This window comes from Streptomyces sp. NBC_00009 (genome assembly GCF_045040855.1).
Taxonomy (GTDB): Bacteria; Actinomycetota; Actinomycetes; order Streptomycetales; family Streptomycetaceae; genus Streptomyces; species Streptomyces aureus.
The window spans coordinates 113458-169401 of record NZ_CP108312.1 but is presented as its reverse complement, the minus strand read 5'-3'; the positions used below and the strand labels follow the sequence as shown (position 1 = coordinate 169401).

The 55944-nt window shown below is 67.5% G+C and carries 54 protein-coding genes and 8 pseudogenes (2 of these 62 cut by a window edge); 38 read left to right on the top strand and 24 right to left on the bottom strand.

Going from position 1 to position 55944, the window contains the following annotated elements; genetic code table 11:
- The 3 genes and pseudogenes from OHA58_RS00815 to OHA58_RS00805 form a co-directional block, all read left to right on the top strand.
- On the top strand, nt 1-641 hold the end of the coding sequence (locus tag OHA58_RS00815) for a S8 family peptidase (protein WP_405475220.1). Its footprint begins 3220 nt before the window's first position; only the last 641 of its 3861 coding nucleotides appear in the window; the start codon falls outside the window, past its left edge; it ends in the stop codon at nt 639-641.
- Between the two features lie 233 nt (nt 642-874).
- Nucleotides 875-1670, top strand: a pseudogene (locus tag OHA58_RS00810) (reverse transcriptase domain-containing protein); the annotation flags it as partial.
- A gap of 431 nt (nt 1671-2101) precedes the next feature.
- Nucleotides 2102-2746 carry a hypothetical protein gene (locus OHA58_RS00805; RefSeq protein WP_405475218.1) on the top strand — a complete coding sequence of 215 codons (645 nt, stop codon included), beginning with the start codon at nt 2102-2104 and terminating at the stop codon, nt 2744-2746.
- A gap of 41 nt (nt 2747-2787) precedes the next feature.
- Here the strand turns inward: OHA58_RS00805 and OHA58_RS00800 are convergent, their stop codons facing one another.
- Nucleotides 2788-3060, bottom strand: coding sequence for a hypothetical protein (locus tag OHA58_RS00800; RefSeq protein ID WP_405475217.1), 273 nt, complete (start codon nt 3058-3060; stop codon nt 2788-2790).
- Between the two features lie 864 nt (nt 3061-3924).
- Between OHA58_RS00800 and OHA58_RS00795 the strand changes: the two genes are divergently transcribed.
- Entirely contained in the window at nt 3925-4065 is a 141-nt protein-coding gene (locus tag OHA58_RS00795) for a hypothetical protein (protein WP_405475214.1), read from the top strand.
- Nucleotides 4066-4231: 166 nt separating this feature from the next.
- Nucleotides 4232-4402 carry a hypothetical protein gene (locus OHA58_RS00790; RefSeq protein ID WP_405475211.1) on the top strand — a complete coding sequence of 57 codons (171 nt, stop codon included), beginning with the start codon at nt 4232-4234 and terminating at the stop codon, nt 4400-4402.
- 270 nt (nt 4403-4672) lie between these two features.
- Here OHA58_RS00790 and OHA58_RS00785 read toward each other — a convergent pair whose 3' ends face one another.
- On the bottom strand, nt 4673-5296 hold the full coding sequence (locus OHA58_RS00785; RefSeq protein WP_405475209.1) for an NADPH-dependent F420 reductase: 624 nt from the start codon (nt 5294-5296) through the stop codon (nt 4673-4675).
- 32 nt (nt 5297-5328) lie between these two features.
- Complete coding sequence (locus OHA58_RS00780; protein WP_405475207.1) at nt 5329-6063, bottom strand: SDR family NAD(P)-dependent oxidoreductase; 735 nt, start codon at nt 6061-6063, stop codon at nt 5329-5331.
- A 145-nt stretch (nt 6064-6208) separates the two neighbouring features.
- Between OHA58_RS00780 and OHA58_RS00775 the strand changes: the two genes are divergently transcribed.
- The gene (locus OHA58_RS00775) at nt 6209-6820 is read left to right on the top strand and encodes a TetR/AcrR family transcriptional regulator (protein ID WP_405475204.1); all 612 of its coding nucleotides are present in this window, start codon (nt 6209-6211) and stop codon (nt 6818-6820) included.
- A gap of 719 nt (nt 6821-7539) precedes the next feature.
- Here the strand turns inward: OHA58_RS00775 and OHA58_RS00770 are convergent.
- Nucleotides 7540-8451 carry a LysR family transcriptional regulator gene (locus OHA58_RS00770; RefSeq protein WP_405475201.1) on the bottom strand — a complete coding sequence of 304 codons (912 nt, stop codon included), beginning with the start codon at nt 8449-8451 and terminating at the stop codon, nt 7540-7542.
- Between the two features lie 180 nt (nt 8452-8631).
- Between OHA58_RS00770 and OHA58_RS00765 the strand changes: the two genes are divergently transcribed.
- From OHA58_RS00765 to OHA58_RS00755, 3 genes are all read left to right on the top strand, one after another.
- Complete coding sequence (locus OHA58_RS00765) at nt 8632-9264, top strand: NADPH-dependent F420 reductase (protein ID WP_405475199.1); 633 nt, start codon at nt 8632-8634, stop codon at nt 9262-9264.
- A gap of 85 nt (nt 9265-9349) precedes the next feature.
- Entirely contained in the window at nt 9350-10285 is a 936-nt protein-coding gene (locus tag OHA58_RS00760) for an SDR family oxidoreductase (protein WP_405475196.1), read from the top strand.
- Between the two features lie 78 nt (nt 10286-10363).
- A complete protein-coding gene (locus OHA58_RS00755; protein ID WP_405484661.1) occupies nt 10364-11023 on the top strand; it encodes an NADPH-dependent F420 reductase in 660 nt (219 codons plus the stop codon).
- Nucleotides 11024-11337: 314 nt separating this feature from the next.
- On the opposite strand, the gene OHA58_RS00750 is transcribed toward OHA58_RS00755, so the two are convergent.
- Nucleotides 11338-11460: a hypothetical protein gene (locus OHA58_RS00750; protein ID WP_405475193.1), complete on the bottom strand. Its 123-nt coding sequence runs from the start codon at nt 11458-11460 to the stop codon at nt 11338-11340.
- An 811-nt stretch (nt 11461-12271) separates the two neighbouring features.
- Here OHA58_RS00750 and OHA58_RS00745 point away from each other — a divergent pair.
- Nucleotides 12272-12736 carry a carboxymuconolactone decarboxylase family protein gene (locus OHA58_RS00745; protein ID WP_405484659.1) on the top strand — a complete coding sequence of 155 codons (465 nt, stop codon included), beginning with the start codon at nt 12272-12274 and terminating at the stop codon, nt 12734-12736.
- A 263-nt stretch (nt 12737-12999) separates the two neighbouring features.
- On the top strand, nt 13000-13098 hold the full coding sequence (locus OHA58_RS00740; protein WP_405484657.1) for a hypothetical protein: 99 nt from the start codon (nt 13000-13002) through the stop codon (nt 13096-13098).
- Nucleotides 13099-13655: 557 nt separating this feature from the next.
- On the opposite strand, the gene OHA58_RS00735 is transcribed toward OHA58_RS00740, so the two are convergent.
- From OHA58_RS00735 to OHA58_RS00705, 7 genes and pseudogenes are all read right to left on the bottom strand, one after another.
- Nucleotides 13656-13928 carry an HPr family phosphocarrier protein gene (locus OHA58_RS00735; protein WP_116501785.1) on the bottom strand — a complete coding sequence of 91 codons (273 nt, stop codon included), beginning with the start codon at nt 13926-13928 and terminating at the stop codon, nt 13656-13658.
- 688 nt (nt 13929-14616) lie between these two features.
- A pseudogene (gene tnpA, locus OHA58_RS00730) lies at nt 14617-15084 on the bottom strand (IS200/IS605 family transposase).
- 245 nt (nt 15085-15329) lie between these two features.
- Entirely contained in the window at nt 15330-16259 is a 930-nt protein-coding gene (locus OHA58_RS00725) for a glutaminase (protein WP_405475190.1), read from the bottom strand.
- A gap of 39 nt (nt 16260-16298) precedes the next feature.
- On the bottom strand, nt 16299-17711 hold the full coding sequence (aspA, locus tag OHA58_RS00720) for an aspartate ammonia-lyase (RefSeq protein WP_405475187.1): 1413 nt from the start codon (nt 17709-17711) through the stop codon (nt 16299-16301).
- A gap of 31 nt (nt 17712-17742) precedes the next feature.
- Entirely contained in the window at nt 17743-18759 is a 1017-nt protein-coding gene (locus OHA58_RS00715) for an asparaginase (protein WP_405484655.1), read from the bottom strand.
- 11 nt (nt 18760-18770) lie between these two features.
- Nucleotides 18771-20222 (bottom strand): amino acid permease, encoded by a 1452-nt coding sequence (locus OHA58_RS00710; protein ID WP_405475185.1) that lies wholly within the window; start codon nt 20220-20222, stop codon nt 18771-18773.
- Nucleotides 20219-20896, bottom strand: coding sequence for a FadR/GntR family transcriptional regulator (locus OHA58_RS00705; RefSeq protein WP_116502170.1), 678 nt, complete (start codon nt 20894-20896; stop codon nt 20219-20221). The genes OHA58_RS00710 and OHA58_RS00705 overlap by 4 nt, the downstream gene beginning before the upstream one ends.
- Nucleotides 20897-21084: 188 nt before the next feature.
- Between OHA58_RS00705 and OHA58_RS00700 the strand changes: the two genes are divergently transcribed.
- The 3 genes and pseudogenes from OHA58_RS00700 to tpg all read left to right on the top strand — a co-directional run.
- Nucleotides 21085-21216, top strand: coding sequence for a hypothetical protein (locus tag OHA58_RS00700; protein ID WP_389534100.1), 132 nt, complete (start codon nt 21085-21087; stop codon nt 21214-21216).
- Nucleotides 21217-21434: 218 nt separating this feature from the next.
- A pseudogene (locus OHA58_RS00695) lies at nt 21435-21557 on the top strand (IS5/IS1182 family transposase); the annotation flags it as partial.
- A pseudogene (gene tpg / locus OHA58_RS00690) lies at nt 21554-21832 on the top strand (telomere-protecting terminal protein Tpg); the annotation flags it as partial. The pseudogenes OHA58_RS00695 and tpg, both read left to right, overlap by 4 nt.
- A gap of 174 nt (nt 21833-22006) precedes the next feature.
- Here the strand turns inward: tpg and OHA58_RS00685 are convergent.
- A complete protein-coding gene (locus OHA58_RS00685; RefSeq protein ID WP_405475182.1) occupies nt 22007-22267 on the bottom strand; it encodes a hypothetical protein in 261 nt (86 codons plus the stop codon).
- Complete coding sequence (locus OHA58_RS00680) at nt 22264-22965, bottom strand: class I SAM-dependent methyltransferase (RefSeq protein ID WP_405475179.1); 702 nt, start codon at nt 22963-22965, stop codon at nt 22264-22266. The genes OHA58_RS00685 and OHA58_RS00680 overlap by 4 nt, the downstream gene beginning before the upstream one ends.
- A gap of 283 nt (nt 22966-23248) precedes the next feature.
- Here OHA58_RS00680 and OHA58_RS00675 point away from each other — a divergent pair, with 283 nt between their 5' ends.
- Nucleotides 23249-23410 carry a hypothetical protein gene (locus OHA58_RS00675; protein WP_405475178.1) on the top strand — a complete coding sequence of 54 codons (162 nt, stop codon included), beginning with the start codon at nt 23249-23251 and terminating at the stop codon, nt 23408-23410.
- 104 nt (nt 23411-23514) lie between these two features.
- A complete protein-coding gene (locus tag OHA58_RS00670; RefSeq protein ID WP_405475175.1) occupies nt 23515-24027 on the top strand; it encodes a DinB family protein in 513 nt (170 codons plus the stop codon).
- Between the two features lie 854 nt (nt 24028-24881).
- Here OHA58_RS00670 and OHA58_RS00665 read toward each other — a convergent pair.
- Nucleotides 24882-25607, bottom strand: coding sequence for a DUF4839 domain-containing protein (locus tag OHA58_RS00665; RefSeq protein ID WP_405475172.1), 726 nt, complete (start codon nt 25605-25607; stop codon nt 24882-24884).
- A 180-nt stretch (nt 25608-25787) separates the two neighbouring features.
- Between OHA58_RS00665 and OHA58_RS00660 the strand changes: the two genes are divergently transcribed.
- Nucleotides 25788-25919 (top strand): hypothetical protein, encoded by a 132-nt coding sequence (locus OHA58_RS00660; protein WP_405475169.1) that lies wholly within the window; start codon nt 25788-25790, stop codon nt 25917-25919.
- 267 nt (nt 25920-26186) lie between these two features.
- Here OHA58_RS00660 and OHA58_RS00655 read toward each other — a convergent pair whose 3' ends face one another.
- The gene (locus OHA58_RS00655) at nt 26187-26648 is read right to left on the bottom strand and encodes a hypothetical protein (protein WP_405475166.1); all 462 of its coding nucleotides are present in this window, start codon (nt 26646-26648) and stop codon (nt 26187-26189) included.
- Nucleotides 26649-26697: 49 nt separating this feature from the next.
- On the opposite strand from OHA58_RS00655, the gene OHA58_RS00650 reads away from it, so the two are divergent.
- From OHA58_RS00650 to OHA58_RS00620, 7 genes and pseudogenes are all read left to right on the top strand, one after another.
- A complete protein-coding gene (locus OHA58_RS00650; RefSeq protein WP_405475165.1) occupies nt 26698-26940 on the top strand; it encodes a hypothetical protein in 243 nt (80 codons plus the stop codon).
- A gap of 464 nt (nt 26941-27404) precedes the next feature.
- A complete protein-coding gene (locus OHA58_RS00645) occupies nt 27405-27794 on the top strand; it encodes a DUF3592 domain-containing protein (protein WP_405475162.1) in 390 nt (129 codons plus the stop codon).
- A gap of 9 nt (nt 27795-27803) precedes the next feature.
- Nucleotides 27804-28697, top strand: a complete 894-nt coding sequence (locus OHA58_RS00640) for a hypothetical protein (protein WP_405475160.1) — start codon at nt 27804-27806, stop codon at nt 28695-28697.
- Nucleotides 28698-29871: 1174 nt separating this feature from the next.
- The gene (locus OHA58_RS00635; protein WP_405475157.1) at nt 29872-30699 is read left to right on the top strand and encodes an LLM class F420-dependent oxidoreductase; all 828 of its coding nucleotides are present in this window, start codon (nt 29872-29874) and stop codon (nt 30697-30699) included.
- A 33-nt stretch (nt 30700-30732) separates the two neighbouring features.
- Nucleotides 30733-31167, top strand: coding sequence for a TIGR03668 family PPOX class F420-dependent oxidoreductase (locus OHA58_RS00630; protein WP_405475155.1), 435 nt, complete (start codon nt 30733-30735; stop codon nt 31165-31167).
- A gap of 439 nt (nt 31168-31606) precedes the next feature.
- A pseudogene (locus OHA58_RS00625) lies at nt 31607-31717 on the top strand (type I-E CRISPR-associated protein Cas7/Cse4/CasC); the annotation flags it as partial.
- A gap of 82 nt (nt 31718-31799) precedes the next feature.
- The gene (locus OHA58_RS00620; protein WP_405475152.1) at nt 31800-32585 is read left to right on the top strand and encodes a DUF6281 family protein; all 786 of its coding nucleotides are present in this window, start codon (nt 31800-31802) and stop codon (nt 32583-32585) included.
- Between the two features lie 886 nt (nt 32586-33471).
- Here OHA58_RS00620 and OHA58_RS00615 read toward each other — a convergent pair.
- Complete coding sequence (locus OHA58_RS00615; RefSeq protein WP_405475150.1) at nt 33472-33921, bottom strand: SsgA family sporulation/cell division regulator; 450 nt, start codon at nt 33919-33921, stop codon at nt 33472-33474.
- Between the two features lie 390 nt (nt 33922-34311).
- Nucleotides 34312-34515 (bottom strand): helix-turn-helix domain-containing protein, encoded by a 204-nt coding sequence (locus OHA58_RS00610; protein ID WP_405475147.1) that lies wholly within the window; start codon nt 34513-34515, stop codon nt 34312-34314.
- Nucleotides 34516-35654: 1139 nt separating this feature from the next.
- Between OHA58_RS00610 and OHA58_RS00605 the strand changes: the two genes are divergently transcribed.
- Nucleotides 35655-35936 carry a hypothetical protein gene (locus tag OHA58_RS00605; RefSeq protein ID WP_405475145.1) on the top strand — a complete coding sequence of 94 codons (282 nt, stop codon included), beginning with the start codon at nt 35655-35657 and terminating at the stop codon, nt 35934-35936.
- Nucleotides 35937-37515: 1579 nt separating this feature from the next.
- Here the strand turns inward: OHA58_RS00605 and OHA58_RS00600 are convergent.
- The gene (locus OHA58_RS00600; protein ID WP_405475142.1) at nt 37516-37908 is read right to left on the bottom strand and encodes an ester cyclase; all 393 of its coding nucleotides are present in this window, start codon (nt 37906-37908) and stop codon (nt 37516-37518) included.
- A 126-nt stretch (nt 37909-38034) separates the two neighbouring features.
- On the opposite strand from OHA58_RS00600, the gene OHA58_RS00595 reads away from it, so the two are divergent.
- Together OHA58_RS00595 and OHA58_RS00590 are read left to right on the top strand one after the other, a co-directional pair.
- Entirely contained in the window at nt 38035-38613 is a 579-nt protein-coding gene (locus OHA58_RS00595) for a PadR family transcriptional regulator (RefSeq protein WP_266988236.1), read from the top strand.
- 20 nt (nt 38614-38633) lie between these two features.
- Nucleotides 38634-39611, top strand: coding sequence for an NADPH:quinone reductase (locus OHA58_RS00590; protein ID WP_405475139.1), 978 nt, complete (start codon nt 38634-38636; stop codon nt 39609-39611).
- A 287-nt stretch (nt 39612-39898) separates the two neighbouring features.
- On the opposite strand, the gene OHA58_RS00585 is transcribed toward OHA58_RS00590, so the two are convergent.
- Nucleotides 39899-40771 (bottom strand): MBL fold metallo-hydrolase, encoded by an 873-nt coding sequence (locus OHA58_RS00585; protein WP_405475136.1) that lies wholly within the window; start codon nt 40769-40771, stop codon nt 39899-39901.
- A gap of 196 nt (nt 40772-40967) precedes the next feature.
- Between OHA58_RS00585 and OHA58_RS00580 the strand changes: the two genes are divergently transcribed.
- Nucleotides 40968-41324: a MerR family transcriptional regulator gene (locus tag OHA58_RS00580; protein WP_405475134.1), complete on the top strand. Its 357-nt coding sequence runs from the start codon at nt 40968-40970 to the stop codon at nt 41322-41324.
- A gap of 121 nt (nt 41325-41445) precedes the next feature.
- Here OHA58_RS00580 and OHA58_RS00575 read toward each other — a convergent pair whose 3' ends face one another.
- Entirely contained in the window at nt 41446-41592 is a 147-nt protein-coding gene (locus tag OHA58_RS00575; RefSeq protein WP_405475132.1) for a hypothetical protein, read from the bottom strand.
- A 2892-nt stretch (nt 41593-44484) separates the two neighbouring features.
- Between OHA58_RS00575 and OHA58_RS00570 the strand changes: the two genes are divergently transcribed.
- From OHA58_RS00570 to OHA58_RS00560, 3 genes and pseudogenes are all read left to right on the top strand, one after another.
- Nucleotides 44485-45627 carry an IS3 family transposase gene (locus tag OHA58_RS00570; RefSeq protein WP_405475129.1) on the top strand — a complete coding sequence of 381 codons (1143 nt, stop codon included), beginning with the start codon at nt 44485-44487 and terminating at the stop codon, nt 45625-45627.
- Nucleotides 45575-46585, top strand: a pseudogene (locus OHA58_RS00565) (IS30 family transposase); the annotation flags it as partial. The gene OHA58_RS00570 and the pseudogene OHA58_RS00565, both read left to right, overlap by 53 nt.
- A 249-nt stretch (nt 46586-46834) precedes the next feature.
- Nucleotides 46835-47893: an IS110 family transposase gene (locus tag OHA58_RS00560; protein WP_405475127.1), complete on the top strand. Its 1059-nt coding sequence runs from the start codon at nt 46835-46837 to the stop codon at nt 47891-47893.
- Nucleotides 47894-47943: 50 nt separating this feature from the next.
- On the opposite strand, the gene OHA58_RS00555 is transcribed toward OHA58_RS00560, so the two are convergent.
- Nucleotides 47944-48752 (bottom strand): IS5 family transposase gene (locus OHA58_RS00555; protein WP_405475125.1). Its coding sequence is split into 2 segments (ribosomal slippage): nt 47944-48413 and nt 48413-48752, totalling 810 coding nucleotides; the frame shifts between segments, so codons are not numbered across the junction.
- Between the two features lie 67 nt (nt 48753-48819).
- Between OHA58_RS00555 and OHA58_RS00550 the strand changes: the two are divergent.
- From OHA58_RS00550 to OHA58_RS00530, 5 genes and pseudogenes are all read left to right on the top strand, one after another.
- Nucleotides 48820-48984 (top strand): annotated as a pseudogene (locus tag OHA58_RS00550) (IS30 family transposase); the annotation flags it as partial.
- Entirely contained in the window at nt 48968-49297 is a 330-nt protein-coding gene (locus tag OHA58_RS00545) for an integrase core domain-containing protein (protein WP_405475123.1), read from the top strand. The pseudogene OHA58_RS00550 and the gene OHA58_RS00545, both read left to right, overlap by 17 nt.
- A 479-nt stretch (nt 49298-49776) precedes the next feature.
- Nucleotides 49777-50166, top strand: a pseudogene (locus tag OHA58_RS00540) (transposase); the annotation flags it as partial.
- A gap of 93 nt (nt 50167-50259) precedes the next feature.
- Nucleotides 50260-50493 carry a hypothetical protein gene (locus OHA58_RS00535; protein ID WP_405475120.1) on the top strand — a complete coding sequence of 78 codons (234 nt, stop codon included), beginning with the start codon at nt 50260-50262 and terminating at the stop codon, nt 50491-50493.
- 92 nt (nt 50494-50585) lie between these two features.
- Nucleotides 50586-51224: a hypothetical protein gene (locus tag OHA58_RS00530; RefSeq protein ID WP_405475118.1), complete on the top strand. Its 639-nt coding sequence runs from the start codon at nt 50586-50588 to the stop codon at nt 51222-51224.
- 219 nt (nt 51225-51443) lie between these two features.
- Here OHA58_RS00530 and OHA58_RS00525 read toward each other — a convergent pair whose 3' ends face one another.
- Nucleotides 51444-52496 (bottom strand): PQQ-binding-like beta-propeller repeat protein, encoded by a 1053-nt coding sequence (locus tag OHA58_RS00525; protein WP_405475115.1) that lies wholly within the window; start codon nt 52494-52496, stop codon nt 51444-51446.
- Nucleotides 52497-53654: 1158 nt separating this feature from the next.
- Here OHA58_RS00525 and OHA58_RS00520 point away from each other — a divergent pair.
- Nucleotides 53655-54200: a GIY-YIG nuclease family protein gene (locus OHA58_RS00520; RefSeq protein ID WP_405475112.1), complete on the top strand. Its 546-nt coding sequence runs from the start codon at nt 53655-53657 to the stop codon at nt 54198-54200.
- A 472-nt stretch (nt 54201-54672) separates the two neighbouring features.
- Here the strand turns inward: OHA58_RS00520 and OHA58_RS00515 are convergent, their stop codons facing one another.
- Entirely contained in the window at nt 54673-55512 is an 840-nt protein-coding gene (locus OHA58_RS00515; RefSeq protein WP_405475110.1) for an IS5 family transposase, read from the bottom strand.
- Nucleotides 55513-55809: 297 nt separating this feature from the next.
- Between OHA58_RS00515 and OHA58_RS00510 the strand changes: the two genes are divergently transcribed.
- Nucleotides 55810-55944 (top strand): IS5 family transposase gene (locus OHA58_RS00510; protein WP_405475107.1); it runs 674 nt beyond the window's last position. Within the gene, nt 55810-55944 belong to an annotated coding region that runs on past the window's edge; the region does not span the whole gene.

Here is a 55944-nt window from a genome sequence, read left to right as displayed (position 1 = left end):
ACGTCTGGCAGAAGCTGCCCGGCAGCAACGGTGCCGACAACGATCCCACCCACACCCTGTCGGGCCTGACCGGCACCTGGAGTTACTACCTCAACGGGAAGCCGATCACCGGCTTCGCCCAGCTGGCGCAGGAGAAGGCGGACTACCGGTACGTCCTCGACCAGAAGCTGACCACCGACGTCCCGGGCGTCACCCTGGGCCGCCAGATGCGCACGGAGTGGAACTTCAGCCAGGCAGCACCGACCACCATGGCCATCAAGGACTGCGACACGGCGTTCATCCCCACGCCCAAGGTCTGTGAGTCCATGCCGGTGATCCTGCTCGACTACGACCTGCCGCTGAACGTGCTCAACCAGGCACGGGCCGGACTGCCGTACACCTTCACCGTGGACGCGGGTCGCCCCAAGGGCTGGACCGGCTCCACCGCGATGGCCGGCGCCAAGGTCTCCGTCTCGTACGACGACGGCGCCACCTGGAAGGAGGCGAAGGTGCTCCGGAAGGACAGCAACTCCTTCCAGGCCCTGCTGCGGCACCCGAAGCTCGCGGACACCAACGGATACGTGACCCTCAAGACCGAGTCCTGGGACGCGGGCGGCAGCCGCACGACCCAGACCATCACCCGGGCATACGCCCTCAAGTGAGGCGCTGAGCACCTCGTACGACAGAGCGGCCCCCGCCGGGTGGTGACATCCGGCGGGGGCCGCTTTCCGGCGCGAGACTTTCGCGCACCGGACGGCGACTTGGACACGCAACCCGGCCGGCTGGTCCGAAGAGATACAGGGGCCAGAAGTCCGGCTCCGCCATTCGGGCGGCTAGATCGTCGTCAAGGGGCATGCGGCCACGCTATTGCTAGGTCAGAAGTCTGCAGAAGCTGATGCTGAGGTCACGAAGCAACACGATCGTTTCGATCCGCAGAGTGACCCAACTCAGCGCGCACTCCCGGAGTCGACGGGGCGGTCGTGGTCGACGAACGGCAACGAGGTCAACTCCTGCGAGAGTTGACCGAGGAGCCGCGGTTTAGGCCACTACCGGTGCGGCGAGTGCACATCCCGAAGGCGAACGGCAAGAAGCGACCGCTAGGCATCCCCACGATTCGGGACCGAGTGGAGCAGGCCAGGGTGAAAAGCGCCCTGGAGCCGGAATGGGAGGCACGCTTCGAAGGGCGAAGCTACGGTTTCCGACCCGGACGAGGGTGCCATGACGCGATCGGCGCGATCTTCCAGACACTGGCCCGCAAGGGCGCCAAGAAGGTCTGGATCCTGGATGCTGACCTGTCCAGCGCGTTCGACCGCATCGACCATGACCGCTTACTGGATGCCATCGGCGACTTCCCGGCCTGCCGGGAAGTCAGAGGATGGCTGAAGGCCGGGGTGATGGAGAACGGCAGGTTCGCCCCTACCACGGAGGGAACGCCGCAAGGCGGGGTAATCAGCCCTCTGCTGCTCAACATCGCACTCCATGGCATGGAAATCGCTGCCGGATACGACCCGAGCCTCACGCAACTGCAGAGGTCACGGAGGAATATCCCGACGCTGATCCGCTACGCCGATGACTTCGTCGTCATGTGCGCGACGGAGGCGGAAGCGTGGCAAATCAAGGAGAAGCTCATCGCCTGGCTGGAGCCGAGAGGGCTGACCTTCAACGACGAAAAGACCCATGTGGTCCACGCGTAGGAGGGTTTCGACTTCCTCGGATTCAACGTCAGGAGGTACGGCGAGAAGATGGGACTCCTGCGGTTGGCTGTCTTCGCTCATGCGTCGAGCTTCCCTACAGGACCTGAACACCTGGCGGATTGCAGGTCTCATCGACCGGCCGCGTCCCTCCTTCAGCCGAGGCGACGTCCAGGGGATTGGACCTCCTCACGACAGTGCGATCCGGAAGGCTTCGTGCATGAGCGCGCCGTCCTCGACTCCAGCGCCGGGAAAGCACCAGAGAATCTCGCCGTTGCGGGAGTCGTTCTGCGAGCGACGTCCGCCTACGCAGCCGCTGAGCTCCGTGATAGACCCTGGGGCGTTACGAGGTGGAGCACGATGGTTAGTGAGGTCAAGTGCTAGAGCGACGACCGCGGTTGAGGGTCCGGCAAGTCACTCCGCGCCCCCCTATGGCTGTCACCAACCGGATACGTGGGTCGGGCCGCATCGCTCGCCTCAGGCGCTGGTATCAGCGCTCCGACTGGGCCAGACACACAGCCGTGCTTGCGGCTGTTGTGGCCGCAGTCAGCCTGGCGATCACCGCTTGGGGGACCTACAAGTCCGCTCAGGTCGCGGACGATCAACTCGCTCAGTCCAAGGAGGACGCCGAGAAGGACGAACGGAGCCAGGCCGCCCGCCTTTCAATGTGGGGAAATATCAAGGTCTCGGTTGTTGCGAACCGTTCCCTAGACCCGGTGTGGGCAGCCTTCTTCCTGAACGACAAGCAACGGCGAGAGAAGCATGACAACTCGGTCACGTACGTCTTTGTTGGGGTTCTGCCGCCCTGCACGGCCGTCAGCGTGCCGAAGGCCGTCACCTTCGCCCAGGCGACGAGCTTCGCCGCGTCCCCTGGGCCCCACACGGGTTGGATCTTTCAGGGACTGCACTTCATGGATAACAACGGCCAAGCATGGGTGCGATGGAACGGCGGCGAACTGACCAAGACCGCGGGCCCGCCCTCGAAGAAGGTCATCCTGCAACAGAAGGAGGGGGGCCTGATGGCTGATGATCGGGCGAAGCTGAGTCACCTCTCGGAGTGCGGCAAGTCAGACTGAGATCCAAGATCGTTCTTGCACAATTGTGCAAGAACACCGGGTCAGCTCCCAGGTACTCGCGCGTGCCGTGGCGCCTCCGCCCCCTTCTCGAGGACGTCGGTGTACTCGTGCAGCACCGCCAGCACTGACACCTCATCGTCTCCGGCGACCTTGTGTACGGGGCTGGTTGGCGACAGGGAGATGTCTTCGCCCTGGTGGAGCTCCACGAGAGTTGCGGCGCGGTACGACCCGATCGCCGGGCGGTCGGTCCGCCCGGTGATCGGCACTGCGTAGGTCGCACCGTCATCGAATGCGCCGGTGACGGTGAACGGCACTTCTGCCTCCTTATCGAGTGGACATCAGGCCAAGGAGCGACGCCCGGAGGTCGTCGTCTATCAGCGAGCGTCGCGGCCACAGCGTCGGGAACTGCCGCCCCCTTGACGTGGCTCAGGAGGCGGGCGGATGCCAGGAGCGCCCCGACTGTCGCGCCGTCCCTGTCCTGGGCAACCAGCGGCAGCGACAGTGCAATGGCGGCGTCTAGCATCTTCCCGTCTGCGGCTGCGCGGACCAGGGGCTGCGTCAAGGTGTTGCTGCCAGCTGCAGGGCTTCCAGCAGCCACGCACCACAGCGGCCCGCCTCCACCTCGTCAACATGTTCCTTTTCGATGTCGCTAAGGCCAGCAGCTCACCGAACCGGGCGCCGTCCTCGGGACGTGCCAGCCGCACGCCCGGGTAAGCCGTCGATCAGCCGATGCCTGGGCAGCTCCACTGAACGAACTGGACGGGCCCGAACGACTCCTGCGGCGTGACGCCGCGATCCGCTTGGTCCAGATGGCTCGTGGCGGATCACGAACCGGCGCGGCTCGGTACCTCGGCATTCCGCCAGGGACTCTGCAGTCCACCACCCTCCGGATCCGCACTTGGCAGAATCAGCCCGGCAATGCCCAGGCGTACCAGGAAGCGCTTGGGCGCATCGCCGAGATCGCCGCAGCGGCCGGCATCGAGGCACCCTCTGCTTCTGCAGACAGTTGACGCGTGTTGGACCTGCGACTGATGACTGGCGTCCAGGACACACTTCCATTCGTCGACTCGACCGAGATCCCTACCGCCTCAGAGTGGTGTCAGCGATGGAACGGCCGACGGCACTCCTTTCACCACGTTAGTGAGGGCGGGTTTGATGCCCGGCGGTGCGCGGTCGAGATGCTGCCAGAGAAGGCGGCGAACGCCGTGATCATGCTGGGAAACCTGATCAAGATGATCCTGTCCGCCCTCGCCGAGAAGATCGCCGAGGGCGGACAGGATGCTCTGCTGGCCGAACACGCCAATCTCAACGCCCGCTGATCGTTCAGCGGCTGCTCGGACACCTGCACGCCAGTTCCACGATGCGGTCTCTGCGCTACATCCGGCGGACGAACCTGCTGGTTGCGAGGGCGATTGCGGGGTGAAGCGACCAGAACAAGTCCTACGCCGACTACGCGAGCCGTCTGGCAGAACGGCAGGCGGTCTGATGCCCAGACGAGGAGAACGCGGGTCCCGGCAGGCGGCGAAGTCGCTTGAGCGGGGCGGGCAGGTGTCCTGGATCGAGACGCGTGAGCTGATCTACACCAATCCCAAGGGCACGGCCATGCGGCGCGTGATCCGCCCTGGGAACTATCGGTGCTCGCAGTTGGTCGCCTAGTTGGTGCACGCCTGGATCGCCCACCACCGGGCTACGGCCTTGACGAACAGCCAGACCCAAACGCGCGTGACCAGGCTGCTTGCCGAGTTCACCGGCGGCTGCCTGGCGGCCCGGGGGCTGGAGGCGGCCGAAGCACGACTGGACGGAGCGGTCATCGACCTGACGGAAGTGATCTTCGCCTTCGAGAAGGACGTGCAGGACCGCTACCCCACCGGCTCGCCAACGGGCTCAATTGGCGAGTTTTTTTTGGGTGATCCGTCAACCGTTTGCTCAGGCGGGAAGTTCGGTGATGCTGAGGGCGAAGTCCAAGTTCCCCACGCCGTGGTTGGCGAGGCCCACCGTGACCACGCCCGCTCCTTCCAGCCAGTGCGCCATTGTCAGGCCGCCGACGTCCAGCGGGCGCAGCCCGAGGCTTTCGATGAACGCTTCCACACTTGCCTTGGCTTGCGCATTGTCGCCGGCGATGAAGACGTCGGGCCGGCCCTTCTCCAGGACGTGGCGGAAGATGGTGTTGAACGCCTTCACCACGCTGGCGCCGGCTGGGGCGGCCTTGGCGACTTCCTGCGCGATCGAGGTCTCCTCGCGGTGGGCTAGCCCGTCGAACGTGGAGTTGAAGGGGTTGCTGATGTCGACGATGACCTTGCCCGCGAGAGCGTCTCCGTACTGGGCGATGGCCGGCACGACGCCGTCGTACAGCAGGGCCACGATGACGATGTCCCCGGCCGGGGCGGTGCCCCATTCTCCCGTCGTGGCGCCGCCGCCGAGAGCCTTGGCCAGGTCAGTGGCCTTGGACTGATCGCGGCCCATGACTTCGACGGTGTTGCCGCCCGCTATCGCCCGCGTTCCGATGGTGCGGGCCATGTTCCCGGTGCCGATGATGCTGATGTTGCTCATGAGATGTCCTGCCCTGGTTGTGGTTGTTCGGTTTAGATGGCGGTGGTGCCGCCGTCGGCGACGAGTTCCATGCCGTTGACGTAGCTGGAGTCGTCGGAGGCGAGGAAGAGGGCGGCGGTGGCGATTTCGTCGGGGCGGCCCATCTGGCCGCGGGGGATGAGGGACTCGAACTGGCGCTTGGTGGCCTCGTCGAAGAGTTCTTCCTGCTTGGCGGTGGCGACCTGGCCGGGGGTCAGGACGTTGACGCGGATGCGGCGGTCCTTGAGCTCGTTGAGCCAGACGCGGGCCCATGCCTGCTGGACGGCCTTGCTGCCGGCGTAGACGCTCCAGCCGGGGAAGGCGCCGAGGGAGGCGTTGGAGCCGGTCATGAGGATGGAGCCGCCGTCGTTGAAGAGCGGGAGGGCCTTTTGGACGGTGAACAGGGTGCCGCGGGCGTTGAGGTAGAACGCGGCGTCGAAGTGGGCCTCGGTGATCTCGCCGAGCGGGGCGGGCTCACCCCCGCCTGCGCTGGCCCACAGCACGTCGAGGCTTCCCTTCTCCCGCTTGACGGTGTCGTACAGGCGGTCCAGGTCGTCCAGGTTGGCGGCGTCGCCCTGGACGCCGGTGACGTTGCGGCCGATCTGCTTCACGGCCTGGTCCAGGGCGTCCTGGCGGCGGCCGGTGATGAAGACGTGCGCTCCCTCGTCGACGAACAGCTTCGCGCCTGCCAGCGCCATGCCGGTGGTGCCGCCGGTGATGACCGCGACCTTGCCGTCGAGCTTTCCCATAGTCGTTCCCTTGGGTCGGTGGTGCCGTGTGTACCTGGGGGTGACGGTGTTAAGTACACCGCCCTGTGTGCTTACGGTACGCGGCGGGTGGCCAGGGCGCAAACTATGTACACCGGTCGTTACCTAGCTGCGGTACGATGGAGGCATGACGGAGTTGGAGAAGGGCCCCACGGGTCGGCGCCGCGGCCGGGGCGCTCGCGAGCGCATCCTCAGCGCGTCCCAGCAGCTGTTCCGCGAGCAGGGCATCAACGGCACCGGCATGGACCAGCTTTGCGCGGTGGCCGAGGTGTCCAAGCGCACGGCCTACCAGCACTTCGGCGGCAAGGACGAACTCGTCGCCGAGTACCTGCGCCGGTTCGACCCCTCCGTTCTGTCCGGCGTGTTCGACCGCACCGACCTCACGCCCCGCGAACGGCTCCTCGCCGCCTTCGACATCCCCCCCACCACTCCCTTGTGCCCCTACATCGGCGCCGCCGTCGAACTCCACGACCCCCAGCACCCCGCATCCCAGTACGCGCGCGACTACAAGAAGGCCGTCGCCGCGCGGCTCGCCGACACCGCCCGCGAAGCCGGGGCCGCCGACCCTGAACAGCTCGGCGAGCAGCTCGCGTTGCTCATCGACGGCGCCGCGGCCCGCACCCGGGTCCTCAACGCCGACGCCTTCCCCACCGCCGCCGCCATCGCTGCCGTCCTCATCGACAACGCGATCCCCGCCACAGCCAGCGATGACCGGCGAGGGGAGGACGTGTCGAGTTGACGTGGCACTCCGCGGCTGGGCTGGACGCGCAGCCGGTCGGGGCTGCACTGGCTGGTACGCGACACCAGCCGCCCGGCACTTGGCCCGGACCTGCTGGCTTTTACGGAACTGACCGCCCGCCTGCTGACGGCCGCAGCAGACGCCGCCGGGGAGACCGGCGACCCCCGAGGGCTTCAGGAGTTCGAGGCCGTCATCCCGGCCCAGGGCGCTGGCGCGCCGCGGTTCGAACAGACGGCTGATCGCATAAGTCCGTACGCGGTGGCGCATGAAGAACTCGTACGCAGCTGGGAGGTTGTGAAGATGCGGGTGGCCCGCCAGCGACGCTGGCGGGCCACCCGCATCTTCAGGGCCTGTAAACCATCCACGCTGATCATCAGTGCGCGGCCCATCTGGGCCACGCCAGTCCGAAACGAAGGCCAACAGGCGGGCAGCCAACACGTCCGGCTGAAACCCGACGTCGGGTTCCGGATCCCACGGACCGACTCCTGCACACTACGAACGGCAGACCGCCGGCGAACGGCTCCGCTACTACGACACGGCGATCAGCCGAGTTGAGCCGCTTCCGCAGCACGTACTTCCAGTCGGTCTCAGGTGCTTCGGGGCCCCTCAGGCAACTGCTGGCCGAAGAGGGGAACTGTCTCAGAGGTCAGCCGCAACAGCACCACTCCGTCAGGTCATTTCACTCTTCAGCGCATGATGAACGGGGTCAGTCGAACTGCTCAAGCGCGCCTTGTGACGGCATCGCCTCCAAGCTGCCACATCTCATAGTTCCCACATTCTGCCGTGATCTCGGCCGTCGACTGAGCCGCAGTGACGAAGTCATCTACTACCGGCGAGGTGTGCGATGCCGTCACCGCGAGGCACACCTGTTCGGGCGCCAGATTCGGGATGGGCACATTGACGACGTCCGGATGCGAATAGAACACGGACGCCGAACGGGCCAGGAAGGAGATGCCCCGTCCGGCCGCGACATGCTCGAGCGTCTCGTCCACCCCGCGCACCGGGTACCCGGCATTGGGGAGCGGGCGTTTGGTGGGCTGCGTGCTCGGGTCACCGTGCCAGACCAGCGTTTCGCCGGCCAGGTCGGCCTCGGTGACCTCCTGCTTGCCGGCAAACCGGTGTCCGGTGGGCAGTACCGCTACCCGCGGCTCGGTGTACAGCGGGGTGACGCGCAGGCCGGCCTCGTCGATGGGTAGCCGCACATAGCCGACGTCGATGCGGCCGTCGAGCAGCATCGCAGCCTGGTCGTCCCCTTCGATCCGCTGCACGTCCACGACCACGTCCGGGTGCCGGTCCTCGAACGCACGGGCCGCCGGGGTGACGGCAATGCCGGCCCGGAAACCGACCATCAGCCGCCGCTTGCCGCTGGCGGCCGCGGACACCCGGCGGCGGACCGCGTGGGTTGAGGCGAGCAGCGGACCGGCATCGGCCAGCAATTGCCGGCCCGCGTCTGTCAGCTCTACGCCGTGCCGATCCCTGGTGAACAGCGAGGCGCCGAGATCCTGCTCGAGCGCGCGGATCTGCCGGCTGAGCACCGGCTGTGCGATGTGAAGCTCATCGGCGGCGCGGCCGAAATGCAGCCGGTCGGCCACGGCGACGAAGTAACGCAGTTTGCGCAGATCCAGATCCATAAAACCCCCAGCCCGGTGATACCTCCAGGGTATCACCATGGCTTCAATAGGTCTTGGACGCCACTCAGACCGGATGGCAACATGAAAAACAGGCGCTTAAGGGCGTCGAAGTGAATTCGGCACAAGAATTCCACACTGGAATTTGACAGCAGGGCCAAAGCCCGGAAAGCAGGAACACCGATGAGTAGCATCAGCATTATCGGACTCGGAAACATGGCCCGTGCTTTGGCCGGCCGGGCACTCGCCGGCGGCAACGCCGTCGAGATCATCGGCCGCGACCAGGCCAACGCCAAGGAATTGGCCGCCACGCTCGGCGGCGCCACGGTCGGGACGGCCGGGGCCGCCCCGACCGGGGACATCGTGATCCTCGCCGCGCCGTACGCCGGCGCGGCGGCGGTGGTGAGGGAGTACGGGGACGCACTGCGCGGCAAGATCATCGTCGACATCACCAACCCCGTAGCCCCCGACCTGCAGGGCTTCGTCGTCCCTGACGACAGTTCCGGCGCACAGGAGATCGCCAAGGCGGCTCCCGACGACGCGCATGTCGTCAAGGCGTTCAACACTGTGTTCTCCCACGTTCTGGCGGCTGGCCCGGCCGAGGACCGCCCTCTGGACGTGTTCATCGCCGGCGACGACGCGCAGGCGAAGGCACGCGTGTCGGCGTTCGTCGAGAGCCTGGGGCTGCGCCCCTGGGACACCGGGGAACTGTTCATGGCGCGGGTACTGGAGAACGTCGGCCTATTGGAGTTGGGCCTCATGCACCACTCCGTCAAGCACGCCAATTTCTCCCTCGGCATCACCCTTCTCGGCTGAGCTCACCACTACCTCTCGTGCCGCATTACGCCAGTTTGCTTACGGCACGGGAAGACCCTGCACCTACCCTCACAAGGACAGTTAGATGCGCGTATTCGTCGCTGGGGGGACCGGCCATTCCGGTTCCTATATCATCCCCGAGCTCATCGCGGCCGGGCACGAGGTCACCGGCCTGGCCCGGTCGGACGCTTCCGCGGCGGCCCTGTCCGCGCTCGGCGCGAAGGTGCGTCGCGGCGACCTTCAGGATCTTGACGGGCTCAAGGAGGCTGCCTCGGGCTCCGATGGCGTCATCCACGTCGCCCACAGGCAGGATCTGCTGCCCTCCGGCGGGTTGGACGCCGTGGCCGCTGCGGAGCTCCCGATCATGCTCGCGTACGGCGAGGCACTCGCGGGAACAGGAAAGCCGCTGGTCACGGCGGGGAGCGTGGGCTCGCCCGGGAACCTGGAGCGGCCGGCCACCGAGGAGGACCCGGCCCTCCCCGCCGGCGAGGAGCACAAGGGCACCCTGCGGGTCCGCAACGTCGTGGAAAGGGCCGTTGTCGACCTCGCCGAGCAGGGGGTGCGGTCTTCGGTCGTGCGGATCGCCAACATTGCGCACAGCACGACCGATCGTGCCGGCTTCCTCCCCGCGCTGATCGCGCTCGCGAAGGAAAAGGGGTTCGTCGGCTACCACGGCGACGGCGCGAACCTGTGGAACGCCGTGCACATCCGCGATGCCGCCACCTTGTTCCGCCTGGCGCTTGAGAAGGGGCCGGCCGGCAAATACTGGCACGCGGTCGAGGATGGGGGCATCACGTTCCGTGACATCGCCGAGGCCATCGCCAGCCGCCTGGGCCTGCCCGCCGTGAGCGTTCCCAACGATGCCCTGATGACGCCGGGGTACTTCGGGTTCCTCACGAATATCGTCACGCAGAGCTACCCGGCGTCCAACCTCATCACCCGCCGGGCCCTCGGCTGGGAACCCGCCCGGCCCGGCCTGCTCGCCGATCTGGACAACGGCCATTACTTCCCTGCCGGCTGACGGCGGGAACCCGGATCGTAACGAGCCCGGCGACCGGCAAGTTCGGCTCTTCTGAGGGACGTTGAGATTATGACGACTGTGGGATTCATCGGAAGCGGAAGCATCGGCAGGACCCTCGCGCGACTCGCTGTCGGGGCCGGGCACCAGGTGGTGCTCAGCAACTCGCGCGGTCCCGAAACGCTCGTGGACACGGCCGAGGAACTGGGGCCGCGGGCGTCCGCGGCGACGAGCGAAGAGGCCGCGGCGGCCGGTGACATTGTCGTGGTCACGGTGCCGGTCAGCGCCTTCCCCCACATGCCCGCCGCGCCACTGGCCGGGAAGACGGTCATCGACACCTGCAACTACGGCCCCGAGCGTGACGGGCACATCCTCGAGCTTGAGAGCAAGTCCCTCACCTCAAGCGAGCTGCTTCTGCGGTACGTCCCGGACGCCCTGCTCGTAAAGGCGTTCAACAACATCTTCTTCAAGCACCTGCTGTCACTCGCCCGCTCGGCAGGGGCGGCCGACCGCTCCTACCTGCCGATCGCCGGGGACTCCGCACCGGCGAAGGCGGCGGTGACCGAATTCATCGACTCTATCGGCTACAGCGTGGTAGACGCGGGAACGCTGGCCGACAGTTGGCGGCAGGCGACGGGCACGCCGGTGTGGGGAACACCATACGGGCCGTACTCGAACGAGAAGGGCCAGCCGGTCGGCGAGGACGCCATCCGCGCGGCACTGGCCACCGCAACGCGGTAACCGTCAATTGTCGCGGACCGCAATGTGGTCCGGCCGCGCTATGCCCCCGCCCGGGGGGATACCGGGCGGGGGCATATTTCGCAGGCAAAGGCGTCGAATCCAGCGAAGGGTTTGCCCCCGCGTCTCGTCGCGCGCGGAGTGCGCTGGGTCAGGTCGCGGACTGCTCCCCGGGCGGCCAACTGCCCAAGCAGATTCGTGTTGGCCTCCTTGAGCTGGTGGTTCTCGATCTCCAGGACGTAGACGATCCGGGCCATGAGCTGCGCCTGGCTACGCAGATCGTCGAGTTCGGCGCGGACCCGGGCCAGATCCTGTTGCTAGAACAGGTCCTTCAGGCCGGTGTGCTTGTGGGTGAGCTTGTTGCGGCGCAGGTCGGCTTCCGCGGCGAGGGAGACGATGGTCAGCTTGCCGTCGGAGTGCAGCGGGGCGCCGATCAGCAAGGCGCACCATGGCGTCGGTGATGGCTCTGATCTCTGCGGCGGCCGCGTCGATCCGCGCGACCTCGGCCCGTAGGGCGGCGATCTCGCTGTCAGCGCGGCTGCTGGTAGCGCACGCCGGATGGCGTGGTTGACCGCCTGCTGCCGGATCAGCAGGCCAAGGAGATCGAGCCGGGGAGACCCCACCCGTTGAACAGCACGGTCTCCCGGAGACATCACCAGGCAGCTCTCGTATGCCCGCAGGGCCTGGGAGGCCGGGGCGAGGTCTCGTGCGCTTCGCAGTCCCGCCGGATCCCGGGACGATCTATGCGGGCAGGTGGGGAACCGAGAGCAGCAGCTCGCAACACCACCGTCTTGATCGCCTGCACCTTGCGCCACTGACCCTCGTAGCCGATCACGTCTCCTGCCTGCACGACGGCGGCAAGGCTGGTCGGCGTGGTCACGACTCGTCCTTGACAGGCCGGGCTCCGACCCGCCGGATGCAGGTCAAAACGGATCTGGCCCCATGCCATGCCCCTGACCTGTGGAGACCAGGACAGGGGAGACACGCAGCCGAGCCGAATCTCAGTTGATCTGGGTCCGCGGAGATACTTCGAGGGCGCACCGAACGGGGATCAGGGCCCTGCTCTCGTATCGACACCAAGCTCTGGGTGCGCGAGGCGAGACACCGGGGAGGGCTCAGGGACGCAACGCATCGGGAGGAAATTTTCCGGACTCCGGTCACATCGAGGTGAGTTGCTCCGTCAGTGCCGTGAGAACGCCAAACAGGCCGATACGAAGGAGTCCAGTCGTGACCAGCACCCCGATCTCCCGGATGCCGAACCCGACCGAGTTCGTTCCCGAGCTGAACGACATCACCGCCGCCCTGTTCCGTGCCACGGGCAACCGATCGGTGCCGCGCACCACGATGAGCCTGGTACACCTGCGGGCCGCACAGATCGTGGGTAACACATACCTGACCATCCTGAACACCGGATTCCTGCGCAAGGCGGGAGTATCCGAGGAGCGCATCACGGCCGTTTCCTCGTGGCAGGACGCCCCCTACTTCACCGACGCCGAGCGCGCGGCGCTGTCCCTGGTGGAAGCCACCCTCCAGCCTGCCCCGCATGGCCAGGAACGGGTCACCGACGACCTGTACGCGGAAGTGGCCAAGCACTACGACGAGAAGGCCCTGGCCACCTTGACCATCGCAATCGGCCAGATCAACTTCTTCATAGCCCTGGCCGTCATCGGCAAGCCCGCACCGGTAGCCTCGCTCGCCGACGAGCAGTGGGACTGACCCGACCCTCCCCTCCGGCCCGGCAGCCCCACCCGAACGAGTGAGGGACCCCGACGGCTCAGGCGGGTATCCGCAGGTGATGGAGGGACACATGCGGTGTTCGCCGCAGCGACCGGTCCGCTGTCACTCCACGAACAGCAGCTCATTCCCGACCTACTGGGCCGACTCGAGCCAGGAACGCTCCTCAGCGCACGTTCGACAGGGACGCGGCGCTGGAGGCGGCCATCCGGCTGATCTGGGAGCGCGGATTCGAGGCGACCTCGCTGGGCGAGCTGACGGAGGCCATGGGTATCCGTCCGGGCAGCCTGTACGCGGCGTTCGGCGACAAGAAGGCGCTCTTCAAGAAGGCCGTCGACGTGTAACGGCCGCTCGCCGGTGGGGTCCTTCCCGGCGCGTGCGCTGGCCGAGGCGCCGACGGCTCGCGGCGCCGTGTCCCGGATCCTGCGCGAGGCGGCGGTGGTCTACGCGGATCCGTCCCACCCGGCGGGCTGCCTGGCCATCAGTGCGGCCACCAACGTCACCGTGCAGGACGAGGAGATCGCGAAATTCCTGCGCGACGTGCGCAACGCCGGTCTCGCCCCCCTCGCGGCTGCGCCGGGCCGAGGAGGAAGGGGAACTGCCGGCCGGGACCGATACGTCGGCTCTGGCGTCCTACTTCGCCACGATCGTGCAGGGATTTTCGCAGCGCGCACGTGACGGGGCCGATACGGACGAGCTGTCCCGAGTGGCCGAGCTGGCACGGGTCGCGTGGCCAAGCGGCGATTGACGGGGGCATCGACAGCGCTCCGCGCTGCACGGACCCATCGCGGCAGAGCTACTCCCGCAGGAAGGCGGGCCCGCGTCACAGCTCATGGAGTGGACGCCGAGCCCGCCGCCTGTCGGTTGTTCGCGGGGATGCCAACCGTCGCTTACGTCACCGCTACTCCGTGGCGTCGAGGTCCGTGGCGACGAGCGCGGCCAGTTCGTCGATCGCGGCATCCGCGCCGTCGCCCTCGGCGGCGAGCACCACGGAGTCGCCGTGCTTGACCGCGAGCGCGAGCACGGACAGAAGGCTGCGTGCGTCGACCGGGCTCTGCCCCTCGCGGGCGACCGTCACCTTGACCGGCTGCTTCGAGGCGGCCCGGACGAAGACGGAAGCAGGGCGGGCGTGCAGCCCGGTACGCGAACCGATGACGACTGTGCGCTGAGGCATTAGTTGATCCTCTTTCTGACTGCTGACTGCTGACTGCTGACTGCTGACTGCTGACTGCTGACTGCTGACTGCTGGTTTGGATCCCTGAAGACGGATGTGGGTTTACATCCGTTTCATGTCCACTGCTGCGTGTTTCCCGGGATGCTACGGGGATAGTGCGGTGAAGTAAACAGATACGGGCATGAAACAGAAGTGACCGGGCTCCGCGCCGACCGGCATCGGCGTGCGTGGTGGCTGCCCGCTGATCTCGTACGGGATGACCCGGGCGGTCTACGCGCCGGGAGGCGCCGCACGGATCGGGGAAGGGGCTATGGATGCGTCTGGTACCCGAGCGGCTGGAGAAGCTGCTGAGCCGTGTCCCGAGAGGCCGTCGGCTCGTCCGGTCCGTCCTATGACCACGGAGGTAGGGCCCGTGACCACCGACCCGCAGAATCTCACCGACTCCGCGGCGTCCGCGGAACCGCCAGACACGCCATGACGTGTTGTCAGCTTTCCCTGGTGGGTCCCACTCCCGGCGGGCGCCCGGGGACGTGATCGCCGGATTCCGCGGCAGTGGGGCGGGCTGCGGGGGAGTGGAAGGGAAAGGGGACGTCTCCGCCGCAGTCGACGCCGGTGTACCCGGTCGAGTTCTGGTCTACCTTTTGATCTTGGCCAGTGCTCCGGCGTTTACGCCGGGGGTGAGGCCATCTCAGGACTGCTCTGACTCGCAGGTGAGCACGGGCCGGCACTGTTCACCTCGGCCTACGGGGCGTTTCTGGTTCTCGATGTATTGGCGTACGACGGTCAGGGGCGCACCGCCGCAGCTTCCGGCGAAGTAGGAGCCGGACCAGAAGTGGCCGCCCCACAGGTGGCGGCGGATGTGCGCGTCGTACTCCTGGCGCAGACGCCTGGAGGAGACGCCTTTGAGGGAGTTGACCAGCTTGGAGAGCTGAACCTTGGGCGGGTAGTGCACGAGCAGGTGCACGTGGTCCTCCTCGCCGTTGAACTGCTTCAGCTCGGCCTCGAAGTCCGTGCACACCTACCGCATGATCTCTTCGCAGCGCTTAAGCATCTTGTCCGTGAACGCCTTGCGCCGGTATTTGGTGACGAACACCAAGTGGACGTGCAGATTGTGGACGACGTGGCGGCCGGTTCTGACATCGAGGTTCGGCTTCATCGAGGTGACACAGACCCACTGTAGGTTGATCGCCATGGGTGAACTCGGTTTGGAAAAGCGGCAGTTCGGGAACCGTGCCCGACTGGGACTGTCCCCTGCCGAGAATCTCCTCACCGACGAGCAGGCGCCCGCCGCCCGCGCGATGTGGAACTGCCTGCACGCGTGGTGGCAGATAATGCCGAAGGACAAGCGGACTCTGGCGAACGCGGACGCCGCGATACGCCAGGCTCGCAAAGAGATCGGGCTCAGAACACCGACAGCCCCGTCAGTGTCGTGAACCGGTCCAGGGCCGCGACGCCCGCCACCGAGTTGCCTCGCTTGTCGAGTCCCGGGCCCCACACGGCCAGCGTGCACCGGCCGGGCACAACCGCCACAATGCCACCGCCGACGCCGCTCTTGCCGGGCAGTCCCACGCGGTACGCGAACTCGCCGGCCGCGTCGTAGGTGCCGCAGGTGAGCATGACCGCGTTGACCTGCTTGGCCTGGCTGCGGGTGAGCAGCCGGGAGCCGTCGGCGCGGATGCCGTGCCGGGCAAGGAACCCGGCGGCGAGCGCGAGATCGGCGCAGGACGCCTCGATGGAGCACTGGCGGAAATACTGCTCCAGCAGCGCGGGCACCGGGTTGTCGATGTTGCCGTACGACGCCATGAAGTGACCCAGTGCCGCATTTCGGTCGCCGTGCGCGGCCTCGGAGGAGGCGACGTCCCTGTCGAAGGCGAGCTCTGGGTTGCCGCTCTCTGCGCGCAGGAACTCCAGCAGGATGCCGGCCGCGTCACCGGTCTGGGTCTGCAGGCGGTCGGTGACGACGAGGGCGCCCGCGTTGATGAAGGGGTTGCGGGGGATGCCGTTCTCGTACTCCAGCTGCACCAGGGAGTTGAACGGGTTACCGGAGGGTTCGCGGCCCACGTGCTCCCACAGCTCGTCGCCCTCGCGGGCCAGGACGAGGGCGAGCGTGAAGACCTTGGTAAGCGACTGCGTGGAGAACGGCTGCTGCCAGTCCCCAACGCCGTACACCGTGCCGTCGAGTTCCGCGACCGCCATGCCGAAGCGGCGCGGGTCGCAGGCGGCGAGCGCCGGGATGTAGTCGGCAGGCCGCCCGCGACCCGGCGTCTGCTCGATCTCGGTGGCGATGCGTTCGAGGACCGGCTGGAAGGCCAGCGGCGACGTCGTGATCATTATTTTGCCTCCCGGCCGGTCCTGGTGCGCGTTCGTGGTTCAGGCGTGCGTGGAGCCGCTGCCCGCGAGGACTTCCGGACGCAGCAGCTCGGCGAGCCGTTCGGCCGGCAACAGCCCCTTCTCCAGTACGAGTTCGGCGACGCCGCGTCCGGTGGCGAGGGCCTCCTTGGCGATGTCGGTGGCAGCCGTGTACCCGATGTGCGGATTGAGGGCGGTCACCAGGCCGATGGAGTTCTCGACGGCCGCGCGCAGCCCCTCGGTGTTGGCGGTGATCCCTACGACGCAGCGCTCGGCCAGGGTCAGGCAGGCGGTGCGCAGGTGCGTGATGCTCTCGGACAGGGAGTGCAGGATGATCGGTTCGAAGGCGTTGAGCTGGAGCTGTCCCGCCTCGGCCGCCATGGTGATGGTGACGTCGTTGCCGATCACCTCGAAGGCGACCTGGTTGACGACTTCGGGGATCACCGGGTTGACCTTACCGGGCATGATGCTTGAACCGGCTTGCACCGGCGGCAGGTTGATCTCGTTGAGGCCCGCGCGTGGTCCGGAGGAGAGCAGGCGCAGGTCGTTGCAGCTCTTGGAGAGCTTGACGGCGATCCGCTTGAGTACACCCGACATCTGGACGAAGGCGCCGCAGTCCTGGGTCGCCTCGACGAGGTTCACGGCGGTCACCAAGGGCAGCCCGGTGATGTCGGCGAGGTGGCGGCGCGCCGCCTCGGCGTATTTGGCGGGGGCGTTGAGGCCGGTGCCGATGGCAGTGGCGCCCAGGTTGATTTCATGGATCAACTCGACTGCCTCGTCAAGACGGCTGCGATCTTCGTCAATCATGACGGCAAACGCAGAGAACTCTTGACCGAGCGTCATGGGTACCGCGTCCTGCAACTGTGTACGGCCCATCTTGAGCACGTGGCGGAACGTGACGGCCTTGCCGGCGAAGGCGTCCTGCAGTACAGCCATCGCCTTGAGCAACCCGCGCACCGCGAAGACGGTCGCTATCTTGACTGCGGTCGGGTAAACGTCGTTGGTCGACTGGCTCAGGTTGACGTCTTCATTGGGGTGCAGGAACTCGTACTGGCCCCTTTCGTGGCCCAGTAGCTCCAGCGCCCGGTTGGCGACGACCTCGTTGGCGTTCATGTTCGTCGAGGTGCCGGCGCCGCCCTGGATGACATCGACGACGAACTGGTCGTGCAGCTTGCCCTCGCGGATCTCGCGGCAGGCCTCGACGATGGCGGCCGCCTTGTCCGGGGCGAGCAGGCCGAGTTCCTCGTTGGCGCGGGCGGCGGCCTCCTTGACGGCGGCGAGGGCGTCGATCAGGTGCGGGTAGGCGGAGATCGGCGTTCCCGTGATGGGGAAGTTCTCCTTGGCGCGCAGGGAGTGAATGCCCCAGTACGCCTCGGCGGGGACGTCGCGGTCGCCGAGCAGGTCGTGCTCGCTGCGGTGGGATGCGGCGGTCATGGCTGTGCGGCCTCTTTCGGAGGTGTGTGGATCAGGTGTACGTGGGGTGGGTGAGCGGGGCGAGCGCACGGGCGGGCCGGATGCTGCCGACCACCTCGCCGCCGCCGAGGAGCGGGGCGGTCGCGAACTCGGCGAGCGCGGCCGGGTCGACTCCGCAGCGCGCGAGGGCGGCCGCGGCCACCGGGACGCGTGCCCGGTCCGCGCCGTCGGCGATCTTCACGGCGACGGCCCGGCCGTCCGGGAGCGCGGCGACCTGCACGCCTTCGAAGCCGTCCTTGGTGAGCAGCCCCGGCACGGCCCGCATCAGCGCGGCGACGTCCCGCCCCGATCCGGAGGCCATCTCGGGGTGCTCGCGCATCGCGTCGGCCACCATGGCCTCGGGGGTGCCGGGCGCGGCGGTGACGATGCTGGCGGCGGCGCGGGCGAGGCCGTGCAGCGAGACAGAGAACAGGGGCGCGCCGCAGCCGTCGACGGTCACCTGGGCGATCCGCTGTCCGGTGAGGCCCTCGACGATCTCCGCGATGGCCTGCTGGAGGGAGTGGGCCGGGTCGAGGTAGTCGTCGAGGGACCAGTCGTTGAGCCGCGCCGTGTAGAGCATGGCCGCGTGCTTGCCCGAGCAGTTCTGTGCGAGGCGGGAGGGCAGCCGCCCCCCGCGCACCCAGTCCTCCCGGACGACCGGGTCGAAGGGCAGGTCCGTGGCATTGCGCAGCTGGTCCTCCGATAGACCGGCCAGCTCCAGGATCCGGCGGGTCCCGGCCAGGTGCCGCTCCTCGCCGGAGTGGCTGGCGGCGGTCAGCGCGAGCAGCTCGCCGTCCAGCGGCAGCCCGGTCCGCAGCATCGCCACGGCCTGGACGGGCTTGAGGGCCGAGCGCGGGTAGAAGGCGGCCTCGATGTCGCCGATCTGAAGGTCCACGCTGCCGTCGGCGCCCAGCACGACCACCGAGCCGTAGTGGATGCCCTCGATGACACCGCCGCGGACGAGGTGGGCGACCGGCGCGTGGAGCGGTTCCCGGATCACCGGGGCCTCGGCCACCGAACTTCCGTACATCACTGCCTGGTTCACGCGTCTGCTCCGTCGCGTATCCCCGCCACCCGGCGGCGCACCCCGTACCAACCCGCGACGAGCGCCGCCGCGATCAGCGGCAGACACAGCACGGTCGTACGTCCCGCGCCTCCGTCGGCGTACATCAGCACCAGTACGGAGACCAGGAAGACGATCGTCACGATCTCGGTCCACGGCGAGCCGGGCAGGCGATAACTGGGCCTGGTCAGCTCGCCGTTCTGGGTCTTCTGCCAGAACTTCAGGTGACAGAGCATGATCATGCCCCAGGTGGAGAGGATGCCGATCGCCGCGAAGTTCAGCACGATCTCGAAGGCGTCGGCGGGGACGATGAAGTTGAGGCCGACGCCGATGACGCAGATGCCGCTGGTGAGCAGGATGCCGCCGTAGGGGACCTGACTGCGGCTCATCACGCCGGTGAACCTGGGTGCCGAGCCGGACATCGCCATGGAGCGCAGGATGCGGCCGGTGGAGTACAGGCCGGAGTTGAGGGACGACATGGCCGCGGTGAGCACGACCAGGTTCATGACGCCGCCCGCGGCGGGGATGCCAATGTTCGACAGCACGGTGACGAAGGGGCTCTGGGCGGCGCTGTACGAGCTCCAGGGCAGCAGCATCGACAGGAGGACCACGGAACCGACGTAGAAGAGGCCGACGCGCCACATGATCGAGTTGATCGCCTTGGGCATGATCTTCTCGGGGTTCTCGGTCTCGCCGGCGGCGACGCCGACCAGCTCGACGGAGGCGTAGGCGAAGACGACGCCCTGGATGATCAGCAGCATCGGCAGCAGGCCGTTGGGGAAGATGCCGCCGTTGTCGGTGATCAGGGACGGGCCGGGGTTGTGGCCGTCAACGGGGTGCTGGGTGACCAGCAGGAAGATGCCGATGAGCATGAAGACGACGAGCGCACTCACCTTGATAATCGCGAACCAGAACTCCAGTTCGCCGAACATCTTCACGGATATGAGGTTCACGGTGAGGACGACGGCGAGCGCGATGAGCGCGATCACCCACTGCGGGATGTCGGAGAACATGCCCCAGTAGTGGGTGTAGACGGCCACGGCGGTGATGTCGGCGATGCCGGTGGTGGCCCAGTTCAGGAAGTACATCCAGCCCGCGATGTACGCGCCCTTCTCGCCGAGGAACTCACGGGCGTACGAGACGAAGGCGCCCGACGACGGGCGGTACAGGACGAGTTCGCCGAGCGCGCGGACGACGAGGAAGGCGAAGAGGCCGCAGACCGCGTAGGCGACGAAGAGGGAGGGTCCGGCGTCGGCGAGGCGGCCGCCGGCGCCGAGGAAGAGGCCGGTGCCGATGGCACCGCCGATGGCGATCATGTTGACGTGCCGGGACTTCAGGGACTTGCTGTAGCCCGCGTCTCCGGCGTCGACGTGTCCGGAGGCCGGCTTCTCGCTACGCAGGGCGTCTTGCTGAAGGGATCGCTCGCTCACGCCTGGGGTCCGCCTTCCGCGGGTGGGGCCGCGCGCTCGGGGCGCACGATGGAGGTGAGGGTGGTCTGGACGCGGTCGAGATGGTGGGCCATGGCCTCCACCGCGTCGTGTTCGCTGCCGTCCATGAGGGCCTCGACGATCGCGCGGTGCTCGCGGTTGGACTGCTCACGGCGGTCGCCGAGTTCGTTGAGGAAGGCGGACTGGCGGCCCAGCGCATCGCGGATCTCCTCGATGACCCGGCGGAACACCGGGTTCTGCGAGGCCTCGGCGACGACGATGTGGAACAAAGTGTCCATGGCGACCCAGGCGGTGGTATCGGTCTCCCGCTCCATCCGCTCCAGGAGGTGGGTGAGGTGGTCGAGGTTCTCCGGGGTGCGCCGCACCGCCGCGTACCCGGCGACCGGGATCTCGACGTGGCGGCGCACTTCGAGGAGGTCGCTGGCCGCGTAGTCCCCGAAGGTGGGGTCGTCGACCGTGTTGGCGACCACGAAGGTGCCCTTGCCGGTGCGGGACACGGTCAGCCCCATCACCTGCAGGGCCCGCAGTGCCTCGCGGAGTACCGGTCGGCTGACTTCGAGGCGGCGGCAGAGCTCCGCCTCGGAGGGGAGCTTGTCGCCGATGGCGTACTCGCCGCGCTCGATGGCGCCGCGGAGGTGAGTGAGCACCGCTTCCATCGCGCTGACGCGCCGCGGCACCGACCCACCTGTCTGGCTGTCTGACAGGTTCATGGGGGTGATCCTGCGCGGAACGGGACGGGGCTGTCAAGGGGCACCGAGGCCCCCATCCTGTGCCGTTCGGAAACTTATCGCTACTGCTCGGGGGTGGTCTGGCGCGGCATCACTGTCTGCTGGAACCCTGTCCGTTGATCGTTTCACTGGTGTACCGGGTGGCCCGGAAACTGCTCGCGGTTCCGGCGGTGCTGCTATGCGGGGACGTGGCCAAGGACGCGGAATTGCTGGTGCTGCGGCACGAGAACGCGGTGCTGCGCAGGTAGCTCACGAAGCCGGTGCGCTACGAGCTGGCGGATCGGCTGTGGGTCGCAGGGCTGGCCTCGCTGGGCGCAGGTGTTCCCGGTGGCGCCCGCGACGATGCGTGCGTGGCACCGCAGACTGATTGCCCGGAGGTGGGCCTAGGAGAATCCGCGCTGGGGCTGCCGACGGATCCAGGGGAACTCGTCCGGCTCGGGCATCCGGTCGGCTCGACGACGAGGGAGACCGCCCCTTGGCCGTGTCGCTGACCAGCGGAAACCGCCACGACACCACCCAACTGATGCCCCTGCTGGACGCGATACCCCGCATACGCGGGGTTCGGGGCCGGCCTCGCCACCGGCCACGGACGGCATCGTCATCGACACCCGCGCCCGCCTCGGCTACACCGCGCCGATCGGGTCCACGGACCAGGACCGTATCCGGCACTTGACCGTCGCCCTGCCACCCGTCTACGCCGCCCGCCTCTTCGAGGCTCAGGAGGCCGGTGCCGGCGACGCCCGGCTCCAGGAGATCGCGGCCGAAGCGCTCAGGGAGGTCTACTTCCAGGACGGCGGCCGCCGCGCCGGCAGTCTGGAAGAGGTCCGGTTCACGGACATCGAGCACCTCGAGTTCGACCTCTAGCAGCCGCACCCCGACCAGCCCGCGAGCCCCGGACCGATGCGGTCCGGGGCTCGCTCGCATATCCGCGGGGGTCGGATGTTCCTGCACGCGATGTCGTGCCCAATGAGGCTGCCGCGCATGGGTCACCACGGTGGCGAGGCCAGGTCTGTAGCGCGGTGAAAAGCCCACGGCCGCTCAGCGGGGCAGCCTCCAGCGGGTGAACACGCATGGGTCGGGGCCGGCATGAACTCCGAACGGCAGCTCGATCCGCTCGAGAAGGAGCAGCATCAGCGCTCCCGCCGGCACCTCCTCGCAGTCGACGGCGTGCATGACACCGCGCCGGCCGGGCCCGCGGCCGCTGGCCTCCGACAGCACCGGGCGGATCTGGACGTGCCGCGTCGAGCAGCGGCACACGGACACGATGAAGGACGTCCAGCAGTCCTGCGGCCAGGTCAAAACGCGTGGAAGTCCTCGAAGGAAGGCTCGAACGAGGGGTCAGGCAAGCGAAAGGCCTTGCACCGAGCCGCTAGTTTGCCCTGAGGTCCGACGCCGATCGTCTCGCCGGGGAAGGCGTCGGGGATCACCGTCCATCCCAGGTTCCGCTCGTAGTAGTGCACGGCTGTGTGCACGGACGGCCACCAGTCGTCGTCGATAACAATCAGGCCCCCGGGCCGGACAATCTTGCGCAAGAAGTAGAGATCGACGAAGACCTCGTGGAACCGGTGACTGCCGTCCACGAATGCCGCGTCGGCGATGAAGCCTTCGGTGAGGAGCTGCGGGAGCGCGATCGACGAAGGAGCGAGCATGAGCGTGGCGATCGAGTCCAGCCCCGCAGAGCACAGCAGATCCCAGCCGGCGTTGGAGTACTCCCGCTCTTGAAACGGGTCGATGATGACGTGCCGGGGAAGCGGACGGTTGATGGTTGCCAGCGCCTCACCGATGGCGAGCGCAGAACTTGCGTACGCGAGACCGACCTCGACAACCTTCTCGACTCCCTCGCAGACCATCAGATCGCGCAGCTGGTCGCAGTGGCGTTCCGGCAACGTGACGGTCTCGAAGTCTCCCTCGTGGTCTCGCGTCCACCGCGGCCCCTCCTGCGCGAGTCGGTGGCGCACCTCACGGACCAACGTCGTACGTTCATCCGTGTTCGTCATACCAGCCACTCCTCTGCATGAAGACAGCACCTCACCGCACCATAGGCGGGGAGATGGATCTGTCGGCGTTCGCTGTCCAGCAGCACCGTCACTTCTGCACGACCATCACGAGCCGAATGATCACCAACTGCCTTTGGAACCCGTCGCCAGCTGCAGCCGCACATCGTCGGCGCCTGTTGGACTTGTCCCGCCTCCTCGCCGGTCACCCGTACTGGCAGACCACGGCCGGCACTCCCGCGGCGCGGAAGGCGCTCAAAGAACTCGCCCGCACAAAAGCTCAGCCATGACTCTCACCGAGCACCAGCTCCGCATCACCCGCAGCGCCCATGACCGGGTCGCGACATACGGGCAGGCGCCCACCGTGCGCGAGTTGGCGTCAGCCGCGAGTGTCCTCGACTCGTCGATCGCCTACCAACCACGCAAGATGCGAGAGCAGGGGTCCTGATGGAGACCCAGGGCCGTCGCAACGGCTGGTGTCCGTACTGCGGGCGCTGACCTGGAGTGAGGCCCTGCCTGTCGACGGCTCCGTACGAGGGCGACAATGAACCGATGAGTGCCATCGATCGCCCTATGCCGTCCCTGAACGCCGACGAGCGCACGACGCTCGAAAACTGGCTCGACTTTCACCGCACCACACTCGCCCTGAAGTGCGAGGGGTTGAACGATGAGCAGGCCGCCGTCGCGTCCGTGCCACCGTCCGGCTTCACGCTGACCGGCCTCGTCCAGCACATGGCGGAGGTGGAGCGGAACTGGTTCCGCCGAGTGCTCGCCTCAGAACAGGCTCCGCCCATCTACGACCCGCAGGCCGACCCGGACGGACCCGACGGTGGGTTCGACCTGGCTGCGGGCGCCACCTTGAGTGACGCTCTCGCCACCTGGCACGCGGAAATCGCACGCGCTCGTGAGAACTGCGCCGACCGCGCTCTGGCCGACACCGGCCGCTTCATGGATCAGGACGTCAACCTCCGCTGGATCTACGTCCACATGATCGAGGAGTACGCCCGCCACAACGGCCACGCTGACCTGGTCCGGGAACGCATCGACGGCACCACCGGCGTATAGCGCGCCTTGTGACTGGCGTGGTCAGTGCCGGCGAGGGTGACCAAACTCCCCTCCCTGCAGGCGGCGTTGAACAACTACGTGCCCGACTACGGGCACGTACGTTGACACGCCTCTCTGAGCTGAGGGACGTTCTTGGTGGCGTTTTTGCGGCCCGCACCTCTTTCAGGGAGATGTGGGCCTCCGTGCTGTCTGGGTCCTGGCTTCTCCCGCGAAGAGGTGAGCTGGGCTCGCTGTGAGCCCAGGGGGGAGACCGAGAGGCGCACAGTGAACGTAACGGTCGACTTCGGCACCGCCGTGTGGGCGGTCGTGGGCATCGCCGTGGGATGGGGTGTCTACCGGTGGACCGCGCCGGCAGTGCCGACCACACCCACCGCGAGAGCCGTCGGCATGACCATGGGGGAGCGTCTGGTCGCAGCGCCTTACCAGCGAGGAGGAGCGCACAATCCAGCGTGCCGTCTGGTTCAGGGCAGCAGCCGCTGCACAAAGTGCCGTGACGCAGTACGCGCGGCGAAAGCGCCTCAACCGCTGTGAGACCGAGAGTCAGCTGCGGCGGATCACGAGGCATCCCCAGCCGTGACGCAAGGCAGCCGGGAACTCGACCGCACGCTCACCCGCAGTGCGGCCGGCCTCGCGCGACCTTCCAGCCATGGCCGGGCGAGGTCCCAGGCTCGGACGGTGAAGTCGGAACCAGGATCTTGGCAACGCTGGCGCACCCTGCAGCACGTCTCCCTCAGCCCGAGCCGGATCGGCGACATCGCCCGTGGTGCCCTCGTGCTCAACGGAATCTGGAAATGATCACCGCTGAGAAAATGGCCAGGCACGCTGTTCCGTGGTGACGCGGCTGCCCATCTTGACTACCGGTTTTCCGTCGAGACCGGGTCTAGGAAGAAGACACACTGGTCCGCGTTGAATTTGCCCACCTTGGCGACGAAGCGGAACTTGTCGCCCGCGCCGACAGTGGCAGGGATCTTCTTGCCGGTCAGTTTCAGGTCAAAGATGTTGACGTCCTGGTACTTGAAGGCCGGGCCGACCGTCGTGTTCGGTCCCTTGTCGCCTGGGCCCAGGAGAAAGTCGTAGCGGGTGTCGTAGTCACCGTGGGGCGCCATACTCACGATCGAGCCGTTGAACGCGACCGTCTGGCCCCCGTGCTTGGTCGCGAAGTCCAGGTTCGCGTCGTCGCACGAGTCCGCCTTCAGCAGCGCCGCGAACTCTGGGTTGTTCTGAGGCGTGATCACCTCAGTGGCAGCCGACTCGGCCGTGGTCGGAGTCGGAGTAGCGGAAGGTTTCTCGCTCGCAGCGGCCGTTGACTTGTCTGACTCGTCCTTCTTCTCGCCTCCGTCGCTGAGCGCAGAGGAAGCGCCGATGACGATGGCCAGGATCACGAGGACGGCGGCCGCCGTGCCGATCAGGAGCCACGGCTGCGGCTTCTTCGGCCGACGGAAGCTGAGAGTGGAGCGAAGCGTGCCCTGGGCCTGTTCCACAAGCACCCAGCCATCCTTCTGCATCTTCGAGATCACCAAGCCGTCGGTGCCGCGAACTGTCTGCACGGTCTTGTATTCGTACTTGATCTCGTCGGCCATGCGGCTCCGCGCCCCCTCAACGGATTGTTCATACCAACTGCCTCGCGAGCATAGGGGACTTCGCGAGGAACTCGGCATCACCGACATCACCCACGGCGCACCCGGTTGCCGAACGTGTCCGGATCGTCGTCGTTGCCCAGCGCCGAGGCCTGGGCCCATGTCATGCGCTGCGTACTGTAGGTGATAGCTACGGCTCTCTCCGCGGGTGAGTGCCAGATCCGCGAGCACGGCAAGGATGCGGGAATCTTCCACCTCGCCGTGCAACAGGCCGTCTTCCGGGCACCGGTCATCGGTGACCACATCTCTCAGTGACACTCCCGAGACGACAGGGTCCTCCACAAGCCGGCGCCGCAGGTCGTCGAGCGGAATCGCACGATCGCCTCTCTGCTGCGCCGCCGCTACTGCCGCACCGAAGTCGGGCCGTTGGCAGACCGATCGTGCCCCGGGTTGTCAGTGGCACCCAGTACGGGTGGAGTTCTTCTGCAGCACCCGCCGCAGGAGACCACCGGCGCACGGACGTCGCGCTCGGGGCTCGCGGAGCCTGCGCCGAGCGGGGCTCTGCCGTGGGTTTACCGTGCGTCAGATCTGGTCCGCGAGGCGCACGTAGTCGTAGTAGAGAGGGTCCCCGTCCTCGTCCACCGGGTACTCGTAGCTGCTCTGGTTGGCGAGGACGATCTTCAGCTCCGGCAGCTCGTCGAAACCGAGGTCGTTCTCGGTGATCTCGTGGCCCCGCTCCGCGAACAGCTCGAAGAGGTCCACACTCGGGGTGCGGAAGACGTCGAGACCGTCGAGGGGCGCTCGTACGTCGGCGTCCTCGTCGAGGAACCGGAACAGCTCCACGCCGCTCAGCGTGCCCTTGGTGAAGCCGAGCATCACGTTCAGGCCGGACGCGTCGTGCTTGAGCAGGATCTGCCCGGGCTCCGGATCACTGGAGGCGACCCGCAGCAGCCCCCACGCCTGGACCGCGTCGCGCGTCTCCTGCGCCGACATGCAGAGTCGCAGCGGCCCGACACCGACCAGCGGCAGTAGTTCCAGTTCCATGTTCCGTCCTTCGCCTTTCTCGATGCCCTAGTGACGTGCCGGGGACCTCATGCGAGAAGAGCGGCCTTGTCGATTTTCCATCCTCGCGCTTGAGCATGTCCTGGAGGGGCTTGTTGTCATCCAGGCTGGCGACCATGTCCTTGATGTGCTGATCGTAGGTGCCGGGGAAGCGCCGCTTGATGTCGTCGATGTCCATGCGGATGGCGTCGGTGATCCGCCCCGAGTTGATCAGCTCGCGCTGGTACTGCCCGCCGCTGTCCGTGAACCGATCGGTTCTTGGACACATGCATAAGCTCGCCGCGCCGGTGGGCTGAGCCTGCCCCTGATGTCCAACAAGAGTGTTCAGCTGGAGGGGCAGCAGGGGGAGCCGTGGGTCCGCCTTGGCGCCGACGACCCGGGCCGCGGGCGGGAGCCGTACCCGGAGCCGGTCGGCCGATGAGTCGTCGATGGTGAGCGAGGGCGCCATCGCAGCAAAGAGCCGGCACCGCGGGGCGGTTCCGGCTCTCGGCGGTCTCGAGCTGCAACGCGAGGCCGTGGGGTCCCTGCTCGGCTTGTCGTTGGAGTCAGCAGGAATCAGGTCAGGGCCCCGCCCTTCTCGGTGCAAGCCAGTGCGCGGATCGTGGCAGCGAGACAGATATCGCGGTACAGGCCCGACCACTCCTGATGCCGCTCATTGAGGTAGCCGAGGATGGTCGATGGATTGCTGGGACGAGTAGAATCCCCCGTGCCCGAGACTGCTCTCAGGGGGTGGGGACGATGCTCGAGGGGCTGCACTCGTATGCGATCGGCGTTCTGATCACGGCGGTCCCCGTGCTGGTGGGCGCGCTGCTCTTCATCTGGCGGGACGTGAACCTGCGGCGCAGGGGGGTGGTTGTCCGGGCCAAATGTGTGGAATCGAAGCGCACCGACAAGGGGACGGTCAGGCTTCGCCTGCTCTATGAGGTGGAGGGCGTGCAGTACTACTGCGACAGCCTGCCCTTCCCGTCTCCACCGGTCGGCGTCGGACAGCGACTGGACGTGATCTACGATGCCAAAACCCCTGGCTACTCAGAGGTCGTGCACCAGAGAACCAGTGGTTGGGTGCCAAAAATCGTCGGCACAGTCGCTGTCGTGCTGCTTCTGCTGACCGGGATTTCCTACCTCTGACCCGTGCACTTGAGCTTCAAGCGGCGCTACATGGACTCCCTCCTGTCCGCCGGGCCTCATCCCTTCCCGGAGCCGTTGTCGGGACGGGCCGTCGGAGGCAGCTGGCGGCGGCGCTTCCTGGCGTCGCTCCTCGACGTTCCGGCCGTCGGCGAGCTGTCTTCGCACGTGGCCCTGGACGCTGCGCCGGAAACCGTCACGGAAGGCCGAGCGGATTGCCAGGCACCGAAAATGGAGCTCCGCGCCGGCTCCGGGCCCGCGCAACTGACGCCCGAAGCGCGCCCGGTAACCGTGACGGCCCCCAAACGGGGCACCGCCGGCGGCCGGGTGATCGTGGCCGGGGGGCTGCCCTCCCGGTCGAGGGGGTGGGCTGTCGCTGGGGCCAGCCTGTGTCTGCTCGCCGGCCTCTTCGCGCTGGTGAACCGTCAGCCCTCGAATCCGGTCTCCCAGCCCCCGCCGACCCATTCCACCCTGCCTACCCCGGGCAGCACCGAACCCGGCACCGACGAGCCGACGATGGAGCCGTCCCCGTCGACTCCCACCGGCACGCCCGGCCAGATGCTGTGGCAGGGGACCTTGACCTTCCCCTCTCAGCCCGGCTCGAACAACGACCCGGTGGCGGCGGTACCCGCCACCGCGCTGCTGGACGACGATGCGCTGTATCTGTGTGCGGCGTGCTCGCCGCAGGTGATCGGTGGTGAATTGCTCGTTGCCTGGAACGGGACGAAGCCGCCGACCCCCGACCAGTGCGGCTCCGCGTTGACGGCACAGACGAGGCGGCAAGGGTACGTCCCGTTGCGGGTCGGCCAGATGGGGTGTTTCTCCAGCGGCACCGGGGCCGTCGGCTACTTCACCGTGCTCACGACGTCGCCGCCTTCCGCGAGCGCGATCATCTGGTCCGCATGATGGCGCTCGTCGGGCTGCGGTTCGCAGAAACGACCCGTTGAGGAAACGATGCGCTCCCTCTGGCAGGGCAGACCTCTCGTCACGGCCGACAGACCGCCACTGTGTCCGAAACCCTGGAAGCTGCCCGTACTGGCGTCCACCTGGCCGTGTCACAAGGAGGGGCATGACTGTGACGCCGAAGGGGCTCTATCGGGCTCTCGGCACGGGGCTTGAGGATGCGTCAGGCGGAGAGGTCGGGCGAATCGGCGATTGTGCGGCCGCTGGCTCCAAGAATCCGTCGCGGGCTTGAGGACGTCTCCGGGTGGGCGCCGAGCACTCCACGGTCCCGCAGCTCGTCAAGGTCGGGGAGCGGAACCGCAGGCGGCGGGACCCCCAGAGCCGGGCCTTGCCGGTCAGGGCGAGCATGGGCATCCAGGCCAGCAGGTCGAGCTGACCAGGAGCTTCCCCGTTCCTGCGAGCATCAGCATCACAGCCCGGGCAGTGGAGCCCGGCGCCCAGCCGACGCGACACTCGGGCCCTTGGCCTGCCTGCGACCCCGCCCAGAAGGCAAAACGGTCCACCGACTCCGTCGGCGGACCGTCGAGAAAGATCGAGGCTAACCATCTGCTCCCCACGATCACGGGGAGCTTCACCGCACAGTTCCCCCCTTTCCACACGCTCCACGCCGCGCAGTTCCTCCTGGCCGCCATCGTGTACGACGACTGCCCGGAGCATCTGCGCAACGGGTACGGGGTCCCGGACATCGACCGGCTGGTCCCCGAGGACGCGGACGCCGGTCCTGATGACGGCCGAGGGGCAGCGCAGCCTGCTCGGAGGCCGGCTCGATGAGGAACTGCGCAACGTCGAGGACCAGGTGGCCGCCACCGGCCGCGCCCGGGCCACCATCCAGCTGGTGCTGGGGCAGGTGCCACACGGTCGCGAGGGCCGGGCGGCGGATGCTCGACATCGTCTACGAGCCCCGTGACGACCCGCGTGCGATCGCCGGCGTTCTCGCCTCACCACTGCGGCGCTGCGCGAGGTGGCCCTGCAGCGGCCGGCGGACGCGTGGGTCGGGCAGTGACAGTGGGCATAGGGTCCGGACGCCACGCCACGCCGCGGGAGGTCATGCCCGACGAGGAGCGACCGACCGCGTCACACTGACAGCAGGTGTGCCGACGAGACGAGGCGGTCGCGGATGAAGTTCGGAGTATCGACATTTGTCACCGATGAGGGCATTGGCCCCAAGGCGTTGGGACCCGCCCTGGAGGAGCGTGGGTTCGACTCCCTGTTGCTGGCCGAGCACTCGCATATTCCGGTCAAGCGGGAGTCCCCGTACCCGGGGGGCGGTGAGCTGCCGCGGATCTACTATCGGACGCTCGACCCGTTCGTGGCGCTCGCCGCGGCCGCCTCGGTGACCCGTGACCTGCTCCTGGGCACCGGCATCGCTCTGGTGATCCAGCGCGATCCGATCCACACCGCGAAGGAGGTCGCCTCCCTCGATCTGATCTCCGGCGGCCGGGCCGTGTTCGGGGTCGGCGCGGGCTGGAACCGCGAGGAGATGCGCAACCACGGGACGGATCCGGCCGTCCGCGGGCGGCTCATGGACGAACGCATCCGCGCGATGATCGAGCTGTGGACCAAGGAGGAGGCCGAGTTCCATGGCGACTTCGTCGACTTCGATCCCGTCTACGCCTGGCCCAAGCCGGTCCAGAAGCCCCATCCGCCCATCTGGGTCGGGGGCGACAGCGAGCGCGCTTTCGAACGCGTCGCCGCGTACGGTGCGGCGTGGATGCCGAGCGATCTGCCGCTCGAGGAGCTGGGTGAACGCATCGCGCGTATGCGGCGGACGGCCGGTGACCGCCCATCCGTCGTGGTGTATGCGGGCCGGCACGACCGCAAGGCGCTCGACACCTACGCCGAACTCGGCGTCGAACGCGTCCTGCTGTATCTGCCGACCCTGCCGGAGAACGAGACGCTGCGCACCCTGGACGAACTGGCCGAGGCCACGTCCGGCCACCGGTGACAGCTCGCGGCTGCCGCGGAATAGGAGCTGACCGTGCCGGACATGGCCGGGGACGAGGCGCGCCGCCGGTTCATGACCGCGCGGGTGGCGCGCCTGGCGACGGTGGACGCGGGCCTGCGCCCGCATCTGGTGCCGGTCGTCTTCGTGGCCCATGGCGAGGAGGTCGTCACCGCCGTCGACTGGAAGCCGAAGAGGTCGCAGCAGCTGAAACGGTTGGACAACATCGCGGCCCACCCGGCTGTCTGCCTGCTCGTCGACGCGTACGACGAGGACTGGGAGCGGCTGTGGTGGGTCCGCGCGGACGGTGACGCCCGCGTGCTGCCGCCCGGCACCCAGGGCGAGTACCCGGCGGCCGTCGCCCTGTTGCGGGAGAAGTACGCGCCGTACCGGCAGCGACCGCCGACCGGTCCGGCGCTCGTGATCGCCGTCCGCCGGTGGCACGGCTGGCGTGCCGCGTCGGGGGGGTGACCGTAGGGACGCGGGTGCTAGCGAGTACATCTGGCGGGGGAATCGAGGAGTATCTGCAGCATCCTGATCGCATGACAGACGGAGGCGGCGCTGATGCGTAAGGCACTTTCGTCATGCCTGCAGGTGGGAGACTCCCTATAGGCGCACCCATCATGAGCGTCTCACGCTGAGGCGCAACGACTCGTTGGCGCAGCGGCCGCCCGGGGCATCCGGGCGGTCGCTGCTGCATGCCCAGGTCTGTCAAACGACTCACGGAACCCCACGCGGGCCTCGACCAGTAGACCAGAATCCTGCTTCCTGCCCGGTGGGCACCGACGGCCTTGCAATCCGCCGAAGGAAAGGCCCTGGCCGAGGTAGTCAAGGAACTGCCCGTCGCGGAGACCTTCATCGCGGAGACCTTCACGACCGGGCACCCTGTGGCGTTGCCCTGTTCGGCCAAATGGTCGCCGACATCCCCAAGCTCAACGTCGACGCCGCCGTACAGGTTGCCCACGCGCTCTCCACTTACGAGGCGCAGCTCGAATTCGACTACTACACCGCCGTCGATGACAAGAACGAGAAGGACGAGAGCAGCGCCGGAATGATCGGCACCATCGGCTTCAACTCACCGCTACGCCACCGTTGCCGTCGTCGTGCGCACCGACCAGCCGGTCAACCTGGTCTCCGCCTTCGAGGAGCCCTTCGCGGCGGAAGCCGGCATCCAGGGCACTACGCCGCGCGACTACGCCCCGCTCTTGCAGCAGCTGGCACCGGGCAGCAGTTTCGCCGAACGGGTTCGGTTGCGCGAGGCTGTGGGGCTGAACTGTTACGGCCGGGCGCTGACGGCTCCCGGGCGGTGCCATCACGTAGCAGCGAGCGAACCTTTCGCGGCCCTGTGGCGTCCAAGGTCCGGCGTGCCGGAGGTGCCGGCGGCCGGGGGAGGTCGGTACATGGCGGGCAGGCGGACGGCCGATAGGACGGCGAGCGCGGGGGCGGCTGGATTGGCGAGCGTACGGGCGGTGCTCGCGGCTGCCCTGATCAGCTTGTCCGTGGCCTGCGCGGGGACGGGCACCACGCAAGGCGGGGCGGACGGTTCCTGCGCGGCCCTGCTCGTGTACCGGGGCCACACCTACCTGGGGCACGGGCTTTATCCCCATGACGAAGGCGACGGCGTCGGCGTCACGGCGGGCAGACGGCTCGGCACGGGCACCAGACCCGGGTGCGACGACACTCCGAACGATGGGGACCAGGGAGTGCCTTCGAGGCCGGTACCCGTGTACGCGATCGAGGGCGTGGACCCCGTCCACGCCGTGACCGTGGACCATCCGGCCGGCGGCACTCTCTACATCGAGCGGAACTCGGAGAAGACCCTGCCGGAGCTGAGGAAACTGATCGAGGCGCGGGAGCTGGACCCGTCGCCGAAGGCGGCTACCAGGTGACGCGCGCTCGCAGGGGCAGGTGGTTCGCCTCCCATCGATGGCTGGGTGTGCAGGGCGTGACCCGAGCGCCCCGGCCGAGGACCTGATCGATACGGGCCACTGGGAATGAGGTCGGCCAGGGGAACGCGAACGACGTGTCCGGCTCGTCCGTCCCCATGGTCACCAGAGCCGACCGAAACCTCCTGTGTCCGGACCGGACGTTCAGCGTTCCTCGTTCGACCGCTTTCCCTTGCGACGCCCAATGACCGGGACTGCTCGGCAGCCGCAGGAGCCGTCTGTGGGGGTTCGTTCACAGCTTCTCAGCTCAGGGGGTGTGGAATCCGGAAACGGGGAGGTTATCCGGGGTCCATCCGGTGGCGTGGATTCGATGGCCGCTCTGGCGCCGGCGATTCTGTGCCGCCGCGGCGGGGGAGGGTGCAGGGACCGATGTCCGCCCGCGGACGCGGCCGTCACGACTGCTCCGGTCACGAACTCGACGACCGGCTGGCCGCCGGCACCCCGCTGCTGAGCAGCAAAGCCGAGACGCACACAGGCGCCCCAGTCCGTATCGAGGAGCCCATGTCTCATGAGACACGGCAAAGTCTGGAGACGATGGGCACTGCACCGTCTTGTGGCGGGATGCCGAGATCGTCCGGTTCCAGGCTCGGTCCGGGCGGACGGTCACCTCCGCGTGGATGGTTCTGGCCGTGGCCGGCATGAACGTTCACGAATCGTGGTTCACGTTCCGTGGGCAGCATGCTGCGTGACGGTTGTCGGACGAGTGGGCCCTGGGGAAAGTTGCCTGAAATGATCCGCCCCCGGTGCGCTCCGTTTGGGGGAGTTGCTGTTTCTGGTGATCGCGGTCGTGGCGGTGCTGTCGGTCGGCGTGAAGGTTGAGGCGGTTCGTTTACCGCACGACGGGCGGGTCCTGATCCTCGTCGAGCAGTTGGTCGAGTTCCGCGTCGGCCTGTCTCGTCTGTGCCTCGCTGCCGAACGGCATCATGGCGTGGCTGCGCTGCAGGTAGAGCAGCAGCGCCTGGTGGTCGATGTGGAGGCGGGCCTCGCCCATCTCGTTGCGGATTCGCAGCAGGACCCCGAGCGGCGTGCTCTGCTCGGCCACGGGTTCCACGGTGATGTCTCCTATGCCCGCTGTACCGGTGAGGCCGGCGGACAGCAGGTCCCGCGAGATGACCCAGCCGGTGCTGCCGTGGCCGGGCCGGGACACGATCAGGCCGACGACGAGCGGGTCGTCGGTGGAGTACCTGAGCATGATGTCGCACCGTTCGCGTTCGCCGTCGGACAGGGTGACGAACCCCCGTGTGATGCCCTCGAGTTGTCTGTCACTGTCAGGACTCACCCTGGCCATTCCCTTTCCCGTTGCGGCTGCACGCCGATGACTCGTGCGTCATCGCACGTACGTCTCAAAGATCGAACCTAGCCATGCAGCCGGGCATGTCCTCGACACCGGCCGGGTTGGGCGCCAACCCTTCGCAACATGTTCGGAAAAGTTCACACGCCACCTCACAGCCGCATCCCCAACGACGTGTGAACTCGGGCACGACGGCAGAGCGATCCGGTGCGTGGATGCCGCGCATCGACGCACTGGCTCTGCCTTGGCGAAGGCGCGTCATGCCAACTGCGGTGCGCTACCGACGCGGTCCGTGGCACCGCGCCGCTCAACGCCTACCCAGCCGTGGCGGACGGTGCGGTTACGGCAGTCCGGTCGTGGGGTTCACGGCAGGCCCCTTTATGAACTGGGCTTGTTGCGGGTGACTCCGCCGCGTCCGCGCAGGGTGACGCCTGCCTCGGTGAGGATGTGGTGGACGAAGCCGTACGAGCGTCCGGTGCTGTCGGCGATGCTTCGGATCGAGGCGCCACCTTTGTATGCGGCCTTCAGTTCGACGGCGAGCTGGTCGCGTGCTGCACCGGTGATCCGCTTGCCCTTGTCCATGACCATCCCCCTCACGGTTCGAAGGGCGATCATCGCGCACCCCGCGGCGGCCCGTGAGGCAATCTGTCTGGTTCGACTGCGGCGCGTTCGCATCGGATGCGGGCGCGTGCCGGCGAGGGGTGACTGCGGAACCGGGAGGTGGCGCTGAGGCTGACCTCTCGCTGCCTGGGCCGGGTGCGTCGTCAGGTGGTGGGGGGCACGGCGCGGGTCAGGGGCTGGAGGTTGCCGTAGAGGGCGGTGTGCAGGGCGGCGGCCAGTTCACGGGCCGTCCTTCGCTGTCCACGTCGTGCAGGACGCAGTCGACGGGGCCGGCGGTGGAGTCGGGGCGGATCTCCCGGGTTCGGATGAGGAGGGCGACGGCCGCGCGCACGGCGTTATGGGCGGTGGTGGTTATGGTGTGCTGCGGGGCGGTGAGCGCGTCGGCCTCGACCGTCCACAGCGAGCCCCCTGTTGCTCGACCGCGATGAACACGACACGCTGCTCTTTGGCCTCCTTGCATGCGGCCTCGAACGCGTCGAGACCGGTCGCGTCCGGGATCCGGTCGGCGGGGCAGGGCGTCGGCAGCGGCTCCATGACAAGCATCCTCCCAGGAGACAGACGCAGGCGCCGCGTGGCCCCGGAGCGTGTCCCCGCGGGGCAGGCCGGGCGTTGAGATGGTGCGCGACAACGGCCCCGGTTCCCCTTCCCCGGACCGCGTGACCGACAGCCCTGGCCGCGCCCCTTTGGGTGCGCGGCCAGGGCTTCATGCTGGGGGCGGGGTTCTGGCGAACCGGCCGAGGTGATGGACTGGTGGGGCTGCCCAAGCGGCGGGGCCCCAACCTCGGTGCCACCAACGGGCAGCCTGGAGCGCGGCGCCGACGGGGGTGGCGCCTGCGGCCTCCTGGGGGTGCGGTGCGGGCGCGGTGGGGGCCGGGCCCGCACCGGGTGGACCAGTACATCGCCGCGCACGCGATTGAACAGCCGCCCTCTCGGCGCCCCGATCACCGGGCCCGGCGTGGCCCGGGAGTGCGACGCGACCGGCCCGGGACCGGCCGTGAGCTGCCATAACGCCGCCCGGCTGTCATCCTGGAAGGCCGTACTCCGTCCCTCCAGCCCGCCGGACGGAGTACGGCCCAAGGACACGGGGAGCGGAGGCCATCATGCTGATCAGTCACAGCGTCGACGGCGACGCCCTGCACGTGACGCTGCACCACCATCTCGACGTCAACTCCCGGGTCGCGGCCGCCGTCGAGATCGAGGCTCTCGTCCACACCCACCGGCCCAGTCGCGTCACCGTCCAGGTCCCCGCCGGGGAACCGGCGCCCGCCACGCTCAGCGTCCTCGTCCGCGCCCATCGCACGTGCAAGAGCCTCGACATCCCCCTCAGCCTGACCGGAGCCACCACGGCGGCACAACGCCTGTTCACCGCCAACACCGCCTAGAGGCCCCCTCCCGGCCAGCACGACCGTTGCCCCGGGCCGGGAGGGGGCCAACCCTGACCGGCCGGCCGGCAGCCTCGGTTACCGGGCAGGTCGGCGAGGCTGCCGGCCGGTTCAGCGGGTGCGGGGATGGGGGGAGAGGGACCCGCACCACGCTGGCCTATCGGGTGGGCCACGGGCAGTTGTCTGCCAGCTTGACCCACTCCCGGTCCAACTGGCCGGGCACGACACGCCCCTGCGCACTCCAGCGGGCAGCCAACGCCGCAAAGATCGGCTCACCAGGCGGAGGAGGAATCGTTTCCTCGCGGCCGGTGACCGCAGCGGGCTGGGTCGGCGTGGTCACACAGTTCTAACGCGCGAATCCGCCTGTGGTCACCGTGGCGGCACCGACGCGATCGGCGAGGGCCTGGTGGCCGTCGCGTACGCGCTGCTGGACGTCGCGCATGCCATCCGGGAGAACACCGAAGCCCGCCGGCAGTAGGGGAGCGGCCCGGCACCAGCATCGGCCGGAAACAGGCGCACCGCCGGTCCCTTCCGTGCAGCGTAGGCCGGCGCGCATCCCCGGCTCGGCCGCCGCAGGCTGGCCCTGTGGAGTACTCCGTCGCTGTCGTCCCACCCCGACGCCGTCGATGACGACCTCGTCATCGACGGCGAGCTGCGGGCGTTGATCAGGCGATGGCGCATTGAGGAAACTCTCGTTCCACGGTGTGCTGCGTGCGATGCACTGCTGTCCCCGGCGACGACTTGGGAGGGGCGTTTGCGGGAGTACTCCAACGCCTGTCGCCTCAAGGCGTACCGCCGACGCAAGACGGCCGCACACATCCACAGCGGCGACCGATCGTGAGTACTCTGCGCCCCGCGCCCCAGGGCCATCCCCAGGCCACGGAGGCCGGTATCCAGGGACGGCGTTCTGATGGCGTCCGCCGCGCCGCAAGCCTGGAAGGGGGTCCGCTTCACGGACGTCGAACACCTGCGGTTCGACCTGTAGCAGCCGCGCCCCGAACAGCCCGCGAGCCCCGGACCGATGCGGTCCGGGGCTCGCTCGCGTATCCGCGGGGGTCGGATGTGCATGCACGCGATGCTGTGCTTAACGGCAGCCTGCCGCCCCGGTTACGGCGCGGTCGGTGGTCGTCTGCCCTGTCACGCGACGGTTAGTCCGAGGCGATGGGTCAGTTCGTCCACGGCTGCGCGGTCCTGGTCGGGCAGATTCGCGCGCAGGCCCAGGAAGATGCCCACGTCGGGGTCCTCGAGCGTCGACCATCACTGCGGCGCCGATCGCGCGGGAGCGCCGGGGCGTGCCGATGTGTCCTTTGACAGCGAAGTTAGTCCGGCTGAAGTCGCTGACCTGCGCGGACTAACTTCGCTGTCAACGCAGTCGAGTGACGCTTCCTTCGGCCCGGGCGCTCTGGCCTGCGTCGGCTGGGTTGGATGGCAAGGAACTCATATGGAAGACCAACCTCTTGCGGTGACCGGCGTCGGACTCCCGCACCACGGTGTGGGCCTTCGCCCTCTGCCACCGCGCCGGCCCCCTGCTGGCAGCAGCAATCCCGCGCGGCAGAAGGCTCACTCGGCGCTACGAGGTTTACGGCGCCGGTACGGCACCGATCTGCTGCATCACCCCGAGGAGGTCGGGCTGGCCCCGTTCGCCGACGATCCGGCCGTCGGCCAGGTAGTAGAAGTTCATGGCCTGCACCGAGATCTTGTTGCCGCTCGCCGGGATCCCGAAGAATTCACCGTCGTGAGTTCCCCGCATGGTGAACCGCGCGGCCACGGTGTCGCCTTCGGTGACCTTCTCCTCCAGCGTCCACTGGACGTCGGGGAAGGCACTGCGCATCATCCCGATGACTTCCATGTACCCATCGGGCCCCCGCAGTGGTTCCGGGTGGCTTGGCGCGTGGAACACCGCGTCCGGAGAAATGACCTCGCGGGCGAGATCCTCGTTGCCCGTGTTGATGAACTCGACGAAGCGGTTCATCACTGACTCGGTGGACTGCGATGGCATCTTGCTGTGCCTCTCCAGAGACGTTCGGGCGGGTACCTGTGAGCCTAACATCGAATCGATGTTCACATCGATTCGATGTTTGCGTGCGAAGATGGACTCATGCTGGAACTCGCGATACTCGGCTTCCTGGCCGAGGCCCTCTTGCCCGGACATGAGCTGCGCCGCCGCGTCTCACAGCTGACCGGCTATACGCGGCCGGTCAGTGACGGCAGCCTGTATCCCGCGATCAACCGCCTGACCAGGGCGGGCTTGATCGAGCGGCGCGCCGACCCTGCCGCGGGGGCGTCCCGATACGTGCTCAGCCTGACCGCGGCCGGGCGGGCCGACATGCTTCAGCGCCTGCGCGAGCCCGCCGACCACGAGATCACCGACTTCACCCGGTTCTACGTCGTCCTGGCGTTCCTCTCCCACCTGCCCGACGTGGCCGAACAGCACGCGGTGCTGCGCAGACGGCTGGAGTTCCTGGAAGAACCGGCGAGCTTCTTCTACGACAACGAGCGGCCCCTGCGTGCCGAGGAGATCGCCGACCCCTACCGGCGGGGCATGCTGCTCACCGCCCGCGCCACCAGCCGCGCCGAGCGGACCTGGCTGCGCGAGACCCTCGGAGAGAAGCCGCCCGCATTCGACACTGCGTGTACCGACAGCGATCCGCATGCGCCCGCCGCTCCCGCGAGCTGACTGTCCACCGAGGTACCCCCATGCTTGCTTCCTGGTACGACGAACAGGGCCCCGCCGCCGACGTCCTGCACGTCGGCGAACTCCCTGATCCCGTCCCCGGCCCCGGCGAGGTCCGCGTCCGCGTCACCGTCTCGGGCCTCAACCCCGGCGACACCAAGAAGCGGCGCGGCTGGCTCGGCTCGTCCATGCCCTTCCCACGGGTGATCCCGCACAGCGACGCCGCCGGAGTCATCGACGCGGTGGGCGCCGGAGTCGACGCCCACCGCGCCGGACAACGGGTCTGGGTATACGGCGCCCAGTCCTACCGCCCCTTCGGCACCGCCGCCCAGTACACCGTCGTACCCGACCACCAGGCCGCACCCCTGCCCGACCACCTCAGTGACGAGTTGGGCGCGAGCCTCGGCATCCCCGGCATCACCGCCCACCGCACCGTCTTCGCCGACGGCCCGGTCGACGGCCAACTGGTCCTGGTCCACGGCGTCCTCGGCGGCGTCGGCTCCCTGGCGGCCCGGCTCGCCCACTGGGCCGGCGCCACCGTGATCGCCACCGTCCGCCGCACCCCGGACCTCGACCACATCGACCCGGCCGTCGTCTCCCACGCCATCGCCCTGGACACCGGCGACCCCGCCGCTGCCATCCGCTCGTACGCGCCGCGGGGCGTCGACCGGATCATCGAGGTCGCGCTGTCCGACAACGCCGACCTCGACAACGCCGTCGTCGCCAACAACGCCGTCATCGCCGCCTACGCCACCCGCACGGACCGCACCGAGATCCCCTTCTGGCCCCTGCTGTTCAACAACGTCACCCTCCGTCTGCTCGGCAGCGACGACTTCCCCGCCGAGGCCAAGCGTCAGGCCGCCCGCGACCTCACCTCCTCCGCAGCCGTCGGCGCCCTCACCGTCGCCGACCGCTACCCGCTGGATGACATCGCCAAGGCCCACGACCGCGTCGACGCCGGCGGTGGCCACGGCCGCATCCTGCTCACCATCCCCCAATAGCGCGGACTTGGAGCACCGGCCCGTCACCGGTATCCCACCGGCTCTGAGGTCGGGGTGCTGCCGGTATACGTACTCCGCACGCTTCCTGGTCTGGCGGACGTGCCTTGGCCCTGGTGAGACGGGTCATCTGGGCGGCGCCTTCGTGACCTGCCCGGGCTGTTCCCGTTGGGCAGGCAACATGGCGCGTGCACCTGCGTGTGGAGCCCGGCTTGCTTCCTGCTGTTGGGCCAGGCAGGGCAGACGTCCCCTTGGCCTCCACTGAGCTACTGGGCTCGATCGTGGCGTTCTTACGCAACGGTCCGCGGCTCGTTTTGCCGGTAGCGGTCAAGTTCGACCGGGTCATGGGCGCAGAAGATTTCGATCTGATCGCCGTGGTCTTTGGCCAGTTCGCGCAGCCGGGCCTGGTTGCGGTGGCGGGCGGGGCCATCGACTTGGACCAGGGTCTGGAAGAAGGCCAATCCTGGCGTGGAGCGGGGAGCGAGTGGATCGATCTCGCCATGGGAGAAGTAGGCGTCCCCGGCGTGCAGCAGCCAGCCGGGGCTGGTTGCGCCTTCCGGTCCCTCGTGACGGCGCACCGCCACACCGGCGTGGCCGCGGGTGTGCCCAGGTAGCGGTATCAGCGCGATGTCGGCTGAGATTCCCTGGAGTTGGCGTACGCCCTCAAAGCCGAACCAGCGGTCTCCGCCGGTGGGGTTGTAGGTGACCCAGTCGGGCCCATGGGCCCATTGACCGGCTCGGTATCGAAGACGTTCAGCCCGCGTGGCGGCCCTCATCGCGGCCTGATGCTCGGTCGCGTGGAGGTGAACCTTTGCCCTGGGGAAGTCGGGCAGCCCGCCGGCGTGGTCGAGGTCGAGGTGGGTCAAGACGATGTGCCTGACGTCGTCGACGGCGTATCCCAGCCCGGTCACCTGGCGCGCCGCTGTCTCGGCGAGGTCCAGGCGCGGACGGGTGAGGAACAGGAATTCGCGGCCCAGGGATTGCTTGGGGTCGGCGATGTCGCGTAGGCCGACCCCGGTGTCCACCAGCACCAATCCTTGGTCGGTCTCGATCAGTAGGCAGTGGCAGATCATCCGAGCGGTCTTCAACGGCAGCCGGTTGCCGTTGATGAGCCGGCCGCCGACCGGCTGCATCGTGCCACAGTTCAGGTGATGGATACGCATTATGGTCCCCCTCCAGGAATGCGGTTCAAAATCGGTGATGGACAGTCAGTTCGCGTCGTGGTGCGCCATCTGGTCCACCAGGTGGGCCACGCGCTGGGTGACCGAGCGCACCACGGTGGTGTCGTGTTGGACAGCGACGCTTCACGCTAAACAGTGGAGTACGCTCCAAGGTCAAGCCGCGATCGGACGGAGGGGCATGCGCATCGGAGAGCTGGCCGCACAGGCGGGCATCACGAAGGACACCATTCGGTTCTACGAGAAACTCGGCCTCGTCACAGGTCGACGGCTGACCAACGGCTATCGCGACTTCCCGCCCGAGACGGTGACCTGGCTGCACTACATCCGCACCGCGCAGGCGCTCGGATTCTCACTGGCGGAGATCGCACGGCACGGCGAGGAACTGCGCGACGCGCCGGATACCGCGGAAGTACTGTCCGCGTTGCTCAAGGGGAAGATCCAAGTCATCGACACGCGCATGGCCGAACTCGCCGTACTTCGAGCGGACCTTGAGGTGCGCGTCGGCACCGGATGCCCGTTGCAGGCGACTCATTGAGAAAACCTCAGTGACCGATCACGGAAAATGAGCCGGAGCCCATTCTCGTGAACGAAGCCACCAATCCGTTGTCACCGATCTGCCTTCAGTGTCAGGAAGTTGTGGATTTTACGTTCACGCATCAGGATGCGGTCCGGCTCATGATGGTGTCGAAGACCTTCTCGGTTTCGCTTTCCATTCCGATCTCGAGGCGTTGGTTGACTCCGCGGAGGGTTTCGTATGCGGCGTTGACGCCGGCGCGGTTGCCTGCCTGGTCTTCGATGAGCATCCAGTCCTGGTAGAGGATTCAGGCGGCCTTGGGGGAGTCGGGTGGCCAGTTCGGTGCCGAGGCCGACGGTGAGGATTTCGGCGCGGTCGCTCCATGTGCTGGTGGCGGCTTCCAGCGCGACCTCCCTCGGTGCCCGCTGCGACGGCGACGGTGCGGGGGCTGATGGACCGGCGGTGCCCGTACGCGGGTGCCGTCCGCGCGGTGGTAGGGGCCGACATGGGTCGTCGGTCCGGTGCGGAGGGGGCGGGGCAGCTCGGCCGTGGTGTCGCCGCGTTCAGCGTACGTCTGCGCACTGCGGGCTGAACTGAAGCGCAGGCGCAAGCTGATGACCATCCTCGACATGCACGGGCTGTGACTCACCCCGTGCACGGGACGCTGGTGACTTTGCGGACCCTCCATCAGGGCGGTAGTCGACCGCCGGGCGCGGGGGCTGCCCTGGTCTTGCGGATCGATCAGGGGCGATGCGACGGGGCGTTTCCAGGACGTGCGTGGTTGTGATCGCGGGAAGCAGGTTCACGGCTCCCTCTGACCTGGTCAGGCCCCCTTCATACGGCCCACGGCTCGGTTCAGCGCATTCGTCGAAGGACAGCCCTACATCGCAGGCGGGGAAGAGCCGGACGGCCTCGCTCCGAATGCGCCGCGGGCCCAGACCAATGGTCCGGGCCCGCTCGACGCTGGCCGACCGGCAGGCCTCCACTGGCTGACCGGGCGGCATCCGGAAGGGGCAACGGCCGAGCCGGAGCCCCGTCGGGCGCTGTAGCTGTCCGGGTCACAACCCCGGGCTGGGAGTATCCGCTCGTGCTGTAGAACATCCGTTGCGGCTGAACGGCACTGGGCCGAAACGGGCTTGTGATCACTGAGGAGCTGCGCAGAGTGGTCAGCCGTCCCGCGCGGCCTGGTACGCAGTGCGACCGGTGCCGGGGGCGGCCTGCGGCTGCGCAGCGCCCCGTAGGAACCCGTACTCGGTGTTGTAGTGCGCAGCGGTTCGGGCTCGCTGCGCAACGGGGGCTTCGGGAGTTGCGCAGCAGGCCCGCCCGGTCCGGACTCCGACTGCGCAGTGCCGACTGGGGCGCGTTGCGCACCGGGTACTGCGCAGCCCGTACCCATCGTCGGTGAGCGGGTGGTACGCATTTTGCGGCGCCCGCCAAAACGCGCACCGGGCGGCTGGAGCGGTACGGCGAAAACGCGTACCAGTAGCTGAGCAAACCGGTTGCGTCCTGGGGGCCATAGGTACGTCTGACAGGTCTGTGACCTGGTTGTTCTAGAGACCGGTACGCGTTTCGGTACGCGCTTTTTCGCCCCGTGTAGAACGCGTACCGGTCACCGGATCACGGCGGGCGCGGACCGTCGCCGAGGCGCCCTCGAAGCCGGGTGACGCGGAATGGGCCGAGGCGGCCGGTACGCGTTGGGAAACCAAACGCGTACCGGTGCGGGGGAGTGCGCAGTGACCGCGAAAGCGCACCCACGATGCTGCGCACCTCCGCTGCGCAGTTGCAGTGCACTCTGACTGCGCACTCCGGGATCCCCGCTGCGCAGCGTCCCCGCCCACCGCTGCGCAGCGTCCCCGCCCACCGCTGCGCAGTGGACGATCGGATCGTGCTGCGCAACCATCCGCGAGCCGTTGCGCGGGGGCGACAGGGCACTGCGCAACCGGTGCGCTGCAGCCGCCCGGCGGCGCGGTGCAGCGAGACGCGTACCGGTATGCGTACCGACCGGTGGTAGTGGACTGTGATGTGGCGCCGTTCGCCCTTGCCGCACTCGCCGTGCCGGCCATCGCCAGCAGGGCGCCCGGGGCGCAGATCCTTCACGGCCGCCCCTGTTCGGTGCCGGCATGCTGGGCGTCGTGTTCTTGCCAATGATCCCCTTCACCCCCGAGTGATCGGCTTCGGCGACGTGAAGCTCGCCCTCAGTGCCGGCGCGACGCCCGGCTGGTGGGGATGGAGTGCGCTGCTCCTCGGTCTCTTCGCCGGCTGCCTCACCGTTGCTCTATGCCGTTCCCGGTCATTGGCGTTGCCTTGAGCCCGCCTGCACGAGCGGGGAGCATGCAACCGGACGTGGCGGAACACAGCCGGTGGTGGCAGTCCCCAGCCTCTGGACCAGGCACTGGGCTGACCGTCACCGCTGGCCATGTGACGGGCCTGCAAACCGGATGAACAACCCCACTGCCCTTCATCGGCCGGAAAGTTGGACGGAAGTCGACGGCGATCAGGCGGCCAGGCGGCCAGGAACCGGTGATGGTCAGGATCGAGCCGATCACCACGGAGCCGTAGTGCCCGGGCAGGGGAGGCCCAGTGTTTGTGACGACCCGCCCGAGCACCGCGGCCGCCATCAGCATCGCCGACAAACTACCCCTCAAAACCACCAGCAAAGTCACCCCCAAAGGGGGCCTCAAACTCCCTAGTGCACTCTCCACCGCTGGGGAGAGGAAAACGGCAGGTCAGACCCACCGATAGGGGCGTACCGGTCGTGCCGACAACCCCTCTCACGCACACTCCGGCCTGGCCGCAGGTGGGGAAGGAAGAAGAAGAGAAAGAGCAGACGGCAGGACGAGGCCGGCGCGTGCGTGCTCGGGGTCGGAGCAGCGTTGTGTCGTGTTGCGCGTCGGCCGGGGCCTCCGCGCTCGCGGCCCGATGAGACGGGCCGCAGCGGGAAGAGGGACGGATGCGGGTGCATACCGCCTCCGGCTGCCGCACCACGGCCGGCTCTGCTGTGATGGACGGAGTTGCGCCGCCAGGCGTGACACCTCACCCGGCGGTTGGCTCCGTTCCGTAGCTACAGGCGGATTGGAGCCGACATCTCGTGTGGTGTGCCGGCGCTAGGTGTGCTGTTCGGGCACGTTGGTGACGGCAGGGTGGTCTTGCATGGGTGAGGGCCTTCTGGTTTCGGTGGTGATTGCGACATCTACCGCCGAGACGGTGCGGACATGGGTTCGCAAATCCCAGGTCGACGCCGGCCAACGGCCCGGCGTCACCTCCGAGGAGGCCGCGGAGATCAAGCGGCTCAAGGCCGAGAACGCCGAGCGGCGACGGGCCAACGAGATCCGCAAGGCGGCCTCGGCTTTCTTCGCGTCAATGCCATCGTTGGAGACGTCGACCGGCCACACACACGCTCGTAGCGTTCATCGACGAGCACAAGGGCCGTTTCGGCGGCGTCGAGCCGATCTGCCGGGTCCTCACCGACCACGACTGCAAGATCGCCCCGTCCACCTACTACGCCCACCACAAACGCCAAGCCAAGCCTGCGGCCCGCACCCTCCGCGACGCCGAGCTGAAGGACCTGATCACCCAGGCGTACGAGGCCAACTACCGTGTCTACGGTGCCCGCAAGATCTGGCGGCACCTGAACCGCCAGGAGGTCGCGGTGGCCCGCTGCACCGTCGAACGCCTCATGCGTGACCTCGGGATCACCGGCGCGGTCCGCGGCAAGCGGGTGATCACCACGATTCCCGACGCGAACGCGGAGCGGGCCCCGGACCTCGTGGACCGTGACTTCGTCGCCCCGGCCCCGAACCGTTGCTGGGTCGCCGACTTCACCCACGTCGCCACGTTCGCCGGCGTCGTCTACGTCGCTTTCGTCGTGGACACCTTCTCCCGCCGTATCGTCGGCTGGTCCGCTGCCACCTCGAAGGAGACACGGCTCGTCCTGGACGCTCTCGAGATGGCCCTGTGGCAACGTGATCGCGACCAACACCCCTATCGGAAGGGCGAGTTGATACATCACTCCGATGCCGGGTCGCAGGGCGGATTCAACCGGTCGTCGCAACACCTCGTGATAGAGGAGGTGTTGGATGGTTCGTCGACAGCAGGCAGCAGATCGTGCGATTCGTCCGGCGATGAGGTCGCCGGGGCATCCGAAGTTTCATCGCGAGGTCGAGGTGGCGTTCTGGGACGAGATAGCCAAGGGGCTGTTGCCCGAGGAGGCCGCGGCTGCTGTGGGCGTGTCACAGCCTGTTGGCGGCCGGTGGTTCCGCCACGGTGGCGGGATGCGACCGTTCGACCCGAAGCCGCCTATGGGCAGGTACCTGTCGTTTCGTGAGCGTGAGGATATCGCGCTACTCAAGGCCCAGGACAAAGGCGTACGCGAGATCGCTCGGACCGTCGGTCGCGATCCTGGGACAATCTCGCGTGAGCTGCGACGCAATGCCGCGACCCGCAGCGGAAAGGTCGAGTACCGGGCGTCGGTCGCTCAGTGGAAGGCCGACCTGGTCGCGCGGCGGCCGAAGAGGGCAAAGCTGGTCACGAACCCTCGGTTGCATGCCTATGTCCAAGAGCGGTTGTCCGGGCAGATCAGCCGTCCCGACGGGACCCCGATCGAGGGACCAACGACGGGGAAGTGGACCGGCCGGAACAAGCCGCACCGCAAGGACCGTGCCTGGGTGCAGGCGTGGAGCCCGGAGCAGATCGCGAACCGGATCAAGCTCGACTTCCCTGATGATGAGTCCATGCGCATCAGCCACGAGGCGATCTACCAGGCGCTCTATATCGAGAGTCGGGGCGCGCTCAAGCGCGAGCTCATCTTGTGTCTACGCACCGGTCGCGCGCTACGCGCACCCCGAGCCCGCTCACGTCGCAAGACCTGGGCACACGTCACGCCCGAAGCGCTCCTGAGCGAGCGGCCCGCTGAAGCTGAGGACCGCGCTGTTCCTGGCCACTGGGAAGGCGACTTGATCATCGGGCTGGAACGTTCAGCGGTCGGCACCGTCGTGGAGCGAACGACCAGGTTCACCATGCTGGTCCACCTGCCCCGTGAAGAGGGGTACGGCGAGATCCAACGGACGAAGAACGGTCCTGCGTTGGCCGGCTACGGCGCGATATCGATGAAGAACGCGCTGGCCACGACGATGTCGACCCTGCCCGCGCAGCTCGCTCGGTCGCTGACCTGGGACCGTGGCAAGGAGATATCGGCCCACACCCAGTTCAAGGTCGAGACCGGCATCCCCGTCTTCTTCGCCGACCCGCATAGCCCCTGGCAGCGCGGCACGAACGAGAACACCTATTGGTGCAGCCTTGCCGGGCCGGGCTTCTTCGACGGGAGAGGCTCGGCGGGGCCGCCGGGTGACTCGGAGAACACGTGCCGAAAGGCTTTCCGTTGAGATGTCTACGGCGGTCCACAGGGCGAGAGCCCTGGCCGGGAGTGACTTGATAGAAGCCTGCTGAGCCGTCAACTCGCAATAGGTCTGTCCCCTGGCCAGGGCCCTCGCATCTGTCCCGTCATCCGCGACAGCAGACAAGAGGACAACTCGATGGTGACAGTGGGGATCGACCCGCACAAGCACGTACACGTCGCAGTGGCCGTCGACGCTGACGGCAAGCGGCTGACCAGGCCGTTGACCGTCAAGAACGACGCGAACCTGATCGGCGTCCTGCTCAAGTGGATCCGCACGATCGCCGACGGCACCCCCATCACCTGGGCAATCGAGGACGGTCGCGGCTTCGCCCGCCGTCTGGCTGACGGCCTGCTGCTGACCGGCCACGAGGTGGTCTGGGTCCCCACCCGGCTGATGGCCGCCCACCGCAAACTGCACGCCGCCACTGGCTCGAAGTCCGACCCCGTCGACGCTGCCGCGGTCGCCCACGCCGCGATCGCCACCCCCGGCCTGGACCGTCACCGCATCGACGACCGCGTGCGCGAGCTGCGCGTTCTGGTCGACTCACGGGCCGACCTCGTCCGACGCCGCACCATGGTGATCAACCAGATCAAGGCATACACGCACCTCTGGCTCGACCACACCCCCGGCGACCTCACCCGCCGGCCCGGCATGACCTCGCTGACGGTGCTGGTGGACACCACGGACATGAGCGATCACGTCCGCCGGGTGCTGATCGAGATGATCACGGAGATAGACGGGCTGAACAAACGTGTCCGCGGACTCGAAACCACGATCCGGGAGCTGGTCACCCCGCTGGCACCCGCGCTCCTGGAGATCACAGGGATCAGCCACGTCTCCGCGGCGGTCCTCCTCGCCGAGATCGGTGACATCACCCGTTTCGCCAGCTCAGCAAAGCTCGCCCGCTACACCGGGACCGCACCGATCCCGGTCTACTCCTCCGACAAGGAACGCTACCGACTGCACCGAGGCGGCAACCGGCGGCTCAACAGCGTGCTCTACACGACGTCCATCGTCCAGCAACGATTCCATGCGGGCGCGCGAGCACTCCTGGCCCGCCACGAGCCGACCAAGGGAGCCCGCGGAGCCCGACGCATCCTCAAACGCCACCTGATCGACGTCATCCACCGCGCCATGACCCAAGACCGAGCTACCTGGCAGCACCACATCACTCAACATCAGCTCGCCGCTTGACATAGAAGCGTCAACGGCCTGCTGCGCCAGTACTTCCCTAACTGATCGTTTCAGAATGAGGTCCGGAGTCGTCTCAAACAGATGATGCTGCAGGCGAGTTGGAGCAGTCCGAGGTGGAGGTCGGCGCGTATCTCGTAGCGGATGCGGAGTCGTTTGAACTGGTGGAGCCAGGCGAAGGTGCGCTCGACGACCCATCGGGTCTTGCCCAGGCCGGAGCCGTGCGGGGTGCCACGGCGGGCGATCTTGGGTGTGATCCCGCGAGCCCGGACGAGGCGCCGGTACTTGTCGAAGTCGTAGCCGCGGTCGGCGAACAGCCGCCGGGGCCGGTGCCGGGGCCGGCCGCGCAGGCCGCGAATGTGCGGTATGGCGTCCAGTAAAGGCATGAGCTGGGTGACGTCGTGACGGTTTCCGCTGGTCAGCGTGATAGCGAGCGGGGTTCCGTGCCGGTCGACGATGATGTGGTGTTTGCTGCCGGGGCGTGCCCGGTCGACCGGCGAAGGTCCGGTGTGAGCCCCCCTTTGAGAGCCCAGACGTGCGAGCCGTCGATCGCGGCGTCGTCCATCTCCAGCAGGCCTTCTTTGCGTAGTTCCGCCAGCAGGACTTCGTGCAGGCGGGGCCAGACTCCGGCTTCGGTCCAGTCCCGCAGACGCCGCCAGGCCGTCACCCCGCTGCAGCCGATCCGCTCGGCGGGGACGTCCCGCCAGCTCACGCTCTTGCACAGCACGTAAACGATGCCTCGCAGAGCAGCACGGTCATCCACCGGCAACCGCCCGGGATGCCGATGCCGCCGAGGCGGACGCACCGGTAGCAGCGGGGCTATACGTTCCCACAGGTCATCAGGCACAAGGTCGGCAGACACCCAACAGATCCTGCCGACCCAACACCCAACTGCCAAGCCACCACAACGATTTCATTCTGAAACGATCAGTAAGGGCACCGACCTGTCCCGCTGGAGCGCCGAGGAGATCGAGGCAGTCGCTCACGCCTTGAACACTCGACCACGAAAAACACTCGGCTGGAAGACACCCGCCGAAGCGTTCAACGAGCACCTACAGTTGCTCCAACAAGACGGTGTTGCATCGACCAGTTGAATCTGAGCAGTACACATCGTTCGCACTTGCCGAGCACCTCGAGAAGGCCGGCATCGCCGCGTCGATCGGATCGGTCGGCGACGCGTACGACAACTCCCTGATGGAGTCCACGATCGGACTCTTCAAGACCGAGCTGATCAAGCCCCGCCGACCTTGGAAGACGCTGTCCGAGGTCGAGCTGGCCACTGCTGAGTGGGTCGACTGGTACTGCCACCGCCGACTCCACGGTGAGATCGGGCACATCCCACCCGTCGAATACGAGAACAACTACTACCGAGCAACCACGAAACCCCAGGTCACAGTCACAACCTAGAGTCTCGATCAAACCCGGAACGGTTCACTGCGTCGGGGCTGTGCCCAGAAGGATCCGGCTTACCGCATCCGAATAACATCACCGACGCTGCCGCAAGCGTGGCCCACCCCGTGCGGTTCACCAAGTCCCCTTGTCGCTACGCGAGTACAACCGTCACTGATCATGCAGACGATCACACTAGCGCGTACGGCGCTTTGGAGACGGGCGCTGAGCGTCGACTTGGCTCGCTTGCGTCTCATCACCCCGAACAACGCTAGGGCCCCTCAGTGATCACCTGAGGGGCCCTAGTACGTCCGCTGCGCCTAGGCGTGCGAAGCATCACAGGTCAGAACGCTTCCCTGTTCTCCTTGGGCGCCTCTCCCGACTTATGTACTGGAGGCAAGACACTCCAGGGGGAGTTGCTCCATGCAGCACGCTGCTGTGCCCCAGCCGTGCCCGACCGAGCGGGGAACACCGGGGAACAGCGGGAACCCGCGGCCAAGTCGGCCCAGACCGGAGCGAAGAAGGCGCTCCAGGACATCTACAACGCCGAGGACAAAGAACACGCGGCCAAGGCGGTCAAGGCGTTCGCCCAGCAGTACGGGGCGAAGTTCCCCAAGGCCGTCAAGAAGATCACGGACAGGACGAGTTGCTGGCCTTCTACGAATTCCGCGCCGAGCGCTGGATCCACCTGCGGACCACGAACCCGATCGAGTCGACCTTCGCGACCGTGCGGCTCCGGACGAAGGTGACCAAGGGCGCAGGCTCCCGCGCGGCCGCTCTGGCCATGGCCTTCAAGCTCGTCGATCGAGTCCGCTCAGGCCCGCTGGTGGGCCGTCAACGCACCCCATGTCGTGGCCTTGGTGAGGGCCGGGGCGTGCTTCGAGTGAGGCCACCTCGTCGAACACCCCAAGACCCTCGCGGCATAAGATCAGGTCACGATGACCGGTCAGGCGCCACGACACCATGCAAGGGAGCGGGCTATGGCGGCGAAGCGGGAGATCAGGCTGAACTCGATTCTCCGTGCTGAGCTCAACCTGCCCTGTCCAGGCGACGGCCACGCGTTCCGCATGATGGCGGAGCGGTGGATCACAGCGGCTCTGGCCGAGCTTGCCGGGGCGCTTGGTGACGAATTCGGATACAACCTGGATTTCTCGGCTGGCGCCCTTGCCATCAGCAAGGAAAAGCGGAACCCGGAACCCTGTGGGCGTCACTGACGGTCCTCGCGCCCGTCAAGCGACGGCAGAAGCCTTACGAGGTTCCCTGGTCACCGAGGAACTGGCACACCTTCCTCCGGGATCTGGAAAGCATGCCGGGCGAATCGAAGCTCGTTCTGAGACGCATCGGTCCCGATGGACATCCCGACATACCGTGGCTCGACGTGACAGTCGCGCGGGAGAACGAGACCCCGGAACTGGTTTCGCTGAGCGCATCCCGTACGACTGAGGAATTCGACGACCCGGTCGCCCGGCACGCGGCACAGCGCAGATGGACCCGGTTCTTCCGCTCGCAGGTGAGCGCCCACGACGACATCCTCTACGGCAGTGTCGCGGACGACACCGAGTCCGCCACTGGAAGGACCGCGCTGGAGGCCGCCCTCGGACTGCTCCTTGAGGACACATACCCCGAGATGGAGTCCACCTTGCGAGGGTATTCCTGGTGGACGGTCTGCTCCCCGGGAGTCGTGTCGGAACTCGGGGGCATCGGCCGTCTCCGGGACACCGGCGCCTTCCACGAGGTGGAGCCGCTGCCTGGGGGAAGGGTGTCGCTGCGGGTGACCGAGAACATCTGGGAGTACACCGAGGACCGCGTACAAGCGGGGTTCTGGGCCCTGGCACCCGCGCTTCCCCGGGGCAGACCGGAGCCTTGGATCACGGCCGATGTCCCACGACTTGTATTCCAAGACCCCATCGAAACCCATGCACACCTGGACCGCGAATCGCCGTGAGCGTGACACTGATCCACAACTCTTGACAATAACTCCCGTCAACCTGCGCGGTGGGTGTGGGATTTGAACCCACGGTGACTCGCGCCACGACGGTTTTCAAGCTTGTTGACAGCCTTGCCTCGCCGTTGAGACTCCGCTGACCTCATGCGGAAAGACGTGTCACGCGCCACCAGGCCCATTGGGCTGGGTGATGGCGAGGTGCGCGCCACGAGGGAAGGGTCAGTCCGTGGCGATCAGCACGGCTCCCTCATTGTCATGCCAGCCGATGCTCAGCGCCCTGTCGCCGATGTCACGTACGTCGAGTTCCCTGCTCTCGTCCGGAACGGTCATGGCCGGCAGCCGCAGGGTGTGGAGCAGGCGCCCGGTGCCCGAGTCGAGGACGAGCAGGTCGGCGCGGATCCGGCGACCCGTGTCCTTCCCTGTGAGGAACGGCTGGCGTACGACGTACACCCGGCCGTCGGCGACCTCGGGGAACCCGTACGCCTGGCCGGTCGGCGCCCGCAGCTGCCAAGCAAGGTGTCCGTCCCGGGTGCGGTAGGCGCGCAGGAGAGCGTCGTGGTCCTCCTCGGACCAGTAACCGGGGCCGATGGCCGACAGTACGATGCCGCCTCCCGCGGCGACCGCGTCCCACGCATCGGCGGCAGTGAGAGCGCGCGCAGCGACCCCTTGGCGGTTCACGTCGAGCAGCTGAATGCCCCACAGGTGGTCCGAATGAGGGATGACCAGCGTGTGCTCGCCTCCCCTGACCATCAGCCCGAGGTCCGCGCTGTGCTGCTGCCACAGAACCTTGCCCGTGCGGTTGTCGATGCCGAGCAGGAGGTCGTACGCGTCCCTGTTGGGGCTCGTCACGTTGCAGACCAAAGAGACGACGCTCAGGTGGCCCGGCAGGGCGTACGCCCTGATCACGAGTCCGTCGGGGCAGGATTTGGGCGTCTTCGCAGTCCACAGACTCCGGCCGTCGCGCTCGGCGAAGGCACGCACGGCACCGGGGGCCTCGGTGAGAGCTTGGCCGCCGGCAAGCACCGTGGTCCGAAAGCCCTTGGCATGCTGGATGTCTACGTGCCACAGCGGCTTGCCCGTGCGCAGATCGACGCCGATGAGCCTCCCTTCGTCGAAGGCGGCCACCACGGTGCGTTCCGACACGTCGAACGTATCCACACCTGGCTCCGAGTCTGGGCGCTCGTAGCGCCAGTACTCCTTGCCGGTCCGCACGTTCACCGCCCTCACGCCGGAGAGCGAACCTGTCTCGTGTACGTACAGTCCGTGGACCAAGGCTTCATCGAATCCCGAAGTCCGACGTACGACGCGTTCAGGCGCGACCGGGGCCCCGGCGCCGAACGCGGCGGGAAAGGGGCCGTGGGCTCCAGTGACCACGTCCCGTGGCTGGTGCTGCCTGTGCACCCACAAGTGGCTCACCGCGAGGAGGAGCAGCGCGATGAGCAGACCCCACACCTGAACGCGGCCCAGCGCCCGCACTTCCGCAACGTTTGGAACAGGCTTGCCCGGTCCCCCCGACAGTCCCACTCCTGGTTCTCCGAGCAAATTCATCCGTCGCGCCACAACAGCCCCTCGGCCCTGCCCCTGATCACCGTGACCCGATGGCTGAGGGATTCTCACCTTCCGCAGAAGGGCAGCACAAGGGCTGCGGTGTGGTTGCCGTGGCTCGCCAGGTGGTTCCCGAGGGCCTCTGTACATTTCCCTGGGGTTCTGCCTGGTTTGCGCTCTGAGAGCGAGGGCCATGGGCCGCCTCAGTTTCCGTCTCACTCACTGCCGTTCGGAGTCGTTCGCACCGGTACGACAGGTTCAATCGGGCACCGCTGACGACCTGGAACGAACGCGCGTGAACCACAGCGGACCACCGCCAGAACCCGACCAACAGACTTGGAAAGCGTGTTGGTGGGGACCTGCGCAGCCTGCCGTTCCGGCCGGTAGACGTGGCCCCTGAGCAGGGCGACCACGAGTCACGTGTAGTGCAGGCTGACTTCGCTGCGGTACAGCAGCGAAGTACAGCAACCGCAGCAACCGGCCCCGTCCGACAGCGTCCCTATACGGCCGTAGCCCGACCGGTATGACCTCCAGTGACCGGTCCAACGCGGACGAACAGCAGCGGACAAGCACGGACGTGCATGGACGGCCACCGCAGGTGGGGGCCACACCAGCCCAAGGCAGCGCCCCCACCCGTTTCTTCGGGACGAAGCGGTCCCCGCGCCACAGCCGTGCCACATTGCACGGTCATTCACGGTCAACAACGGCTCGCCGCAGTCGAGATGCGCCGTTGCCCCGGGCTGCGGCTACACCCGGGGCGACCTGGCCGTCCTTCCTCCCGGTCACGTCCGCCCTTACAAAGCGGCGGTGCCCGGTCTGGAGCTGGGGACCGAGTACTCAGGCAGTAGCCTGCGGCCAACAGCCTTTGCCGACTTTGGAGGCTCCATGGCGCATGCTGCTCTCACCGAACCGGATCGGCTGTGGTCGGCGCAGGAGGTCCTGTTGCGTCCCAGCCCAGTGCCGGCGGCGGCCGGGGTCTACGGGTGGCATTTCGAAATGACTCCATGCGTAGACGTCGCTGCCGGGCGCCTGCTCTACGTTGGCATAGCGCCGCGACACATCGCTAACCGGACAAGCACGCAGAACCTGCGCAAGCGCGTGCGGTATCACTACCGGGGCAATGCGGCTGGATCAACGCTTCGCCTCTCCCTCGGTTGTCTGCTCGGGCTTGAGCTGCGCCGCGTAGGCAGCGGGAAGCGCATGACCTTCGGCAAGGCCGGGGAAACTGCCCTCAGCCAGTGGATGGCGGAGAACGCCCGGGTGTGCTGGATCGAGCATGACAAACCGTGGACCATGGAGTCGGAGCTCATCTCTCAACTCGACCTGCCGCTGAATCTCGACCAGAACCGCGACAACGCCTTCTATGACCGCCTCAAGGAGCTGAGGGCCCAAGCCCGGGGGCGGGCACGCGAGTTGCCCATCAGCGCATAGCCCGTCAGGCTGACATCACCAGCTGACATCACCAGCTGACATCAACGACGGCGAACGATGGTGCACCGACGCGGCCAGAGCCGGACCCACGGGCGACCACCCACCCCCGTTTCGGCACGCCGCGCGACAAGGCGATCGAACTCCTAAAGCGGTGATCCCGAGGCAGACGGTACCTCCCTGCGTCGCACCTCGGGCGTGGGTGCGTAGGCGTCGAAATGGAGCCCGTACCTTGTCGGTCGTGGTCTCAATGGTGGTCTCAAACGCTGCTCAGTCCGCGGCCGTCCGCTGGCATCCGTCGAAGTCGGGCAGGCCCTCTGGCCAGGCCAGCGAGTCATCTGGCGGATGCCAGCTGACGCCCCCGGATCAAGATCGGACAACTTATAAGGCGTAGCTCTCCGGCAGTGCCATCCGGCACATCTAAGAGGGCGTTTCGTCCCGTTGTTTCATCCCGATTTGCTGGGTTGAGTGTGGTTCATGCTCCGCGCCATGTGGGAGTGGATTCGGCGGTGAGTCTGCGGGTCATGAGGTTGATCATCGCGAGGCGGATTATGGCTTCGGAGCGGTGTGGGTGGGCTTCGTAGTCGCGGGCAAGGCGTCGGTGGTTCATGAGCCAGCCCAAGGTTCTCTCGACGGTCCAACGGCGGGGCAGGACGGCAAATCCCTTGGTGGCGTGGTCGCGGCGGACGATGTGCATGTCGATGCCCAGGGTGGCGGCGTGTTCGACGAGGTGCTGGCGGTAGCCGCCGTCGACCCAGGTCTTGCGGACGGCGGGATGCTCGGTGGCGACCCGTTCGATAAGCGTCTGGCCGGCGATGGAGTCCTGCACGCTGGCCGCGGTGACGAGGACTCCAAGGAGGAGCCCGACGGTGTCGATGACGATGCTGCGCTTGCGCCCGACGATCTTCTTGCCGGCGTCGATGCCCTGCTCAAAGGCAGGCACGTTAGTGGAGGTCTTGATGCTCTGAGAGTCGATGACACACGCGGTCGGCTCCTCCTCCCGGCCTTCCTGCCTGCGGACTTGCCGGCGGAGGAGACTGTTGAGCTGGTCGAAGACACCCTCTTCCTGCCAGCGCGCGAAGTAGGCATAGACCGTGTTCCAGTGCGGATGGTCGTGCGGCAGGTAGCGCCAGGGGATCCCGGTGCGGTTCACGTAGAGGACCGCGTCCAGCAGGCTCCGCAGGTCGTGGTCCGGCGGCCGGCCGATGTCCAGGCCGCGGCCGCGGCGCTCGGACCGCCACGCTGTCAGGACCGGCTCGACCAACTCCCACCGGGCATCGGACAAGTCACTGGGATAGCGGCGACGTTCAGACATGATTCCGAGCTACCCACCCCCGACCCGGCAGGCCCGGGCGCAGACACCGGCGCCCGAAGCACACGGCGCACAACCCGGCGCCTTGGGATGAAACAGGAGCAGCCAGGCCAACACGGCGCCGAAGTCGCGGACTCCTACACCACCGTTCACACCAGCCTCAGTAGCCACAGACAAGTCGACTCCCAAACTCGCTAATAACGGCCTAAATACAGGTTAAACGCCCTCTTACTGATGGTTTCAGAATGAAGTTCATTGTGGGGCTTGGCGGTTGGGTGGTGTGTCGGCAGGATTTGGTAGGTGTCTGCTGACCTTGTGCCTGATGATCTGTGGGATCGCGTCGTGCCGCTGTTGCCGGCTCGTCCGGCTCGGCGGCACCGGTATCCCGGGCGGTTGCCGGTGGATGACCGGTCTGCGTTGCGGGGCATCGTTTAC

Bases quoted from the DNA above. Each gene is read 5' to 3' on its own strand.
- OHA58_RS00805 (WP_405475218.1), top strand. From the start codon at position 2,102: ATGGCTGTCACCAACCGGATACGTGGGTCGGGCCGCATCGCTCGCCTC.
- OHA58_RS00795 (WP_405475214.1), top strand. From the start codon at position 3,925: ATGCTGCCAGAGAAGGCGGCGAACGCCGTGATCATGCTGGGAAACCTG.
- OHA58_RS00790 (WP_405475211.1), top strand. From the start codon at position 4,232: ATGCCCAGACGAGGAGAACGCGGGTCCCGGCAGGCGGCGAAGTCGCTT.
- OHA58_RS00785 (WP_405475209.1), bottom strand. From the start codon at position 5,296: ATGAGCAACATCAGCATCATCGGCACCGGGAACATGGCCCGCACCATC.
- OHA58_RS00780 (WP_405475207.1), bottom strand. From the start codon at position 6,063: ATGGGAAAGCTCGACGGCAAGGTCGCGGTCATCACCGGCGGCACCACC.
- OHA58_RS00775 (WP_405475204.1), top strand. From the start codon at position 6,209: ATGACGGAGTTGGAGAAGGGCCCCACGGGTCGGCGCCGCGGCCGGGGC.
- OHA58_RS00770 (WP_405475201.1), bottom strand. From the start codon at position 8,451: ATGGATCTGGATCTGCGCAAACTGCGTTACTTCGTCGCCGTGGCCGAC.
- OHA58_RS00765 (WP_405475199.1), top strand. From the start codon at position 8,632: ATGAGTAGCATCAGCATTATCGGACTCGGAAACATGGCCCGTGCTTTG.
- OHA58_RS00760 (WP_405475196.1), top strand. From the start codon at position 9,350: ATGCGCGTATTCGTCGCTGGGGGGACCGGCCATTCCGGTTCCTATATC.
- OHA58_RS00745 (WP_405484659.1), top strand. From the start codon at position 12,272: ATGCCGAACCCGACCGAGTTCGTTCCCGAGCTGAACGACATCACCGCC.
- OHA58_RS00735 (WP_116501785.1), bottom strand. From the start codon at position 13,928: ATGCCTCAGCGCACAGTCGTCATCGGTTCGCGTACCGGGCTGCACGCC.
- OHA58_RS00725 (WP_405475190.1), bottom strand. From the start codon at position 16,259: ATGATCACGACGTCGCCGCTGGCCTTCCAGCCGGTCCTCGAACGCATC.
- aspA (WP_405475187.1), bottom strand. From the start codon at position 17,711: ATGACCGCCGCATCCCACCGCAGCGAGCACGACCTGCTCGGCGACCGC.
- OHA58_RS00715 (WP_405484655.1), bottom strand. From the start codon at position 18,759: ATGTACGGAAGTTCGGTGGCCGAGGCCCCGGTGATCCGGGAACCGCTC.
- OHA58_RS00705 (WP_116502170.1), bottom strand. From the start codon at position 20,896: ATGGAAGCGGTGCTCACTCACCTCCGCGGCGCCATCGAGCGCGGCGAG.
- OHA58_RS00680 (WP_405475179.1), bottom strand. From the start codon at position 22,965: ATGACGAACACGGATGAACGTACGACGTTGGTCCGTGAGGTGCGCCAC.
- OHA58_RS00675 (WP_405475178.1), top strand. From the start codon at position 23,249: ATGACTCTCACCGAGCACCAGCTCCGCATCACCCGCAGCGCCCATGAC.
- OHA58_RS00670 (WP_405475175.1), top strand. From the start codon at position 23,515: ATGAGTGCCATCGATCGCCCTATGCCGTCCCTGAACGCCGACGAGCGC.
- OHA58_RS00665 (WP_405475172.1), bottom strand. From the start codon at position 25,607: ATGGCCGACGAGATCAAGTACGAATACAAGACCGTGCAGACAGTTCGC.
- OHA58_RS00655 (WP_405475166.1), bottom strand. From the start codon at position 26,648: ATGGAACTGGAACTACTGCCGCTGGTCGGTGTCGGGCCGCTGCGACTC.
- OHA58_RS00650 (WP_405475165.1), top strand. From the start codon at position 26,698: ATGCGAGAAGAGCGGCCTTGTCGATTTTCCATCCTCGCGCTTGAGCAT.
- OHA58_RS00645 (WP_405475162.1), top strand. From the start codon at position 27,405: ATGCTCGAGGGGCTGCACTCGTATGCGATCGGCGTTCTGATCACGGCG.
- OHA58_RS00635 (WP_405475157.1), top strand. From the start codon at position 29,872: ATGAAGTTCGGAGTATCGACATTTGTCACCGATGAGGGCATTGGCCCC.
- OHA58_RS00610 (WP_405475147.1), bottom strand. From the start codon at position 34,515: ATGGACAAGGGCAAGCGGATCACCGGTGCAGCACGCGACCAGCTCGCC.
- OHA58_RS00605 (WP_405475145.1), top strand. From the start codon at position 35,655: ATGCTGATCAGTCACAGCGTCGACGGCGACGCCCTGCACGTGACGCTG.
- OHA58_RS00600 (WP_405475142.1), bottom strand. From the start codon at position 37,908: ATGAACCGCTTCGTCGAGTTCATCAACACGGGCAACGAGGATCTCGCC.
- OHA58_RS00595 (WP_266988236.1), top strand. From the start codon at position 38,035: ATGCTGGAACTCGCGATACTCGGCTTCCTGGCCGAGGCCCTCTTGCCC.
- OHA58_RS00590 (WP_405475139.1), top strand. From the start codon at position 38,634: ATGCTTGCTTCCTGGTACGACGAACAGGGCCCCGCCGCCGACGTCCTG.
- OHA58_RS00585 (WP_405475136.1), bottom strand. From the start codon at position 40,771: ATGCGTATCCATCACCTGAACTGTGGCACGATGCAGCCGGTCGGCGGC.
- OHA58_RS00580 (WP_405475134.1), top strand. From the start codon at position 40,968: ATGCGCATCGGAGAGCTGGCCGCACAGGCGGGCATCACGAAGGACACC.
- OHA58_RS00575 (WP_405475132.1), bottom strand. From the start codon at position 41,592: ATGCTCATCGAAGACCAGGCAGGCAACCGCGCCGGCGTCAACGCCGCA.
- OHA58_RS00560 (WP_405475127.1), top strand. From the start codon at position 46,835: ATGGTGACAGTGGGGATCGACCCGCACAAGCACGTACACGTCGCAGTG.
- OHA58_RS00535 (WP_405475120.1), top strand. From the start codon at position 50,260: ATGGCGGCGAAGCGGGAGATCAGGCTGAACTCGATTCTCCGTGCTGAG.
- OHA58_RS00530 (WP_405475118.1), top strand. From the start codon at position 50,586: ATGCCGGGCGAATCGAAGCTCGTTCTGAGACGCATCGGTCCCGATGGA.
- OHA58_RS00520 (WP_405475112.1), top strand. From the start codon at position 53,655: ATGGCGCATGCTGCTCTCACCGAACCGGATCGGCTGTGGTCGGCGCAG.
- OHA58_RS00515 (WP_405475110.1), bottom strand. From the start codon at position 55,512: ATGTCTGAACGTCGCCGCTATCCCAGTGACTTGTCCGATGCCCGGTGG.